General features: G+C 67.2%; 55 protein-coding genes, 1 tRNA gene, 1 rRNA gene and 2 riboswitches (1 of these 59 running past the window's edge). Of the genes, 41 read left to right on the plus strand and 16 right to left on the minus strand.

Annotated elements, in window-relative coordinates; genetic code table 11:
* The first annotated feature begins 180 nt into the window (after nt 1-180).
* Together rrf and ABIB51_RS08830 are read left to right on the plus strand one after the other, a co-directional pair.
* A 5S ribosomal RNA gene (gene rrf / locus ABIB51_RS08825) occupies nt 181-297 on the plus strand.
* Nucleotides 298-450: 153 nt separating this feature from the next.
* Nucleotides 451-951 carry an SRPBCC domain-containing protein gene (locus ABIB51_RS08830; protein ID WP_354187526.1) on the plus strand — a complete coding sequence of 167 codons (501 nt, stop codon included), beginning with the start codon at nt 451-453 and terminating at the stop codon, nt 949-951.
* 95 nt (nt 952-1,046) lie between these two features.
* Here ABIB51_RS08830 and ABIB51_RS08835 read toward each other — a convergent pair whose 3' ends face one another.
* The gene (locus ABIB51_RS08835; protein ID WP_354187528.1) at nt 1,047-2,081 is read right to left on the minus strand and encodes a LacI family DNA-binding transcriptional regulator; all 1,035 of its coding nucleotides are present in this window, start codon (nt 2,079-2,081) and stop codon (nt 1,047-1,049) included.
* A gap of 2 nt (nt 2,082-2,083) precedes the next feature.
* Entirely contained in the window at nt 2,084-3,871 is a 1,788-nt protein-coding gene (locus ABIB51_RS08840; RefSeq protein WP_354187530.1) for a glycoside hydrolase family 13 protein, read from the minus strand.
* A 421-nt stretch (nt 3,872-4,292) separates the two neighbouring features.
* On the opposite strand from ABIB51_RS08840, the gene ABIB51_RS08845 reads away from it, so the two are divergent.
* The gene (locus tag ABIB51_RS08845) at nt 4,293-5,660 is read left to right on the plus strand and encodes an FAD-binding oxidoreductase (protein ID WP_354187532.1); all 1,368 of its coding nucleotides are present in this window, start codon (nt 4,293-4,295) and stop codon (nt 5,658-5,660) included.
* Between the two features lie 31 nt (nt 5,661-5,691).
* Here the strand turns inward: ABIB51_RS08845 and ABIB51_RS08850 are convergent, their stop codons facing one another.
* The 4 genes from ABIB51_RS08850 to ABIB51_RS08865 form a co-directional block, all read right to left on the minus strand.
* Nucleotides 5,692-7,110, minus strand: a complete 1,419-nt coding sequence (locus ABIB51_RS08850; protein WP_354187534.1) for a DUF4032 domain-containing protein — start codon at nt 7,108-7,110, stop codon at nt 5,692-5,694.
* A gap of 149 nt (nt 7,111-7,259) precedes the next feature.
* A complete protein-coding gene (locus tag ABIB51_RS08855) occupies nt 7,260-8,342 on the minus strand; it encodes an ABC transporter ATP-binding protein (protein WP_354187536.1) in 1,083 nt (360 codons plus the stop codon).
* Between the two features lie 242 nt (nt 8,343-8,584).
* Nucleotides 8,585-9,391, minus strand: coding sequence for a trehalose-phosphatase (gene otsB, locus ABIB51_RS08860; protein ID WP_354187538.1), 807 nt, complete (start codon nt 9,389-9,391; stop codon nt 8,585-8,587).
* Nucleotides 9,381-10,790: an alpha,alpha-trehalose-phosphate synthase (UDP-forming) gene (locus ABIB51_RS08865; protein WP_354187731.1), complete on the minus strand. Its 1,410-nt coding sequence runs from the start codon at nt 10,788-10,790 to the stop codon at nt 9,381-9,383. The genes otsB and ABIB51_RS08865 overlap by 11 nt, the downstream gene beginning before the upstream one ends.
* A gap of 291 nt (nt 10,791-11,081) precedes the next feature.
* Here ABIB51_RS08865 and ABIB51_RS08870 point away from each other — a divergent pair, with 291 nt between their 5' ends.
* Both ABIB51_RS08870 and ABIB51_RS08875 read left to right on the plus strand, forming a co-directional pair.
* Entirely contained in the window at nt 11,082-11,972 is an 891-nt protein-coding gene (locus tag ABIB51_RS08870) for a DsbA family protein (RefSeq protein WP_354187540.1), read from the plus strand.
* A gap of 181 nt (nt 11,973-12,153) precedes the next feature.
* A tRNA-Thr gene (locus ABIB51_RS08875) sits at nt 12,154-12,230 on the plus strand.
* Between the two features lie 86 nt (nt 12,231-12,316).
* Here the strand turns inward: ABIB51_RS08875 and ABIB51_RS08880 are convergent.
* From ABIB51_RS08880 to ABIB51_RS08895, 4 genes are all read right to left on the minus strand, one after another.
* Nucleotides 12,317-13,696, minus strand: a complete 1,380-nt coding sequence (locus ABIB51_RS08880) for a hypothetical protein (RefSeq protein WP_354187542.1) — start codon at nt 13,694-13,696, stop codon at nt 12,317-12,319.
* A 184-nt stretch (nt 13,697-13,880) separates the two neighbouring features.
* A complete protein-coding gene (locus ABIB51_RS08885) occupies nt 13,881-15,443 on the minus strand; it encodes an APC family permease (RefSeq protein ID WP_354187544.1) in 1,563 nt (520 codons plus the stop codon).
* Between the two features lie 12 nt (nt 15,444-15,455).
* Nucleotides 15,456-16,481, minus strand: coding sequence for an agmatine deiminase family protein (locus tag ABIB51_RS08890; protein WP_354187546.1), 1,026 nt, complete (start codon nt 16,479-16,481; stop codon nt 15,456-15,458).
* Nucleotides 16,478-17,512 carry a nitrilase-related carbon-nitrogen hydrolase gene (locus ABIB51_RS08895; protein ID WP_354187548.1) on the minus strand — a complete coding sequence of 345 codons (1,035 nt, stop codon included), beginning with the start codon at nt 17,510-17,512 and terminating at the stop codon, nt 16,478-16,480. The genes ABIB51_RS08890 and ABIB51_RS08895 overlap by 4 nt, the downstream gene beginning before the upstream one ends.
* 215 nt (nt 17,513-17,727) lie before the next feature.
* Between ABIB51_RS08895 and ABIB51_RS08900 the strand changes: the two genes are divergently transcribed.
* From ABIB51_RS08900 to ABIB51_RS08910, 3 genes are all read left to right on the plus strand, one after another.
* Complete coding sequence (locus ABIB51_RS08900) at nt 17,728-18,216, plus strand: GyrI-like domain-containing protein (protein WP_354187550.1); 489 nt, start codon at nt 17,728-17,730, stop codon at nt 18,214-18,216.
* A gap of 180 nt (nt 18,217-18,396) precedes the next feature.
* A complete protein-coding gene (locus ABIB51_RS08905; RefSeq protein ID WP_354187552.1) occupies nt 18,397-18,699 on the plus strand; it encodes a DUF4193 domain-containing protein in 303 nt (100 codons plus the stop codon).
* A 241-nt stretch (nt 18,700-18,940) separates the two neighbouring features.
* The gene (locus ABIB51_RS08910; RefSeq protein WP_354187554.1) at nt 18,941-19,486 is read left to right on the plus strand and encodes an AMIN-like domain-containing (lipo)protein; all 546 of its coding nucleotides are present in this window, start codon (nt 18,941-18,943) and stop codon (nt 19,484-19,486) included.
* Between the two features lie 24 nt (nt 19,487-19,510).
* On the opposite strand, the gene ABIB51_RS08915 is transcribed toward ABIB51_RS08910, so the two are convergent.
* Genes ABIB51_RS08915 through ABIB51_RS08930 form a run of 4 tightly spaced genes read right to left on the minus strand, consistent with a single transcriptional unit; the run spans nt 19,511 to nt 22,791 of the window.
* Nucleotides 19,511-19,900: a flagellar assembly protein FliW gene (locus ABIB51_RS08915; RefSeq protein WP_354187556.1), complete on the minus strand. Its 390-nt coding sequence runs from the start codon at nt 19,898-19,900 to the stop codon at nt 19,511-19,513.
* A complete protein-coding gene (flgL, locus tag ABIB51_RS08920) occupies nt 19,897-20,820 on the minus strand; it encodes a flagellar hook-associated protein FlgL (protein ID WP_354187558.1) in 924 nt (307 codons plus the stop codon). The genes ABIB51_RS08915 and flgL overlap by 4 nt, the downstream gene beginning before the upstream one ends.
* 2 nt (nt 20,821-20,822) lie before the next feature.
* Entirely contained in the window at nt 20,823-22,235 is a 1,413-nt protein-coding gene (flgK, locus tag ABIB51_RS08925; RefSeq protein ID WP_354187559.1) for a flagellar hook-associated protein FlgK, read from the minus strand.
* Between the two features lie 10 nt (nt 22,236-22,245).
* Nucleotides 22,246-22,791 (minus strand): flagellar protein FlgN, encoded by a 546-nt coding sequence (locus ABIB51_RS08930; RefSeq protein ID WP_354187561.1) that lies wholly within the window; start codon nt 22,789-22,791, stop codon nt 22,246-22,248.
* 222 nt (nt 22,792-23,013) lie between these two features.
* Here ABIB51_RS08930 and ABIB51_RS08935 point away from each other — a divergent pair, with 222 nt between their 5' ends.
* The 29 genes from ABIB51_RS08935 to ABIB51_RS09075 all read left to right on the plus strand — a co-directional run bounded on the left by ABIB51_RS08935 (nt 23,014) and on the right by ABIB51_RS09075 (nt 47,667).
* On the plus strand, nt 23,014-23,850 hold the full coding sequence (locus tag ABIB51_RS08935; protein ID WP_354187563.1) for a flagellin N-terminal helical domain-containing protein: 837 nt from the start codon (nt 23,014-23,016) through the stop codon (nt 23,848-23,850).
* Nucleotides 23,851-23,986: 136 nt separating this feature from the next.
* Entirely contained in the window at nt 23,987-25,297 is a 1,311-nt protein-coding gene (gene fliD, locus ABIB51_RS08940; protein ID WP_354187565.1) for a flagellar filament capping protein FliD, read from the plus strand.
* The gene (locus ABIB51_RS08945) at nt 25,294-25,800 is read left to right on the plus strand and encodes a flagellar export chaperone FliS (protein WP_354187567.1); all 507 of its coding nucleotides are present in this window, start codon (nt 25,294-25,296) and stop codon (nt 25,798-25,800) included. Before fliD ends, ABIB51_RS08945 begins: the two co-directional genes overlap by 4 nt.
* Complete coding sequence (locus ABIB51_RS08950) at nt 25,793-26,212, plus strand: hypothetical protein (protein ID WP_354187569.1); 420 nt, start codon at nt 25,793-25,795, stop codon at nt 26,210-26,212. Before ABIB51_RS08945 ends, ABIB51_RS08950 begins: the two co-directional genes overlap by 8 nt.
* Nucleotides 26,213-26,360: 148 nt before the next feature.
* Nucleotides 26,361-26,702, plus strand: coding sequence for a flagellar basal body rod protein FlgB (locus tag ABIB51_RS08955; protein ID WP_354187571.1), 342 nt, complete (start codon nt 26,361-26,363; stop codon nt 26,700-26,702).
* Nucleotides 26,702-27,094, plus strand: a complete 393-nt coding sequence (locus tag ABIB51_RS08960) for a flagellar basal body rod protein FlgC (RefSeq protein ID WP_354187573.1) — start codon at nt 26,702-26,704, stop codon at nt 27,092-27,094. The genes ABIB51_RS08955 and ABIB51_RS08960 overlap by 1 nt, the downstream gene beginning before the upstream one ends.
* The gene (fliE, locus tag ABIB51_RS08965; protein WP_354187575.1) at nt 27,094-27,399 is read left to right on the plus strand and encodes a flagellar hook-basal body complex protein FliE; all 306 of its coding nucleotides are present in this window, start codon (nt 27,094-27,096) and stop codon (nt 27,397-27,399) included. The genes ABIB51_RS08960 and fliE overlap by 1 nt, the downstream gene beginning before the upstream one ends.
* A complete protein-coding gene (gene fliF / locus ABIB51_RS08970) occupies nt 27,399-29,009 on the plus strand; it encodes a flagellar basal-body MS-ring/collar protein FliF (protein WP_354187577.1) in 1,611 nt (536 codons plus the stop codon). The genes fliE and fliF overlap by 1 nt, the downstream gene beginning before the upstream one ends.
* Complete coding sequence (fliG, locus tag ABIB51_RS08975) at nt 29,006-30,022, plus strand: flagellar motor switch protein FliG (RefSeq protein ID WP_354187579.1); 1,017 nt, start codon at nt 29,006-29,008, stop codon at nt 30,020-30,022. The genes fliF and fliG overlap by 4 nt, the downstream gene beginning before the upstream one ends.
* Nucleotides 30,012-30,650 (plus strand): FliH/SctL family protein, encoded by a 639-nt coding sequence (locus tag ABIB51_RS08980; protein ID WP_354187581.1) that lies wholly within the window; start codon nt 30,012-30,014, stop codon nt 30,648-30,650. The genes fliG and ABIB51_RS08980 overlap by 11 nt, the downstream gene beginning before the upstream one ends.
* Nucleotides 30,647-31,975: a FliI/YscN family ATPase gene (locus ABIB51_RS08985; protein WP_354187583.1), complete on the plus strand. Its 1,329-nt coding sequence runs from the start codon at nt 30,647-30,649 to the stop codon at nt 31,973-31,975. Before ABIB51_RS08980 ends, ABIB51_RS08985 begins: the two co-directional genes overlap by 4 nt.
* Nucleotides 31,972-32,406 (plus strand): flagellar FliJ family protein, encoded by a 435-nt coding sequence (locus tag ABIB51_RS08990; protein ID WP_354187585.1) that lies wholly within the window; start codon nt 31,972-31,974, stop codon nt 32,404-32,406. Before ABIB51_RS08985 ends, ABIB51_RS08990 begins: the two co-directional genes overlap by 4 nt.
* A gap of 2 nt (nt 32,407-32,408) precedes the next feature.
* On the plus strand, nt 32,409-33,077 hold the full coding sequence (locus ABIB51_RS08995; protein WP_354187732.1) for a C40 family peptidase: 669 nt from the start codon (nt 32,409-32,411) through the stop codon (nt 33,075-33,077).
* Nucleotides 33,074-35,119, plus strand: a complete 2,046-nt coding sequence (locus tag ABIB51_RS09000) for a flagellar hook-length control protein FliK (RefSeq protein ID WP_354187587.1) — start codon at nt 33,074-33,076, stop codon at nt 35,117-35,119. Before ABIB51_RS08995 ends, ABIB51_RS09000 begins: the two co-directional genes overlap by 4 nt.
* Nucleotides 35,120-35,137: 18 nt before the next feature.
* On the plus strand, nt 35,138-35,572 hold the full coding sequence (locus tag ABIB51_RS09005; RefSeq protein WP_354187589.1) for a flagellar hook assembly protein FlgD: 435 nt from the start codon (nt 35,138-35,140) through the stop codon (nt 35,570-35,572).
* Between the two features lie 29 nt (nt 35,573-35,601).
* A complete protein-coding gene (locus ABIB51_RS09010; protein ID WP_354187591.1) occupies nt 35,602-36,768 on the plus strand; it encodes a flagellar hook protein FlgE in 1,167 nt (388 codons plus the stop codon).
* Between the two features lie 205 nt (nt 36,769-36,973).
* Nucleotides 36,974-37,261, plus strand: coding sequence for a flagellar FlbD family protein (locus ABIB51_RS09015; protein WP_354187593.1), 288 nt, complete (start codon nt 36,974-36,976; stop codon nt 37,259-37,261).
* 3 nt (nt 37,262-37,264) lie between these two features.
* A complete protein-coding gene (locus ABIB51_RS09020) occupies nt 37,265-38,077 on the plus strand; it encodes a motility protein A (RefSeq protein ID WP_354187595.1) in 813 nt (270 codons plus the stop codon).
* Nucleotides 38,074-38,901 carry an OmpA/MotB family protein gene (locus ABIB51_RS09025; RefSeq protein WP_354187597.1) on the plus strand — a complete coding sequence of 276 codons (828 nt, stop codon included), beginning with the start codon at nt 38,074-38,076 and terminating at the stop codon, nt 38,899-38,901. Before ABIB51_RS09020 ends, ABIB51_RS09025 begins: the two co-directional genes overlap by 4 nt.
* A gap of 59 nt (nt 38,902-38,960) precedes the next feature.
* Complete coding sequence (locus ABIB51_RS09030) at nt 38,961-39,857, plus strand: flagellar motor switch protein FliM (RefSeq protein ID WP_354187599.1); 897 nt, start codon at nt 38,961-38,963, stop codon at nt 39,855-39,857.
* Entirely contained in the window at nt 39,854-40,573 is a 720-nt protein-coding gene (gene fliN, locus ABIB51_RS09035) for a flagellar motor switch protein FliN (protein WP_354187601.1), read from the plus strand. The genes ABIB51_RS09030 and fliN overlap by 4 nt, the downstream gene beginning before the upstream one ends.
* Complete coding sequence (gene fliO / locus ABIB51_RS09040) at nt 40,574-41,182, plus strand: flagellar biosynthetic protein FliO (RefSeq protein WP_354187603.1); 609 nt, start codon at nt 40,574-40,576, stop codon at nt 41,180-41,182. It begins immediately after the preceding gene.
* A 5-nt stretch (nt 41,183-41,187) separates the two neighbouring features.
* The gene (fliP, locus tag ABIB51_RS09045) at nt 41,188-42,060 is read left to right on the plus strand and encodes a flagellar type III secretion system pore protein FliP (protein ID WP_502916100.1); all 873 of its coding nucleotides are present in this window, start codon (nt 41,188-41,190) and stop codon (nt 42,058-42,060) included.
* Nucleotides 42,057-42,332 carry a flagellar biosynthesis protein FliQ gene (gene fliQ, locus ABIB51_RS09050; protein WP_354187605.1) on the plus strand — a complete coding sequence of 92 codons (276 nt, stop codon included), beginning with the start codon at nt 42,057-42,059 and terminating at the stop codon, nt 42,330-42,332. Before fliP ends, fliQ begins: the two co-directional genes overlap by 4 nt.
* A gap of 1 nt (nt 42,333) precedes the next feature.
* Nucleotides 42,334-43,092, plus strand: coding sequence for a flagellar biosynthetic protein FliR (locus tag ABIB51_RS09055; protein WP_354187607.1), 759 nt, complete (start codon nt 42,334-42,336; stop codon nt 43,090-43,092).
* The gene (locus ABIB51_RS09060; RefSeq protein WP_354187609.1) at nt 43,092-44,204 is read left to right on the plus strand and encodes an EscU/YscU/HrcU family type III secretion system export apparatus switch protein; all 1,113 of its coding nucleotides are present in this window, start codon (nt 43,092-43,094) and stop codon (nt 44,202-44,204) included. Before ABIB51_RS09055 ends, ABIB51_RS09060 begins: the two co-directional genes overlap by 1 nt.
* Nucleotides 44,205-44,241: 37 nt before the next feature.
* Nucleotides 44,242-46,290, plus strand: coding sequence for a flagellar biosynthesis protein FlhA (locus tag ABIB51_RS09065; RefSeq protein ID WP_354187611.1), 2,049 nt, complete (start codon nt 44,242-44,244; stop codon nt 46,288-46,290).
* Nucleotides 46,268-47,332, plus strand: a complete 1,065-nt coding sequence (locus ABIB51_RS09070; protein ID WP_354187613.1) for a hypothetical protein — start codon at nt 46,268-46,270, stop codon at nt 47,330-47,332. Before ABIB51_RS09065 ends, ABIB51_RS09070 begins: the two co-directional genes overlap by 23 nt.
* Before the next feature lie 74 nt (nt 47,333-47,406).
* The gene (locus ABIB51_RS09075) at nt 47,407-47,667 is read left to right on the plus strand and encodes a carbon storage regulator (protein ID WP_354187615.1); all 261 of its coding nucleotides are present in this window, start codon (nt 47,407-47,409) and stop codon (nt 47,665-47,667) included.
* 18 nt (nt 47,668-47,685) lie between these two features.
* Here the strand turns inward: ABIB51_RS09075 and ABIB51_RS09080 are convergent, their stop codons facing one another.
* Nucleotides 47,686-48,234, minus strand: a complete 549-nt coding sequence (locus tag ABIB51_RS09080) for a flagellar protein FlgN (protein WP_354187617.1) — start codon at nt 48,232-48,234, stop codon at nt 47,686-47,688.
* 224 nt (nt 48,235-48,458) lie between these two features.
* Here ABIB51_RS09080 and ABIB51_RS09085 point away from each other — a divergent pair, with 224 nt between their 5' ends.
* Together ABIB51_RS09085 and ABIB51_RS09090 are read left to right on the plus strand one after the other, a co-directional pair.
* Entirely contained in the window at nt 48,459-49,277 is an 819-nt protein-coding gene (locus tag ABIB51_RS09085; protein WP_502916097.1) for a sigma-70 family RNA polymerase sigma factor, read from the plus strand.
* A gap of 137 nt (nt 49,278-49,414) precedes the next feature.
* Nucleotides 49,415-49,897: a Dps family protein gene (locus tag ABIB51_RS09090; protein WP_354187621.1), complete on the plus strand. Its 483-nt coding sequence runs from the start codon at nt 49,415-49,417 to the stop codon at nt 49,895-49,897.
* Between the two features lie 113 nt (nt 49,898-50,010).
* On the opposite strand, the gene ABIB51_RS09095 is transcribed toward ABIB51_RS09090, so the two are convergent.
* Entirely contained in the window at nt 50,011-51,597 is a 1,587-nt protein-coding gene (locus ABIB51_RS09095) for an MFS transporter (RefSeq protein WP_354187622.1), read from the minus strand.
* 68 nt (nt 51,598-51,665) lie between these two features.
* Here ABIB51_RS09095 and ABIB51_RS09100 point away from each other — a divergent pair, with 68 nt between their 5' ends.
* Entirely contained in the window at nt 51,666-52,205 is a 540-nt protein-coding gene (locus tag ABIB51_RS09100; RefSeq protein ID WP_354187623.1) for a TetR/AcrR family transcriptional regulator, read from the plus strand.
* Between the two features lie 195 nt (nt 52,206-52,400).
* A riboswitch (glycine riboswitch) is annotated at nt 52,401-52,499 on the plus strand.
* A gap of 1 nt (nt 52,500) precedes the next feature.
* Nucleotides 52,501-52,617: riboswitch (glycine riboswitch) on the plus strand.
* Between the two features lie 49 nt (nt 52,618-52,666).
* A protein-coding gene (gene gcvP / locus ABIB51_RS09105) for an aminomethyl-transferring glycine dehydrogenase (protein WP_354187624.1) crosses the window boundary here: on the plus strand, nt 52,667-55,451 show its 5' portion. It continues 77 nt past the right edge of the window; the window shows 2,785 of its 2,862 coding nt (coding positions 1-2,785); it begins with the start codon at nt 52,667-52,669; its stop codon lies beyond the right edge, outside the window.

A 55,451-nucleotide genomic window follows, 5' to 3' on the forward strand; every position in this document is an offset into this window, starting at 1 on the left:
ACCCCCGCAAACGGTTCAAAAGCGTTTGCAACCAGGGGCGGTACAAAGAAACAAGACTGCTTGCGTCCACTATGTGGTTCCCAAACAACAAACCCGTTGCTTGAGAACACAACAAAATAAACAACACCACAGTTGTAACACCAGATTTCCCGCCCCCCCAAGGGGGCGCGGAGCAAGGGTTACGGCGGTCATAGCGTGGGGGAAACGCCCGGTCCCATTCCGAACCCGGAAGCTAAGACCCACAGCGCCGATGGTACTGCACCCGGGAGGGTGTGGGAGAGTAGGTCACCGCCGGAACATCATTAAAACGGTCGAGAGCCTCCAGACACACGTCTGGAGGCTCTCCCGCATTTAACCCCCCAAACCACAAAACAGCCGGCCTTCCGCCGGGCCCATCAGGGCCGGAACCTGGGCAGGCAGCCGGGACTGGCGCGGGTAGAGTAAATGCCCATGGACAACCTCTTCAGCCACGCTCCCCTTGACCAGCCTGATGGCCCCGAACCCGTGGCAACAGACGGCCTGGAGCCGGTGGTCTTCACCGTGGTGGTACCCGGCGCCGTCGCCCGGGCCTTTGTGGGGTTCACCGAGCACACGCACCTGTGGTGGCCGCTCGAGGACCACAGCGTCTACGGCGCCGGCTCCTATGTGGAGTTCGAAGAGAACCTGATTCTGGAGACTGCGGACGACGGCCGGACGGCGATCTGGGGTTCGATTGATGACTGGCAGCCACCGCTGTCCTTCCACGCCAGCTGGCACCCGGGAAGTACTGCCGTGTGGTCCACGGAACTCCGGGTCGCTTTCCGGGCCGTCGAAGGCGGCACCGAGCTCCGGCTGGTGCACAGCGGCTGGGAAGGCGCCGAGGACCCGGCCGCCATCCGCGCGGACTACGTCGCCGGCTGGCCCGGAGTCCTGGACCGCTTCCTCCGGTTCATGGGCGGTGGCGATGACTGATGGGCCGCAGGCCATAATCCGTCGGCTGCAGGCCGACGAGTGGAAGAAGATGCTCCGGCAGCACGTGAGGCCAGCAAGATGCGAGGCGTAGCTGGCTAGGCCTGCAGCGCCACCGTCTCGGCCGGCGGCACGGCCGTACTGGACCGGATGACGAGACTCGTCGGGTACTCGGTGTCCTCTGCCGCGGTGTTCGCACCGTCCTCCAGCCCCGCCAGCAGTCGACGCACCGCCAGCGCGCCCTGGCCGCGGGCGTCCTGGTCGATCGTTGTCAGCCCGAACACCTCGCCGAGCTCGTGGCCGTCGATGCCGATGACGGACAGGTCCTGCGGGATCCGGAGGCCGAAATCGCGGGCGGCCAGGATGGTTCCGATCGCCATCTCATCGGAGGCCGCGAAGACCGCCGTCGGGCGCTCCACGGAGCCGCCCAGCAGCCGCCGGGCACTGGCGTAGGCGCCCTGGATGGTGAAGTCGGCGCAGACCTGCCACTCGGGCCGGACCGCCAGTCCCGCGTCCCTCATGGCTTCCTTGAAGCCGCCCTGGCGGGTACCGGGAAGCCTGAAGTCCTTGTCATAGGCTGCATCGCCGGTCATGTGCGCGATCTTGCTATGGCCCAGCTGGATGAGGTGCCGGCCGGCCGCCTCGGCGATCCCCGAATCATCGATCCGGATGGTCGAGGCCCCCGGCAGCGGCCCGCCGATCCCCACGATGGGACGGTGGATTGCCAGCAGTTGCTGGATCTCCGCCGTACTGAGCTCCAGAGACACGGCGATGACCGCGTCCACGCGCTTGCGCAGCAGGAAGTCGTTCAGCACACTGTGCCTGCGCTCCTCGCCCCCGCTCACGTTGTACAGGGTGAGGTCGTAGCCGGCGTCGAGCAGGGTCGCGGACACGCCTTCGACCACGGAGGAGAAGAACCAGCGGTGGACGGAGGGAACCACGACGCCGACATTGTGGTTCCGCCCGGAGGCCAGGCTGGACGCGTGGTAAGAGGGCACGAAGCCCAGATCCGCGGCGGCGGTCTGCGCCCGCTGTTTGCTGCGCACCGAAACATTTCCCTTGCCGCTCAGGGCCCGCGAAACGGTGGCGATGGAAAGGCCGGCCCGTTCTGCGACGTCCTTGATGCCGGGCATTGTCAGCTCTCCGTGTCCCCGAGGTAGATTTCCAGCCAGACCGTTTCACCCGAGCCTAACCGATGCCCGCTTTCGGCCGCGCCAGCCCAGTCCCAGCCTGTTTCGACGGATCCGGCTGTCCCGGCCGAGCTGCGCAGCAGGACCCTCCCCGCGGGCAGCTCCACCGGCCCGTGGCCCACGTTCAGCAACACGAGGGTGGTGCCGTTGAGGTAGGCGAGGCAGGTGTCCGTGCACCAGTCCTCGAGCCAGGACAGTGATCCGCTGCCGAGCCCCAGGTCGCGCCGGAGAGCCAACATGCGCCGGTACAGGTTGAGGTGCGACGACGGCGAGGCGTCCTGCGCGTCCCGCGCCAGTCCGTCGAAGCTCGCCGGCTGCGGCAGCCAGGGGTTCTCGCCGGAGCCGAAGCCAGCGTGGAGCTCGCCGCTGCGCCACGGCAGCGGTACGCGGCAGCCGTCCCGGCCCAACCGCTCGCCGCCGGTGCGGCCAAACGTCGGATCCTGCCGCTGGCCGTCCGGAATGTCGATGCCGTCCGGCAGGCCCAGTTCTTCGCCCTGGTAAAGGTAGGCGCCGCCCGGAAGCCCGAGCATGAACATCGAGGCGGCTGCCGCCCGGGCACGGCCGAGAGCCTCGTCCGGCTGCGGATCGTGGCTGCCGATCCCGTCGCCGTCGCGCGGTGCCTGGCCGTTGTACCCGAAGCGGGTGGCGTGCCGGACGACGTCGTGGTTGGAGAGGACCCAGGTGCTGGGCGCTCCGACGGAATCCAGCGACGTCAGCGACTCGGTGATCACATGGCGCATCCGGCGCACGTCCAGGCCGGCGTGGAGGTACGGGAAGTTGAAGGCCTGGTGCATCTCGTCCGGACGGACCCAGTCGGCCAGCCGGGGAAGCGGGTCCACGTTGGCCTCGGCGCAGAGGATGCGGTCCGGGCCGTACTCGGCAAGGATCCGCCGCCACTTGCGGTAGATGTCGTGCAGGGCCGGCTGGCCGAACATGGGGGCGTCCTGGCCCGCGTAGCCGTCGGAGCTGGCACCGTCGGCGCGGCCGCCCCATTCCGGAAGTCCCGGAGCCTTGACCAGGGCGTGGGCCACGTCCACACGGAATCCGGTGACCCCGCGGTCCAGCCAGAAGCGCAGTACGCGCTCGAACTCTGCGTGTACGGCGTCGTTATCCCAGTTGAAGTCCGGCTGGGAAGTGTCAAAGAGGTGCAGGTACCACTGGCCCGGGGTGCCGTCGGGCTCCGTGATGCGGGTCCACGCCGGGCCGCCGAAGTGGGACTGCCAGTTGTTCGGCGGTTCCTCGCCGTAGGCTCCCCGCCCGTCGCGGAAGATGAACAGGTCCCGTTCCGGGCTGCCGGCCGGGGCCGCGAGGGCGGTCTGGAAAGCCTGGTGCTGGTCCGAGCAGTGGTTGGGAACAAGGTCCACGATCATGCGCAGGCTGAGGCGGGTGGCCTCGGCGATCATGGCGTCGAAGTCCGCAAGGGTGCCGAATAGGGGGTCGACGTCGCAGTAGTCGCTGACGTCGTACCCGGCGTCACGCTGCGGGGAACGGTAGAACGGCGAGAGCCACACGGCGTCGATGTCCAGTTCCGCGAGCTTCGGCAGTTCGGCGGTGATGCCGGCGAGGTCGCCAATGCCGTCGCCATCCAGGTCGCGGAAGGACCGCGGATAGACCTGGTAGATGACGGCGGAGCGCCACCAGCCGGGCATGTGGTCTGCGGCGTGCACCGGTGTCAACGGGCCGGTCAGGGGAACCCGGCCGGCGGGGGCGGTGAGGACTGTATCAACGGACATGCCGGTAATCGTAAATCCGAATCGGTGAATTTGAAAACGCTTCCAGTCGAAATTCAACGCACCCGGTCCCTGCCAATGTCCGGAATGGGATGTGGGATAGGTCCTGAACAGCGCGCTGAAGTGGGGGTTTGCCCCGAACGGTCGGGAATCCAGGGCGGGGCCGAACGCCCGCGTTACCCGTCGGTAATGTGACGTACCGGAGTCATGTTGTGCCAGCAGCTTGGAAGCGCTTGCAATTGTGAGTCACATCACCTACCGGGCGAAAGCCCGCGGAGGATCCGGCCCTCGGCGCGGGGCGGCGCCAAGCGCCCTGATCTGCACCCGAGGCCCGCTGGCGCCGTCTGCCCGGAACCACGCCCTAATCCGGGCGTCCGTCTTCGCGCCTTAGACTGAGAGTCGGATTCGAAGAACTGGAGACCGCATGAGCATCATTGACGAGCTCACCTCTGCCCTGGGCCCCGGGAAAGTCACCGTGGACGCCACCACCCTGGCCGCGTATGCCGTGGACCAGGCACCCGTGCTGGACTACCAGCTGCCGCAGGCGGTGGTCCTCGCTGAGTCTGTTGCAGACGTCCAGGCCACCGTCAGCGCGTGCGCGGCCCGCGGCATCCCGCTGGTGGCCCGCGGGGCGGGCACCGGCGTCTCCGGCGGCGCCCACGCGAGCAAGAGTTGCGTTGTGCTGAGCCTCGAGCGGATGAACCGCATCCTGGACCTCAACCCGGACGACGAGACCGCCGTCGTCGAGCCCGGCGTCGTCAACGCGGACCTCAACGCGGCCGCGGCCGTCCACGGACTGATGTTCGCCCCGGACCCGGCCAGTTTCAAGATGTCGACCATCGGCGGCAACGTCGCCACGAACGCCGGCGGCCTGCGCTGCGCGAAGTACGGGGTGACCCGGGACTCCGTGCTGGCCCTCGACGTCGTGCTCGCGGACGGCTCACTGATCCACACCGGACACCAGACCTTCAAAGGGGTCGCCGGCTACGACCTCACCGGGCTCTTTGTGGGCTCCGAGGGGACCCTGGGGATCGTGGTCGGCATCACGGTCCGGCTCAAATACCTCCCGCGGGAAGTGCACACCATCGCGGCGTTCTACCCGGACTTCCGCAGCGCCGCGGCGGGCGTCCTCGCCGTCGGCAAGGCCCGCGTTCAACCGGCCATTATGGAACTGCTGGACAGTGGATCGCTCGCGCAGCTCGATGACATCCACGGCTCGGACCTGGCCGCGCGCGGCGCGTCCCTGCTGCTGATCCAGACCGACGGGTTCGGCGCCGAGGCGGAGGCTGCTGCCATCCGGCCGCTGCTGACAGCCGGCGGGGCAGTGGTGACCATGGAGGCCAATGCCGAGGCCGAGCACCTCGTGGAGCTGCGGCGCAACAGCCGGGGCGTGGAGGTCGACGACGAATACCGGGTGGGCGAGGACGTCGCCGTGCCCCGCTCGCGTCTGGTGGACTACGTCGCGGAGCTGGAGGCGATGGCGGCGGCGTTCGGGGTCCAGCTCAAGGTTGTGGCGCACGCCGGCGACGGAAACCTGCACCCGACCTTCTGGGTGGACCGGGTGGGCAGCGCCGTCGACGCCGACGCCATGGAACGACTGGGCGCGGCCCTGGACAAGTCCATCACGGTCGCTCTCGCGATGGGCGGCACCATCACGGGCGAGCACGGGATCGGCCAGTTCAAGCTGCGCTGGCTCGGGCTGGAACAGAAGGAGCCCGTGCGTGAACTGCAACGCCGGATCAAGGAACTGTTCGACCCGGCGGGCATCCTGAACCCCGGCAAGGCGATTTAACCCAGCCGGGCGGTCCAGGCTCCGGCGGCTCCTAGTCGTCGGAGTCGGGGTATTCATCGATCGATTCGTCGGCGCCGTAACGCGATTCCTCGGTTTCGACCTCCAGGATCTTCAGCAGTCCGGTATCCGGGTTCAGCATGATGGCGGCCTCGTCGCGGCGGTGGCGCAGCTCGGAGTCGATGTAGGACTGCACGGCCTCGGCCAGCGGGATGTGCCGGTTCTCCTTTTCGGACATGTACCAGCGGTGTTCCAGGATTTCGTGCACGGCCTCCGCGGGCTCCAGCTTCCCGGACAGGTCGCGGGGGATGGACCGGACGATCGGTTCGAAGATCTGGCTGACCCAGAGGTGCGCGCTGTATTCCTCGTCCATGCCGGGGTTGTTGTCCGCCCGGAAGGAGTCCATGTCGTTCAGGAGCCGCCGGGCCTGGTTCTCCTGGGCGTCCAGGCCGGTCAGGCGCAGCAGCCGGCGCTGGTGGTGCCCGGCGTCCACCACCTTCGGCTGGAGCTGGATGGTGGAACCGTTCTGGGTGGTCTTGATCGCGTATTCCTCGACGTCGAACCCGAGCTCGTTCAGCTTGCGGATCCGGGCGGCCACGCGCCAGCGTTCGCCGATCTCGAAGGACTCCTTTTCGGTCAGCTCCGTCCACAGGCGGCGGTAGCTGTCCATGATCAGCTCGCTGGTGGCCACCGGGTCCACCTTCTCCTCGATCAGGCCGCCGTCGAGCAGGTCCATGAGCTCGCCGGCGATGTTGACCCGGGCGATTTCCAGATCGTACTCTCGCTGGCCCGTGGAGAGGTCCGGGTACAGCTCGCCGGTCTCGGCGTCCACGAGGTACGCGGCGAACGCGCCGGCGTCGCGGCGGAACAGCGTATTGGAGAGCGAGACGTCGCCCCAGTAGAAGCCGATCAGGTGCAGCCGGACCAGGAGCAGAGCCTGGGCGTCGATCAGGCGGGTCAGGGTGTCCTTGCGCAGCATCTGGGAGAAGAGCGCGCGGTAGGGCATGGAGAACTTCAGGTGCCGGGTGACCAGGACGGGGTTCAGCGGCCGGCCATCGGGCGTGGTGCGCCCGGTGATGACGGCGACCGGCTCCACGCACGGGACATCCAGCCGGGCCAGTTTCCGGAGCATGTGGTACTCGTGCCGGGCGACGTGCTCGGAGGTTTCCTTGATGGCGATGACGGAACCGCCCAGGTGGGCGAAGCGCACGATGTGCCGGGAAATGCCGCGGGGGAGGGCGGCGAGATATTCCGCCGGCCAGTCCTCGAGGGCAATGTGCCAGGGCAGGTCAAGCAGCTCCGGTTCGGTGGCGGCCGCGGTGATGCTCAAGGAGCTGGAGGCCAACGAGCCTTTGTCGTCGTTGGCGCTGGCGGCCTGGTAGCGGGGCAGCTTCCCGATCTGACCGTAGTCGGTGGGTTCGTCGTGCCACTGGGCGTTGTTTTCCTCGGTCATGTGCCAATTCTTCCGTACTAAGGGCAACGGCCCTAACGATCGGGCCAGGTCTGCAGTAATGGTCCATGGTCAGCCGTGCGGTTAACGGCCGACGGCGGCCCTCCGGTTGGGGAGGACCGCCGTCAGTTTTGCCGGTGCGTGGGTGGGGACTAGGCGCCCAGACGCAGACCCGTCTTGGTGTCGAACAGGTGTACGTGGCCTGACTGCGGGCGGACCCAGATGGACTCGCCCTTCATCGGGGGGCGGCGGCCGTCAACGCGTGCCACGATGTCGTGGCTCTGGCCGTCCAGGGTGGTGTGGCCGTAGACGTAAGCGTCGGCGCCGAGTTCTTCGACGACGTCGACCTCGACCTGGAGGCCTTCACCCTGCGGTGCGGTCTCGAGGTCTTCCGGGCGGGAACCGAGCGTGACGGTCTGGCCGTGGGCTTCTTCAAGCACATCGCGCGGAACCGGGTAGACCGTGCCGCCGAACTGCACGCCGCCGTCGACGACGGGGAGTTCCAGCAAGTTCATGGCCGGTGAGCCGATGAAGCCGGCCACGAAGACGTTCTTCGGCTTGTCGTAGAGGTTGCGCGGGGTGTCGACCTGCATCAGCAGCCCGTCCTTCAGCACAGCAACGCGGTCGCCCATGGTCATGGCCTCGACCTGGTCGTGGGTCACGTAGACCGTGGTGACGCCCAGGCGGCGTGTCAGGGACGCGATCTGCGTACGGGTCTGGACGCGGAGCTTGGCGTCAAGGTTGGACAGCGGCTCATCCATGAGGAAGACCTGCGGGTTACGCACGATTGCGCGGCCCATGGCAACACGCTGGCGCTGGCCGCCGGAGAGTGCCTTCGGCTTGCGGTCAAGGTAGGGCTCGAGGTCCAGGAGCTTGGCAGCTTCACGGACGCGCTCGGCGCGCTCTTCCTTGCTGATGCCGGCGATCTTCAGCGCGAAGCCCATATTGTCAGCGACAGTCATGTGCGGGTACAGCGCGTAGTTCTGGAAGACCATGGCGATGTCGCGGTCCTTCGGCGGAACGTCCGTGACGTCGCGGTCGCCAATGAGGATGCGGCCGGAGTTCACGTCCTCAAGACCTGCGAGCATACGCAGGGAGGTCGACTTTCCACAGCCGGAGGGTCCCACGAGGACGAGGAATTCGCCATCGGCGATTTCAATGTTGAGCTTGTCAACAGCGGGCTTCTCTGTGCCCGGGTACAGACGCGTAGCGTTATCAAAAGTAACTGTAGCCACAGTTATCAATCCCTTCACCGGCAGGTACGTGCCGGACGATCCGTAGTGAATGGTCTTATTATTCGGTTGTTTATTCAGTTGTAGGTGTCCAGTCGTGCGCATACTCCCCGGCCGAAGCCGAGGAGTATCCAATGACGCCGCACGGTTCTTGTGCGCCACATCACAAACAGAGTATGTCAGATTTGTAGCAAAAGGGCCATAAAGTTACCAATGTCACACGTGATTCGGGTTACACCCAGGTTTCAGGCCGTGGTGCCGAGGGCGCGTTTCCGCTCCCGCAACACCGTTTCCAGCAGTTCGGCGACGTGCACCGGCGCCTCCACGCGGAACTGCGCCTGGGTGAAATCCAGTCCCACTTTGACGCCGAGATCTCCCGGGACCAGGCGGCCCAGGGCGTCCTCGTCCGTGGTGTCGTCGCCGGCGAAGACCACCGCGGTGGCTCCTGTCGCCTGGCGCAGGAACGCGATGCCGTCGCCCTTGGAGGCGTTGACCACGGAGGTTTCCAGGACGCGGTTCCCGGTTTTCAGGTAGACGCCGGGCCGGTCCTGGAGCACGGCGCGGGCGGCGGCCACCGCGTCCTCCGCGACGTCGTCGTCGGCCAGCCTCGTGTGCAGCACGACGCCGGCGGGCTTGTCCTCGAGCAGGGTGCCCGGAGCTTCCTCCGCGATTTCCGTAAGAACCCGGCGGACATCGGCGAGCAGTTCCCGCTGGGCGTCGTCGAGCTCGAGCCGGGAGGAGCCCGGGCCCATCCAGACTTCCGCCCCGTGGCTGCCGATCAGCAGGGTCTGCTCCGGAGGGGAGGCGGTTGCCCGCAGGCTGTCGAGCGCACGTCCGGAGATCAGCGCCGTGGACGTCCGCGGCAGCTCCGTCAGCGCGGCGAAGGCGGCCGCGGCACGGGGAAGCGGCCGGGAGTCCTTGGCATGGTCGACCAGCGGCGCCATGGTGCCATCGAAGTCCATGGCGACCAGGAGGTGTTCGGTGCCTCCAACGCGGCGGACGGCCTCGAGCAGTTCGGGGGAGAGCGAGAGCGGCGTCTTCTCAGGAGTCATCGCGGATCACCTTCTCTTTGAGGGCGTTGAGGAAGTCCGAAGACCACAGGTCGACGTCGTGGTCCAGGATCTGCTTGCGCATCGAGCGCATGCGGCGGGCGGCCTCGGCCGGCTGCAGGTTGACCGCCTTCATGATCGTGGCCTTGAGGCCGTCGATATCGTGCGGGTTCATCAGCAGGGCCTGCTTGAGCTGGTCCGCGGCGCCGGCAAACTCGCTCAGGACCAGGGCGCCGTCGTTGTTCGTGCGGGCCGTGACATATTCTTTGGCCACAAGGTTCATGCCGTCACGCAGCGCCGTGACCAGCATGACGTCCGCTGCCAGGTACAGCGCCACCATCTCCTCGATGGGGTAGCTGTGGTGCAGGTAGCGCACGGCGGTGTTCTGCATGGTGTCGTACGTGCCGTTGATGTGGCCGACGGTGCCTTCGACCTCTTCGCGCAGCAGCCGGTACTGCTCGACGCGTTCCCGGCTGGGGCTCGCAACCTGGATCAGCGCGGCGTCCTCCACTGTGACCAGGCCGTCCGCCAGCAGTTCCTCGTAGGCCTTGAGCCGGTGCCGGATGCCCTTGGTGTAGTCGAGCCGGTCGACGCCGAGCAGGATCGTCTTGGGACTGCCGAGGTCGCGGCGGATCTGGCTGGCGCGCTCGATGATCTCGGGTTTCTGCGCCAGTTCGCTGATCTGCTGGACGTCGATCGAGATGGGGAACGCCTGGGCGCGGGCGATATGGGTGGTCGCCCCGTCCGGACCCTTGACATGGATCTGCTGCTGTTTGACGCTGGCGCCGAGGAAGCGGCGGGCGGAGCGCATGAAGTTTCCGGCGTCGCTGGGGCGCTGGAAGCCGACAAGGTCTGCACCGAGCAATCCGTCGATGATGGCCCGGCGCCACGGTAGCTGGGCGAAAATTTCCGGCGGCGGGAACGGGATGTGGTTGAAGAACCCGATCTTCAGGTCCGGACGTGCCTCGCGGAGCATCTTGGGTACAAGCTGCAGCTGGTAGTCCTGGACCCAGATCGTGGCGCCGTGGTTTGCATGGTCGATGACGGCGTCGGCGAACCTCCGGTTGACCCTCCGGTAGGCATCCCACCAGGTCCGGTGGAACTCCGGCGGTGCGATCACGTCGTGATACAGCGGCCAGAGCGTGGCATTGGAGAAGCCCTCATAGAAGAGTTCGATGTCCTCCGTGCTGAGCTGGACCGGGACCAGGTCGATGCCGCCGTGGCTGAAGGGCTGCACGGTCTCATCGGGAGCGCCGTGCCAGCCCACCCAGGCGCCGTCGGTCTTTGTCATCATCGGGGCCAGGGCGGTCACTAGGCCGCCGGGGGAGCGGCGCCAGCCGTCCACGCAGCCGGGCTCGTCCGGGGAGCAGCGGTCAACGGGGAGGCGGTTGGAGACCACCATAAAGTCAAACGCGGCGTCGGAGCCGGCGGCATGCTCTGCCTGGTCGCCTGCAGCTGTCCCGTCCGCCCCGTCTGTCATTCTCGTGCCGTGGTCGGCGCTGTCCGTTGCTTGCATTGCTGCCCCCTGGGGTCGCTTGTGGCTCCCATCCACCCTATCGGCACGGAATCTTCCGGGCTATTCGTCCGTTGGGAGGCTTGAAGGAAAGTTGAAAGCGCAACTTCCCAGTTTTCTCCCCTAAAATGATGAATTGCCACCCAGTGGATACCACAGGCCGATCGACCCGAGGAACCAATGAGCCCCGCAAACGAACCCCGTCAGTCCAAATCAGAGCGAACTGCCGCGGCCCGCGAGAAAGCCCGTGAAATCCGCGAGGCGCAGCTGAAGAAGGATAAACGCAACAAGCTGCTCATCGGCTGGGGCATTGTGGTCGCCGTCGTGGCCATCCTCGCCATCGTGGCCCTGGTGGTCACCTCCAGCATCAAGAACAACGCGCCGATCGCCGACGAGGGTCCCACCCCGGCCAACGGCAACGTCCATGGTGGCGTCACGCTGCTCGCCAATTCCGAGGTGGCCAAAACGGAGCCTGCGACCGTCAAGCTGGCCGACGTGCCGGCCGCGCCGGCTACTCCGCCGGCCGAGGTCGTAGCGCCGGCGGCCGAAGCCGAGGCGGGCAAGCCGGTCAAGGTAGTGCTCTACGTCGACTTCATCTGCCCCGTGTGCAAGAACTTCGAGGCGCAGTACAACGAGACCCTTACGTCGCTGCGCAATGAAGGCAAGATCACCGTGGAATACCGTTCGCTGGGCTTCCTGGACAGCCGCTCCACCACCAACTACTCCTCGCGTGCCGCCAACGCCGCGGCCTGCGTTGTGAACGAGTCCCCGGAGAAGTACGCGGACTTTGTCAACGCGCTCTTCGACAAGCAGCCTGCCGAAGGCGGAGCCGGCCTGCCGGATTCGGAGCTGAAGAAGATGGCGACCGACGTGGGAGCCAAAAGCATCGAGAAGTGCGTGGATGACAAGACCTTCCGCCCGTGGGTCAAATACACCACCCAGGAGGCCTCGGCCATCGGAGTCACGGGCACGCCCAGCGTCTTTGTCGAAGGCAAGCAGTGGGGCAAGGGCGAGAGCGCCCAGACCCCGTTCGAGCAGTTCCTGCAGGCCGCGATCGACGCCAAGCAGTAACAGCGCCACCTGACGGCAACTCCAGCCGGCCCGTTCCTGATTCATCCGGAACGGGCCGGCTGTTTGGTTTCGGGCAGCGGCATTCCCCTGGTTTTTATCACCGGGGGTCCGTGGGCTAACCTTATCTAGCGCCGTGGCGCCAGGCCTCTTCGGGGTCCGGTTCCGGTCGGCACGAAGGAATGCCTCCTTAGCTCAGTTGGCCAGAGCACCGCTCTTGTAAAGCGGGGGTCGTCGGTTCGAATCCGACAGGGGGCCCCACGAAACCCCTCCTCCCGGCGAGTTTGCCCGGACCGGAGGGGTTTCTCGTGCCCGGAAACGGGCCGCGGCGGGCCGGAGCCTGGAACTCAGATGCAGGACTTGTTGTAGTCGAACCCGCCCGAGATGTACTGGGTCATGGTGACTTTGCCGCCGCCTGTCAGCGGCGCTGCCGAACACATGCTGCTCGCGTTTGAGAGAGAGCTCGCGCCGGCGAGCCAGCTGCGCTGGGCGTAAAGGGTGCTGGTCGATGGCACCGAGCCGACGATCTGTGCCCACTGGTAGCCGGTCGAGTAGAGCCCTGTTTTGGCGCCGATGCTGGCAAAATAGGCGGCCATGCCCTCCAGGTCGGCTCTGTTGGCGGCCTTGTTCGTTGACCAGGAGTTTTCGGTCTCGACGTCCAGCCACCAGGTGTAGGAGGCCGGGTTCTTGATCCCGCGGATGTTGGCGTCGTCGTAGGCCTTGGCGTAGCCGTACATATAGGAGCACGCCGGGCCGACCGAGCCCTTGGTGCACGTGCCGTACGGGTTGGCCACGGTCTTTCCGGCATAGGTGTTGCTGGTAGGCCACCAGGAGCCGGCGGTCCCGGGGTTTCCGGTATTGACGTACAGGGCCACGAGGGGCTGGCCGGTCCCTCCGGTGGACGTGGCGGCCCAGGACAGCTGGGTGGCCAGGCACGGGTTTGTGTTGTTAGCCAGGCCGTTGTTCACACCGATGATCGCGAAGCTCTGGCCCTTGGGCAGGGGTTTGCCGCACTGCGGCCAGGACACGTCGACGCCGGGTCCCGCGGGCGTGACTGCTGCTGTGCCGGCCGAAGTCTTCGCGGCTGCGGTGTAGCCCGCCTTGGTTCCGGTGACGGTGACAGTGAGGGCCTTGCCGGCCTGGGCTGCGGCGGGCTTGTACGTGGCGGCGGTCGCGCCGATGACGGCGACGGCGTTGGCCTTCCACTGATACTTCAAGGTGACGGGTGCCGGACCCCAGATGCCCGGAACCGCGGTCAGGGTGTAGCCGACCTTTGCCGTGCCGGTGATCGTCGGCACCGGGGCCGGCCCGAGCGAGCCTGCGGCGATGGCGCCGGTGGCGGTCGAGGTCTTCGCGGCCGTGGTGTAGCCCGCCTTGGTGCCGGTGACGGTGACTGTGAGGGCCTTGCCGGCCTGGGCAGCGGCCAGTTTGTAGGTGGCGGCGGTCGCGCCGATGATGGCGACGGCGTTGGCCTTCCACTGATACTTCAGGGTGACGGGTGCCGGACCCCAGATGCCCGGGGCTGCGGTCAGGGTGTAGCCGACCTTTGTTTTGCCGGTGATCGTCGGTACCGGTGCCGTCTTCAACGGCGCGGCGGACGCAACACGCACCGCCGTCGTCGTATCCGGCGCCGCCGATGCGGGGGCAAGCGGTGCCAGGGAAAGCATCATGACCACAACCAGGGACAAGGGAATGGCTAGAGGCCGGACGCGATCGAATAGCAGCATAAAAACTTCCCCCAAATTGCCGCGCCCGGAACAGGCTGCGCTAGAGCCCGCAGAAAATGCAGACAGCGTGAATCTAGCACGGGGAGGTGTTCCTCAACACGCCCTGGCAGCTTCGCAGGCGCCGGACGCACGCAAAAACCCGCCGGCCCGGGCTCACCCGGGCCGGCGGGCCCTTACTGCGAGGCTATTCCGGGACCACCAGCGCCGGTGTGTCCTGCCGGATGGTTTCGCCGCGGAAGAAGCCCGGCCGGAGCCGCGCCATGAGGATCATGAACACGCCGCCAAGCGCCAGGACGCCGATGCCCAGGACAAAGACCAGTCCCACGCCGAAGAACTCCGACCCGCTGCCGAACTCCGGCGCCCAGCTGTCGACGGCGGTCTGCAGGAACACCACGAACAGGCCGGCTCCGCCCAGCAAGGGGCAAAGCAGCCGCAGAAGGAAGTTGCGGGCGCTGCTAAAGACACTCTTGCGGAAATACCAGACGCACGCGAATGCCGTCAGCCCATAGTAGAAACAAATCATCAGGCCGAGCGCCAGAATGGTGTCGTTGAGGACGTTTTCGCTGATCACGTGCATCACGGCGTAGAAGCCCGCCGAGACCGCGCCGGCCGCCACGGTGGCGAATCCCGGTGTCGAAAAGCGCTTGCTGACATGGCTGAACCGGTGGGGCAACGCGCCGTAGTGGGCCATGGCCAAAAGGCTGCGCGAGGGCGAAGTGAACGTGGACTGCAGCGACGCCGCCGAACTCGAGAGCACCGCGAGTGACATCAGGATCGCGAACGGGCCCATGATGGGGGAGGCCAGCGCCGTGAAAACGTTCGCCTGGTTGTCGGGATTGTTCAGGCCAATGCCTGTGTCCCCGACGCCGGCGAACATCATGGTTGCGATGGTCACCAGGAGGTAGATGCCGAGGACCACGACGGCGGTCAGGGTTCCTGCGATGCCTGCGGTCTTCTTGCCGTTGGAAGTTTCTTCGTTGACCGTCAGGCAGACATCCCAGCCCCAGTACACGAAGATGGACAGGGAGATTCCGGCGGCGATCTGGCCGAAGGTCTGGATCTTGGTGACGTCGAACCATTCCCAGCTGAACGGGATGGCCGTTTCAGAGGTGGACCAGTTGGCGAAGGCCATGACCACAAACAACCCCAGGACCAGCAGCTGGAAGCCGACCAGCCCGTACTGGACCAGCTTGGTGGCGTGCAGGCCCCGGTAACTGATCCAGACTGCCAAGGCGACGAACACGAAGCAGGTCAGGACGTTCAGCGGTTTGTTGGCCGCGAGGTCTGCCAGCTCCGGCGAACCGGTCAACTGCGCCAGGAAAAGATAGAAGAAATCCACCGCCACACCGGCCAGATTGGATAGCACAATGATGTTGGCCGCCAGCAGCCCCCAGCCGCCCATCCAGCCCACCCAGGGGCCGAATGCCTTGGTGACCCAGGTGAACGTGGTGCCGCTGTCCGGGGAGTCGGCGTTGAGTTCCCGGTAGGCGAGGGAAACCAGGATCATCGGAATGAAGCCGATGAGGAAGATCACCGGCAGCTGCAGTCCGGCTTCGCTGACAGTCGGGCCGAGGGCGCTCGTGAGGGTGTAAGCGGGGGCAATTGTCGAGATCCCCAGAACCACGACGGCGAGCAGGCCAAGCTGTCCGCCCTTGAGTCCCTTGCCGGTGATGCCGTGCGCGGTGCCGGCGGCGTCGGTCGGGGCTGCGCCGCCCGCCGAGCCTCCTTTGCGGAAGGTTTGAGTCATGTCCGGCCCTTTCTAGGAGGCAGCAGGTTGCTGTTGGGTGATGCAGTGGATGCCGCCGCCGCGGGCAAAAAGCTCGCGGGCATCGATGCCCACAACCCGGCGGCCGGGGTAGGCGTCCGCCAGGATGCGGAGCGCCTTCTCGTCGTTGGGATCCGAGAACGTGCAGGCAATGACGCCCCCGTTGACCACCAGGTGATTGATGTAGCTGTAGTCGACGAACCCCTCCTCATCCGAGAGCTCCCGGGGCGCGGGGACTTCGATGATGTTCCACTCCCGGCCGGCGGCGTCCCGCGTGGTGGACAGGAAACGGATGATGTCCCGGCTGACCTCAAAATCCGGGTGCTCCGGGTTCTGCTGTGAATGGACCAGCAGCGTGCCCGGGGACGGAATGGCGGCCACGATGTCCACGTGTCCGCGGGTGCCGAATTTTTCCGAATCCCTTGTCAGGCCGCGGGGGAGCCAGATGGCATGGGTGACGCCCAGGGTCCTTGCCAGTTCGGCTTCGACGTCGGCCTTGCTCAGCCCGGGGTTGCGTCCGGGGTCCAGCTGGACCGATTCGGTGATCAGCACGGTGCCTTCTCCGTCGACCTGGATGCCGCCGCCCTCGTTGACGAGCGTGGAGGGAATATGGCTCGCCTGCGAGCGGCCAGCCACCTCCGCAGCGATCCGGGAGTCCTTGTCCCACGAGGCCCACTCCTGGGCTCCCCAGCCATTGAACACCCAGTCCACGGCACCGAGGTTTCCGTTGCCGTCCAGCACGAAGCTGGGGCCGATGTCGCGCATCCAGGCGTCATTGATCTCCGCGACGAGCACCTCGACGACGGGACGGAGGTAACGCCGGGCGATGTCGACGTCGCCGGGGTTGACGACGACCGTGACCGGTTCGAAGTCCACGACGGCGTTGGCGACGGCGGCCCAGACGGACCGGGCGGCGTGGGCTTCTTCGGCTGACTCCCCGAGCGTGTAGCCGCCGGTGGGGAAAGCCATCCAGATCCGCTCCTGCGGCGCGGTCTCTGCGGGCATGTGCCAGGCGCTCATGCGGTCACCTCGAAGTACACGGGTGCCTCGCCGCCGATCGGCGCTTCGCGGCGCACTGGATCACTGAGCCGGGCGTACGTGTCCGGACGGCGGGTGGCCAGGAACGGGAAGAGCGTCAGCCAGTCGCGGCGCTGGTCGAGGTCCAGGTCCGCGACGAGGACGGCGGACTCGTCGCGCGGGGCCTGGACGAGGATCCGGCCATAAGGATCGGAAATGAAGGACGAACCGTAGAAGTTCAGGGTCCCCTCGTTGCCCCAGCGGTTGGGGGCGATCATAAAGAGGCCGTTGGCGATACCGTTGCCGACGATTACCTGCTGCCAGAGCGGCTGGGTGTCGAAGTCGGGGTGGTCCGGCTCCGAACCGATGGCGGTGGGGAAGACCAGAATTTCGGCCCCGCCGAGGGAGTAGAGGCGGGCGAGTTCAGGGAACCATTCGTCCCAGCAGGTGGGCATGCCCAGCCGTGCGCCGCCGAGTTCGGCCGGGGCATGGACTTCGTACGGGTCTTCCGTGGCGGGACCCGGACGGAAGAACTTGTCCTCGTAGTAGCCGGCCGTGACCGGGATATGCAGCTTGTGCGTGCGGGCCAGCAGTTCGCCCGCCGGGGACACCAGGATTGCGGTGTTCAGCCCCAGGCCGTCATCCGTGCCATCGGGGTGGTCCGCGCGCTGGTAGAGCGAGGCGTGGATGCAGATCCCGTGCCGGCGGGCAGCCTCGGCGGCGAAACGGAACGTGGGCCCCGTCAGCAGGTCCTCCGCGAGGTCCGAGGGGCGGGAGCGTACGGCTCCGGGCCGCGAGGTGTCGTTTTCGGGAAGTGCGTCGGCGGGATAGCGGGAGAGCGTGAGCTCGGGGAGGAAGACAACGGTGGCTCCCAGTCGGGCAGCGCGTTCGATTCCCTCGGTAAGTTCTGCGCGAAGGGCGGCCGGGTCTGTGGTCCAGCGGTGCTGCACCACGCCGACCCGGAGGGCCGGGCGGCTGGACGGTGTGGTCCGGGCCAGGGAGGGTGGTGCGTCCAGGGAGGTGATTTCGATCATGTGGCTACTCCAGTGAGATGGGCGTCACTAAATGAATGACGTTCATTTAGTATTACGGTGCCAGGCCATGGAGGGCAAGGGTTTAATGAATAAAGTTCATTTTGTTACGGTGTGGCCGACGGGTGGCCCTCGCGCTGCCCGGCCGGGCGGACCTCGCCCGGCCGCCGGGACGTTAGGCCCTATACCCTGCAAACCGACCGGCGGAGTCTGGGCGTATGACTGAAGCGAATCCGGAAAAGACGCCGGAAATCAAGTCCGCCCAACTCCGGGAGCAGCCGACCGCCGTCGTTCGGGAGACCGTGCCGATGACTGCCCTGCGCGAATTCTTCGGCCGGGCCTACGGCGCCGTTATGGCCGCGGTCGATCAGCAGCACGTCCAGCTGGCGGGGCCGCCGTTCGCCCTGTACCGGGGGAAGCCCACCGACGTCGTCGACGTCGAAGCCGGGTTCCCGCTGGCGGCGCCGTACCCTTCTACGGGCGGCAGCGGCGTGATCGCCGGGTCGCTGCCCGCCGGGCAGGCGTTTGAGGCGATGCACATCGGACCGTACGAGACCCTGCAGGAGACGTACCAGGCGCTCCTGGCCCGGATGGAAGCGGAGGCCCTGACGCCTGCGGAGGCGATGTGGGAGTACTACCTGAGCGATCCGGGGACCGAGCCGGACTCCTCAAAATGGAAGACGCTCGTCGTGTGGCCGGTGGCATAAACGAGTCCCGGAGGCGGGCGGGGACTGTGCTCCGGTCGTCCTGTTCGTCCCGCTGGGAAGCCGGCGCGACGCAAAGTGTCGCGTTGCACACACTATTCCTCAACTCCATGCATAATGACCTAAACTTCTTCACTGAGGTGCCTGAAATGGCGCTGCGCAGCAACGAAAGTGAACCCCGCAATGGCTACCGATTACGACGCCCCACGCAAGACAGAAGAAGAATCTCCCGCTGAATCGCTGGAGGCCCTCCAGGCGTCCCGGGGCGGCGGCGCCCAGACCGCCGTTATTGACCTCGACGAGAACGACACGGCTGAAGGCATTGACCTTCCGGGCGCGGATCTCTCCGGCGAAGAGCTGACCGTCACTGTCGTTCCGGAACAGTCGGATGAATTCACCTGTTCCTCTTGCTTCCTGGTCCGTCACCGCTCCCAGGTGGCCAAGGAAAAGAATGGCCTGAAGTACTGCCGCGACTGCGAAGGCTAGGGGACTTCCCAGCGCGCCACCCGTTTCACAGCCCAACAGAATTGTTCCAGCAAAGCGTCGGCTCCCCGCGGGGGACCGGCGCTTCGCTGTTTCCGGTGTCTGCGGACACGCGCCAGATCACGTTCCGATGACCCGGAAGCAGCGAGGCTAACGGTTCGACGCCGAAGTCAGTCCGGCCCTCGCTTCCGCCCGCTAACACTCCTACTCTTGAACCATCTCATCGCTTCAGGGGGTGGCCGGATTGAAGAAGATCCAAGTTTGGCTCGCAGCCGTGTTGCTGGCCCTCGGCATGGGACTTCTCGCACCCGGGGCGGCATCGGCGGAGCCGTACTGCGGACTGGTGTGGGGATCGCTGTCCGAGTCCGACCCGGCACTGAGCCAGGCCAAGGTGACCAGCATCCGCACCGGCCAGCATTACTGCTTCGACCGGCTGGTGATCGACCTCAACGGCCCCGTGGCGGGATACACCGCCCGCTACGTTCCGCAAGTGACGCAGGACGGTTCAGGGCTCCCGGTACCGCTGCGCGGGCAGGCGTTCATCCAGCTCGCGGTCAACTCGCCGGCCTATGACGAGAACGGCAACTCCACCTACACCCCGGCGGACAAGAACGAACTCGCCAACGTGACGGGCTACCAGACCCTGCGGCAGGTGGCGTGGGCCGGGAGTTTCGAGGGCTACTCGAACGTCGGGCTCGGCGTCAGGGCCAGGCTGCCGTTCCGGGTCTTCACCCTGGCCGGACCCGACGCCGGTTCACGGCTTGTCATCGACGTCGCGCACTTCTGGTGATGCCGGGCCGCCGGCTCCGGGGCCCTAGAGCGAGTTGAGGTCCGCCCGGAGCGGGTAGTCGCGGCCATCCAGGACAAGCTGCGTGCAGCGGCGGCTGGCCGGGTTGAGCACGATCGGTGCCATCAGGTTGACGGTGGTGGATTCGGGGGAGTGATTGAGTACCACCAGTACCTGCGGTGCCTCGCCCTGCTCGAATTCCAGGGCCTCCAGTGCGGACGGCGGAACAGGCGGTGCATAGCCCGGGACGAAGACGGCCGCATCGGCGAGGAACAGCCGCACCGGCGCGGAGCCGGATTCCAGGGCGTACAGTCCCGTCGCGCCGTCGACGCTCCGAAGCGTGAAATCGTGCACGTTCTCGAGGCCCGGCATGGGGGCGATGAAGGCGACGGGGGTGTTCATCACGGCTGTGGTCACCGGAGGAAGTCCATCAGCGTGGGCTGCAGGACCCGCGCCGTGGCGGCCAGGGCCACCTGGTAGTTGGTTTCCTGAAGTTTCAGGTCCATGATGACGCTGCCGAGATCGGCCCTTTCAATGCCCATCTTCTGTGCATCCAAGGTGGCCTCCAGTTCCGTGTTGACGTTGCCGGCGCGTTCCAGCTGCACCTGCCGTGTTCCTATTTCAGCACGCCCGCTGACGATGTTCTTGAACGACGCCTGCAGGTTTCCGAGGTGCACGGTGGCATCCTCCCCTTTGCGCAGCGAACCGATGGTCTTGCTGACGGCGTCGAAAACGGAGCCGGTGCCGCTGCCGAAGATCGCGACGCCGTCGGCATCGACCCGGATGGTCCGGTCCGCACTGATGCGCCGTTCCACGGAACCGCCCGCGACACCGTTGAACACCGGCGGGGTCCCGGTGGAGCCGGGAACGGCCGGGTCGGCCGGGACGGCTGCGCTGAAGGCCGTGGACGCGTCCGAACTGCCCGCAAAAATGTTGCGGCCCAGGTGCTTGCTGTTGGCGATTGAGAGCAGATCCTTGTTCAGCCCTTCGAGCTCGACGGCGATGGCGTCCTTGCCTGCCTGGTTGAGCGCGCCGTTGCCTGCCTGGACCGTGAGGTCGAGGATGCGGTTCATGACGTTGGTGGCTTGGCCGAGGGCGGAGTCGGCCGCGGTGAGCCAGCTGCCGCCGTCGTCGATGTTCCTGCCGTACTGGGCATTGGCGGCGAGCCGAGCGCGCGTCTCGAGAGCCTGGCCTGTGGCGGCAGGATCGTCGGAAGGACGCGAGATCTTGTCCAGCGTGGTGGCTTTTTCCTGCAGCTGGGCCAGCCTGGACTGCTGGGCCTGCAGGGTCCGCTGGGCGGTGGTGCTCATGGTCAGGTTCGTTACCCGGTTCAGCATGTCTACCTTCCTACCAGTCCGGTGCGGTTGATCAGGACGTCCAGGGCTTCGTCCACAGCCGTCATGACACGGGCCGCGGCCTGATAAGCGTGCTGGTTGGTGAGCAGGCTGACGTTTTCCTCGTCCAGGCTCACGGACGCCTGCGAGGCGCGGCCCGTCTGCGCGGAGATCTCAGCGGCCGAGCTCAGCGACTCATGCTGCTGGGCGCCGCGTGACTGCACGCCGATGCCGGTGACGATGTTCGCCCAGGCGTTGTCCGGTGACCCCGGCCCGGTGCCGAGCTGGGAGATCTTGTCGGCGAGGCTGCCGTCGAGGTTCCCCGCACCGGCCACGCCGACCGCGATCTCGGCGGCGCCCTTGGGTACGACGGCGAGACCGAGGGCAGCAGGGCCAGCGGGCGCGGGGTCGAAAAAGTCGCCGGCCGGAGTGCCGTCAGATTTCCGTCCGCCGACGTGAAGGGCGTTGACGGCGTCCCTCAAGTCCCCGGCGAACTTGTTGAGTGACTGCGCGGCAGCGTCGATGGCGCCGCCCTTGGCCGCAGGGGCCAGGACAGATAACGCGCCGGCGATTTCGCCATCGGCGACGGCTATGGCCGCGCCCGGCCGGTCCGCCCACTCAAGCTGGACGGAGGCGCCGAGCCTGTCCGCAGTCTGGCTCCCGGACAGGGCGAGTGCCCGGGTAGTGCCGCCCATCACCAGGGCGTTGCCACCGACGTGGATATCGACGGTGCCGTCGGCCTGTTCCCGGACGGTGCCGCCGGTCAGCCGGGAGATGGTCTCGGTGAGCTTGGCCCGGGCGTCGATCAGCTCGTTGGCGGATCCTCCTGCGGCGAGGGTAGAGCGGATGCTCGTGTTGTAGGCGGCGACCTGTGTGGCGGCGGCATTGACCGTTTCGACGGCGCTTTGGGCCTGACCCCGGACGCTGCTCCACTGCCCCTCCAAGGAACGGTAGGAAGACGAGACCTTGGTGGCGAGATCGTTGCCGGCCTGCAGGACCAGTCCTTTGGCTGCGGAGTCGTTGGGCTGGTTGGAGGCGCCTTGCCAGGCGGACCAGAAGTCGTGGAGGGCGGTGGAGATGCCGTCTTTGCCGGGTTCCTGAAGCATGCCTTCGATCCCTTGGAGCGCGGACGAACGGGCGCTCGCGTAGCCTGCCTGGGCTGTTGCGGCGCGGACTCCCGCGTCGAGGAAGCTGCTTCCCAGGCGTGCGATTCCGTCCACGGAGACGCCGTTTCCGGCCTCGGGACGGCCGGAGCCAAACAGACCTTGAGCCGGAGCCATGATCGAAGACTGCTGGACGCGCTGCCGGGTGTAGCCCTCGGTAGCAGCGTTGGCGATGTTCTGCCCGGCCACGTTCATGCCCTGCTGGGCGGCGGTCAAGCCGCGGTAGGCGGTGTTCAGGGCGCCGAAGGTACTCATGGTCGCTTCCTTAGAATTGCTTGTCGAAAATGCGCGAGCCTGCAGTTTCGCCGGTCTTGCCTTGGGCGTCGTAAGTGCCGGCCGCAGTGGTGGGCCGCAGATCGGCCAGGGATTCCTGCGTGGAACGGACTGCGGTGCGCAGGTATTGCTCGTTGGAGTCGCGCAGTTCCTTGATCAGGGTGGTTTGGCGGGTCAACGCGGCCAGGTGGGCCGTGAGAATCTCGGACCAGGCGCCCTCCGGTGCAGCAGCGGCGAGTTCACCAAGGGACGCGTCGGTGGGCATTCCCCAGGTTTCCGCCACGACGGCGGCTTCGATGGTGCGGGCGAGGCTCGCCTTGGACAGGTGTTCCAGCACTTGCTCGACTTCTTTGGTGCCGTGGGGAAGCCAGCGGGACTTGCCGGCGGTGAGCAGCAACTGCTCCTCCTCCAGCTTGAAAGTGAGAACGTCCAGAAGTTCACGCTCCCGCCACAGCAAGGCTGAAAGTTCGTGGATGGCCATGGTCTGGACGGCTCCCTCGTAGGTGACGAATGCGGTGGTGCCGGGGCTGCAGTACATAAGTGTCAGCTGCAGCCGTCAGCAGGGTTCGGAGAAACTATCGGCAGGGGTCCCGGATCCGTTAGCAGGATTAGGGCTGTTAACAGGGCAGGACCAGACCGGACGATTATCTGAAAACAATTTTGGAATCTTCCTTACCTGTGCTTGCCAAACGGCGATAACTACTCCTGAAGGCCCACGGACGGGCCATCGCACACTGTCCCAAATCATGGAGGAAACATCATGGGAATGCAGATCAACACCAACCTGGCTGCGAACAACGCTTACCGCAACCTGAGCAACACCCAGAACGACCTGTCCAAGTCGCTGGAGAAGCTCTCCAGCGGCCTGCGCATCAACCGCGCCGGCGACGACGCTGCCGGCCTGGCCATCTCTGAAGGCCTGAAGTCACAGGTCAACGGCATGGGAGTTGCTGCCCGCAACGCCCAGGACGGCATCAGCGTCATTCAGACCGCCGAAGGTTCCCTGACCGAAGTTCAGTCCATCCTGCAGCGCGTGCGCGACCTCGCCGTCCAGGCCGGCAACGACTCGAACAATGCCGATTCGCGAGCGGCCATCGCCACTGAAGTAACTGCACTGGGTAAGGAACTTACTCGGATTTCAGCCTCAACAAACTTCAACGGCACCAAGCTGCTCGACGGAGTCACGACTTCGCTGACCTTCCAGGTCGGCGCTGGCAGTGTAGCGGCTGAAGACCAGATCGCTGTGAGCCTCAAGGATGTCGCAGCTGTGGGAACTGCAATCACTACTCTTGCTGCAACCGGATTCAGCAGCGCGGCAAACGCTCTGACGACGATCGCTGCTGTTGACACCGAAATCATCGGCGTCTCTACCGCTCGCGCAAACCTTGGCGCCAGCCAGAACCGCTTCGAGAGCGTCATCAAGAACCTGCAGGTCTCCAAGGAGAACCTGTCGGCTGCAAACTCCCGTATCCGCGACACGGACATGGCTGAGGAAATGGTCAAGTTCACCAAGGCCAACATCCTCTCCCAGGCCGGCACAGCAATGCTGGCCCAGGCAAACCAGTCCGGCCAGGGCGTTCTCCAGCTCCTGCGCTAAACCGCTCCCGGCAATCCGGTAGCACTGTTTTGACCCGTGAGGGCCGGGCGGTCGGAGAAATCCATCGTCCGGCCCTTACGTGCAGCCTCTGAACGTAAGAACAACAGCAGGAATCAGACAGCAAGGAGTGGCAGCGATGGGGATCTCCCTGGACGGACTAGCCAGCGGGCTCGACACCACGGCCCTGATCGCCTCCCTTATGCAGGTCGAGGCCATCCCGCAGACGCAGCTGAAGAACAAGTCGTACGAGATCCAGTCCATGGTTTCCGCATTGCAAGGTCTGAACAGCAAGGTAGCTGCACTGGCGAGCCAGGCAACAGCCGCCGCCAAACCGGGTGCTCTCGAACTGTATTCCGCGTCGACGAGCAGCGACAAAGTTGCCGTCAGTACAACTGCTGCGGCGAAGGCCGGCTCAATTGACTTCACAGTCACTAAACTCGCCCAGACCCAAGTCACCGTCTCCGAACCTCTGGCAGCGTGGCCCTACACCGCCATGACCGTTACGAGCGGCGGCACATCTGTTGTCATCTCTCCGTTAACCAGCTCGCTGGACGACGTCGTAGCAGCAGTCAACAAGGCCGGGGCAGGTGTCACTGCCAGTAAGATCGCCGTCGGCGGCGGGGATTACCGCCTCCAGTTCTCGGCGACCAAGTCCGGCGCCGCCGGGGGATTTATGATTTCCGATCCTGGAACTGCCTTCTCTCAGGCCAAGACGGCCCAGGATGCCGAGATCGAACTCTGGGCGGATTTGGACATTCCTCAGGTCATTAAGTCCTCCACGAACGCGTTCGCGGACCTTCTTCCCGGAGTGTCCGTCACGGTGAAGGAGGTGTCTGCCGTTCCCGTTACCCTCTCAGTGGCCCGGGATGACGCGCAAATCACGAAACTCGCCTCAGATCTGGTCGCCGGGCTGAACGGCGTCTTTTCTCTCGTTTCAAGCAGGAGTGCCGTGAGCAACGCCGGCGGTTCCGCTACCACCGCTGGAGTCTTCTCTGGCGACAGCGCCGTCCGCGATCTGAACCAGAAGATCTTGTCCGCCGCGTCCTTGCCCGTCGGCACTCCGCCGCGGTCGCCGTCGGAAATAGGCATCAGCATAACGAAGACCGGAACGATGGAGTTTGACCAGACGAAATTCTCGGCAGCTCTTGCCTCGGACCCGGCGGGCACCGCTGCAAAGGTCCAGGAAATCGCCACCCGAATCGCCGCAGCGGCAACAAGTGCTTCGGACAAATACGAGGGCACCCTGACAAAGAAGATCACGGGCCAGGAATCCGAGGTTCGTGACCTCGCGAACCACATCAGCGACTGGGACACGAGGCTCGAATCCCGGAAGGCCACGCTTCAGCGAACGTACTCGGGACTGGAAGTTGCCCTCAGCAACATGAAGGCCCAGCAGTCTTGGCTCACATCTCAGCTCGCCGGCCTCTCAGGAAGTCAATCAGCATGACCACCACCTATGGCAGCGGCTTCGGCAGCGCGGCCCAGCGGAACCAGTACCTGGCGGATTCGGTGCTTTCGGCTCCGCCGGCACGGCTGCTCACCATGCTCTACGACCGGCTCCTGCTGGACCTGGGGCGGGCGGAAACGGCGCAGCAGACTGCCGACTGGACGACCGCATCGGAAAACCTGCTGCACGCCCAGGCCATCGTGGCCGAGCTGTCCTCTTCGCTGAAGGTCGAAGCTTGGGACGGGGCCAACGGCCTGCTAGGGGTCTACACCTACGTCTCCACGGCTCTGATCAATGCCAACATCCAGCGCGACCCCGAACTGACCCGGGAAGCCATCGAGTTGCTGGAACCCTTGCGGCAGACCTGGCATGAAGCCGCCGCTGCTGTGCCCGTGTCCGCTACCCCCGCGGCGTCCCCCGCCGCCGCTCCCGCCGGTTCCCCGGCAGCAGGGGCCTGGAACACCCAGTCCGGAAGAGGCCGCGGGAGCCTCGGCTTTGGGTGACCAATCGGAGGCGGGGAACGGCTTAGGGGGAGCCAGCATCCAGCACGCCGAATCAACCCTGACGACGCCAGCGGATACCGCGGTGGCCGCCTGGACCGCGATCCTGGACGTGCTGGAGATGGCTGTGGGCGCAGCTGAACGTACCCTGAAGGATCCGCTCGGCCCCTTGTCGGTCGGTCCCCAGGGCGCAGTCGCGTCCTTGCCGCAAAAGCGCTGGTCTCCGCCCACTCTCATCGGCCCCCTGCCGGCCGAGGCCAGGCGCCGCGCCATGGCTCTGTCGGCCGCGCAGGAACGGGTGGCCCGGCGGCTCGAAGAAGCCCGCTCGGGCGTGGCCCGGCAACTTCATGCAGTCTCCTCGGTGCCCGGCGTCGGCGAGTCCTCCGGCGCCGTCTACCTCGACGTAAACGGCTAGGAACCACCGGCAGCAAGGCCGCGAAAATAACCTGTCGAAATTTCTCCTAACATACGTCTGACCAGTGCCGATAACCACTGTTAGAGCACGGATCGCTCGTTTACCGGCCACGGATCGGCCTCTCTTCTCCATCCCCAGGCAGGACTCTGTGCTCGAATCCGTGACTTCCGCCGCCTTGGCCAGCGCCATGGACGGCCTTGCGCTGCGCCAGCGCACCATCGCGAGCAACATCGCGAACGTCAACACGCCTAATTACCAGGCGAAGCGCGTCAGTTTCGAGGCTGCCCTCGCCGCTTCCGTGAAGTCCGGCGACGGCCACACCGATGCCACTATCTCGGCATCCCTCGAGCCCACCCAGCTGAACGGCAACAACGTCAACCTGGACACGGAAACCCTGTCCAACATCGACACCGTCCTGCGCTTCCAGTTCGCCGCGCGCGCCGCCGGCGGCGAGTTCAACGCCGTGCGCGCCGCCATGAGGACCAGCTGATGACCTTCGACGCAATCGGCATCGCCGGTTCGGCCCTGACTGTCCACCGCAAGTGGCTCGACGCCGTCTCGGACAACCTCGCCAACATGAACAACGCCTCGGCCACCAGCGGAAACGCCTTCCAGGCCCGGTACGTGGAAGCGGCCGAAGGCTCCGAGGGAACAGGCGTCTACGTCAAGAGCACCCAGCTCGGCAGCGCCGAAGGACGGATCGTCTACCAGCCGGACCACCCGCTCGCCGACGCGGACGGCAACGTCAAGTACCCGGAGATCGACATGGCCGAACAGATGGGCGCGCTCATCATTGCCCAGCGCGGCTACCAGGCAAACGCGCAGGTCGTTGACCGCGCCCGAGAAACCTACATGGCCGCCCTTGAGATTGGAAGATCCTGATGCCTGTTTCCCCAATCGCCCCGGTCCAGGGAGTCCTTCCCTCGAACTTCGTATCCGGCGCGGGAGCCGCTACCGGCACGGACGGCTCCGGCTTCGCGAGCACCCTCACCGGTGCCGTGGACAACCTCCAGCAGCTCCAGTCGACGTCAAAGGAACTGGCCGTCTCGGCGGTCACCGGCAACCTGGACGACATCCACAACGCCACCCTCGCGGCCAGCCGCGCGCAGATCACCCTCGAGCTCATGGCAACCGTGCGCAACAAGGGCGTTGACGCATTCAACGAGGTCATGAGGATGCAGGCCTGATGCCACCGCAGATTACGGGCTTTTTCCAGCGCTTCGGCGCGGGCCTCAAAGGATTCACCGCCGGTCAGCGCACCCTCGCGGTGCTCGGCGCCGCCCTCCTGGTGGTGGGCATCATCGCGCTCTCGGCCTGGCTGACCAAGCCTGCCCTGACCCCGCTGTTCTCCGGACTCAAAGACACCGACGCCAACGGGATCGTGGAGCAGCTCCGTAAGGATAACGTGCCCTACGAGCTGAGCGACGGCGGCTCCACCATCCTCGTGCCGCAGGACAAGGTTTACGACGAGCGGCTCAAGGCGGCCTCGGCCGGCCTCCCCACCGCCGCGGCCACCGGCTACTCCCTGCTGGACAAAATGGGCGTCACGTCCTCGGAGTTCCAGCAGTCCGTTACGTACAAGCGTGCGCTTGAAGGTGAACTGGCCAGCACCATCTCGGCCATGGACGGCGTGAAGACCGCCGCTGTCCGCCTCGCCATCCCCGAAAAGACCGTTTTCGTATCCACGGCCCCGGACACCACAGCCTCGGTGTTCGTTGAGACCGCCCCCGGCTCCACCCTCTCCGGCGACAAGGTCCAGGCGATTGTGCACCTGACCTCGGCCGCCATCGAAAACCTTAAGCCCGCCAACGTGTCAGTGGTCGATTCGCAGGGCAACGTGCTTTCCTCAGTCGGCGGCGGGGCAGTCGGCTCCTCGTCGAAGCAGGCCAGCGATTTCCAGCAGCGCACGTCCGACGCCGTCAAGGCCGTCCTGGACCGCGTGGTGGGTCCCGGCAACTCCACCGTGGCTGTAGCCGCTGATGTCACCGGCGAATCCGCGCAGCAGAAAAGCGAAACGTTCTCCAACGCCGAGGGAGCCCTGCCGCTGAGCGAGTCTTCCAAGACGGAGAAGTACACCGGAACCGGGGGAGGGGCCGCAGGCGTCCTGGGACCGGACAACATTGCCGTTCCCGGCGGCACCAGCGGAGACGGCAGCTTCGACTCCTCCACCGCCACCAAGAACAACGCCGTCAATAAGGTCACCGAGGACCGCGTGATTCCGCCAGGCGCCATCAAACGCCAGACGATCTCAGTGGCCGTCAACCAGACCGCGGCCGGCGGGCTGAACCTGGCCTCACTGACCGCGCTGGTCACTTCGGCCGCTGGCATCGACGCAGCACGGGGCGACGTCGTCACTGTGGAGGTTGTGCCGTTCAGCACCGCCGCCGCGGACCAGGCCGCCGCGTCCCTCGAGGCCGCCAAGGCCGAGGCCGAAGCCCGGAAACAGTCGGAGTTCTTCGGGACTCTGGTCACCGCGGGCAGCATCCTGCTGGGCCTGCTGATCCTGGCGCTGGTCATCACAATCGTGCTGCGCCGCCGGCAGAAGCGCGAGCCGGTGGACCTGGGCGAACGGCTGGACCTGGACCTTCTCCCGGTCATGCCGGCGGTGTCCGCCCTCCCGCCTGCGCCGGTCACGTCCGCCATTCCGATGACCGCACTTCCCCCGCTTCCGGGCCCGCCGCCCGAACACCTGGAGGCCGAGCGCCGCCGCGTCGAGATCGACAGCATGGTCGCAGCCAACCCGGAGAAGGCCGCCGACTACCTGCGCAGCCTCATGGATGACAGGCAGCCGGTATGAAACCAGCCGAAGTCACCCTCACCGGCACCCAGCGTGCCGCCGTCGTGCTCATGCAGATGAGCTCCGAAAACGCCGCCAAGGTCATGGCCCAGTTCACGGATTCCGAGGCGGAAGACATAGCCGCCGAGATCGTCCGGCTCCGGAAAGTCGACCCGGATGTGGCCGAGCAGATCATGAAGGACTTCCACTACGCCGCGCTGTCCAGCCCCCGGCAGGCCCGCGGCGGCAGGGAACTCGCCGAAGGCCTGCTTGAGGCCTCGTTCGGTTCGGAAAAGGCAGCCGGCCTGATTAACCGGCTCACGGTCAACATGGCCGGGAAGTCCTTTGAATTCCTCGAAGACATTGAACCCGTCCAGGTCCTCGCGCTGATCGACGGCGAACTGCCGCAGACCATCGCCCTGGTCCTGGCCCACCTCAGCCCCCGCAAGGCCTCCGCCGTGATGTCCGGGCTGCCGGGCTCGCTGCGGGCCGACGTCGCGCTGAGTATCGCGACAATGGGTTCCGGCGCGCCCGAAGCGATCGGGATTGTGGCGGATACCCTCAAGCTGCGCGGCGGCGCCGCCGTCTCGCAGCAGGCGTCCAAGGTGGTGGGCGGCATCCAGCCGCTGCTGGAGATCATCAACCGCACCGACGCCGGCACGGAACGCTCCGTGCTCGACGGCCTGGACCTGCTGGACCCGGAACTCGCAGTGGAAATCCGTGCCCAGATGGTGACCTTCGACGACATCGTGAAGCTGGAACGCCGCGACGTGCAGCTGGTGCTCCGCGGCCTGGACGCGTCCGTGCTGGCCGTGGCCATGAAGGGCGCCTCGGAGCCGGTACTGGAAACCATCACCACCAACGTCTCCGGCCGCAACCTGGAAATCCTCGAATCCGAGATCGCCGCCCTGGGACCGCTGCGGGCCTCGCAGATCGAGGAAGCCCGTGCTGCCGTGGTCCGGTCCATCCGCGAACTCGAGGCGGAAGGTTCCATCACCATCCAGCGCGGGGACGAAGAAGACTATGTTTACTGACGGGGCGCCGGCTGACGCTGCCCCGGCACGGATCGTGTTTCCCTCGCTGCGCGCGAGCGGTCCGGCCAGCGAACAGGCCGGCTACACGGAGGGCCATGCGGCCGGTTACGCAGCCGGTGTGCGTGCTGCCGCCAAGGAACAGCGCCGCTGGCGTGACCGGATGGCTGCAGAACAGGCAGCCTCCCTCGCCGCGGGCCAGCAGGACCTCGACCGTGCCGTCCGCGCGCTCGCCGTGGCGCGGACAGACTTCGCCCACCGCAACGTCCAGGCCCTGCACGACGCCGAGGAAGTCCTTGCCCGCACCTCGCTGGAACTTGCCGAGGCCATCCTCGGCTACGAACTCGCACAAGGCACCCGGACGGCACGGGCTGCCCTGGCCCGGGCATTGTCCGGGAACGACGCCGCCACAGTGCTGGCGATCCGGCTCAATCCGGCCGATATCGACGTCCTAGCGAAGGAAGGCCAGGATCAGCCGGCCGGGCTTCCGCTGCTCGCGGACCAGTCCCTCGACCGTGGCGACGCCAAAGTGGAATACCAGCAGGGATGGCTCGACGCCAGCCTGGGCAGTGCCCTGGCGCGCGCCCGTGCCGCCCTCCTGGGCGACTTCGAAGACGGCGGCCGGGCATGATCGCCGAGTGGCGCCCCAAGGGTGCCGACTTCGCGGCGGCCCTCCGGGCTGCGGCCCCGCAGCGGGTCGGAATAGTCACCTCGGTGATGGGCCTGGGCCTTGAAGTGTCCGGCCTGGACTGCGCCCTCGGCGATCTTGTGACCGTGGGGCAGAACCCTGGCCTTGACGCCGAGGTGGTCGCGGCCCTGGACAGCACCGTGCGCTGCATGCCGCTCGGCCGGCTCGCCGGCGTGGCGGCCGGCGACCCCGTCCGGGCCAAAGGCAGCACCGTCCTCGTCCCCACCGGGCGTGGACTTTTCGGCCGGGTCATTGACGGACTCGGCCGGCCCATCGACGGCAAGGGCCCGCTCAACAGCGGCCCCCGCGTGCCGATCGACAACGAAGCCCCCAACGCCATGAAACGTGCCCGCATCGACACCCCGCTGCAGACCGGAGTCCGTGTCCTGGACACCATGACCACACTCGGGAAGGGCCAGCGCATGGGCCTCTTCGCCGGGTCCGGCGTCGGGAAATCCTCCCTGCTCTCGATGATTGCCCGCGGCACGGACGCCGAAGTGTCCGTGATTGCCCTCGTCGGGGAGCGCGGCCGTGAAGTCCGGGAATTCCTCGAGGATGACCTGGGACCGGCCGGCCTGGCACGCTCGGTCGTGGTGGTGGCAACCTCGGACGAACCCGCCCTGATGCGGATGCGTGCGGCGTTCACCGCCACCCGGATCGCAGAGTCCTTCCGGGACAAGGGCCAGGACGTCGTCCTGATGATGGACTCCCTCACCCGGGTGGCCATGGCCCAGCGCGAAATCGGCCTGTCCGCCGGCGAGCCGCCCGCTACCCGCGGCTACCCGCCGTCGACGTTTTCCATCCTGGCCCGGTTGCTGGAGCGTGCGGGTACCGCCGAAACAGGCTCCGTCACCGGCATCTACACCGTGCTGGTCGACGGCGACGACCACAACGAACCGATCGCCGACGCGGCCCGGTCCATCCTTGACGGGCACGTCGTGCTGGACCGAAAGCTCGCCGTCACGGGGCACTTCCCCTCGGTGGATGTGCTCGGATCCGTCTCCCGCGTCGCCACCAAGGTCAACTCCCGCGCCCGCCTCGACGCCGCCGCCACCCTGCGCCGTGTCCTCGCCGCCCGCAAAGCGGCACAGGACCTGATCGACGTCGGCGCCTACCAGACCGGGACCAACCCGCTGGTGGACGCCGCCCTGAGCCACGAGCGGGACGTGAGCGGATTCCTGCAGCAACCGATGGATGAATCCACCCCCCATCCCGAGTCCTGGCAACGGCTCAACCACCTCACTTCGATTTTGGGAGCCGCAGCATGAACCGCGAATTCTCACTGGCAGGGCTCCTGCGCCTCCGCCAGATCCAGCAGGACCAGGCCGCCACCGGGCTGGCACGCGCCCGCTCGCGCTCCAGCTCCGTCCGCGTCCGGGAAGCCGCGGCACGCCGGGACCTGGCCGCCACCGACGATCCCATCTCCAATTCCGCGTCCCTGCGTGCCATCGCGGCGGCGAGGTCCTCGTCCCACAGCATGCTCGCGGACCTGCAGAGCCTCGCCCGGATCGCGGAAACCGAGGAAAACGATGCCCGCAGCGAGTTCATCGCCGCCCGCACCCGTTCCGTCGGCCTGGAGAAGCTGCAGGACCGCCACCACGCCGAAGTCCACACCGAGGACCTCCGGGCCGAACAGTCGACGCTGGACGAAATCGCGTCGACCGTGTGGCACCGCGATGACCAGCAGGTGAGGCAGTGAGCATGACCGAGGCGATCGGCCGGATGCAGGGCATCCAGTCCATGATCGCGGAACTGACCCGCCCGTCGGCCGCCGAGGCAAACGCCGCAGCGAAGTCTGCCGCCGCGTCGTCGCTGGCCACCGCGACGGGCAGCGGCGACGCAGCCTCGTTCACGCAGGCGCTGACCGCCGCGTTGGGCGGAACCACCGGCACTGACATTTCCTCCCTCGCCAACAGTCTCGGGCTGGGAGGCACGACGGCGGTGGGATCCCTCAAGGGCATGACCGCGCCCGGCACCGTTGCCGGCGCAGGGGCCGCAACCGGCACCGATGTGGTGGCCGCGGCGAAGAAGTACATCGGCGTGCCCTACGTCTGGGGCGGGACCAACCCGGCCACCGGGATGGACTGCTCCGGCTTCACCCAGCGCGTCTTCAAGGACCTGGGCGTCGAGATTCCCCGCGTCGTGAGCGACCAAATGCGGCAGGGCACCCCGGTGGCGTCATTGGCGGAGGCCAAACCCGGCGACCTGCTGGTGAGCTTCGGCGGCGACCACATCTCCATCTACCTCGGCAACGGCAAGGCCATTGACGCCCCCGTCCCGGGCAAGACCATCCAGATCCGGGATGCCTGGGAGCAGCACTCGAACCTGACGTCCATCCGGCGCATCGTTCCGGCAGGAGCCGCGTCATGAACGGGATGGCGTCGCTGGACCTGGCTCCGGCCTTCATGACACCTTCCCCGGCTCCCGCTGCAGGATCCGCGCTGGGCCGCGGCGCGCAGCAGGATTCCGCAGGCACCGCGGACGAGGGCTCGTTCGCCAACGTCCTGGGCGACGTGCTCGGTTCCGCGTCGGGCCAGGCTCCGGCCGCGGGGACCGGGACGCCCGGACCGCTGGACACGGCGGGGGGTACCGCCGAACCACCGGCGGACGGCGATTCCGCCGCCGTTCCTGCCGGGGCAGATCCTGCGCAGCTCCAACCCGCGCAGTTCGTTCCTGTAGCGGCACTTCCGGTTCCGACGGACGTTCCCGCGCCTGCCATTGCCGCAGGGCCGGCCATTGTTCCTGCGGCCGCGTCCACCCTTGGAACCACGGCCCCCAACTCCACCCCCGGCGCACCGCGCGCCGGGCACAATGCAGCCCTGGCCGCACAAACGAGCGGGCCGCCCGCCGGGCTTCCCGCCGCCGGGCTTCCCGCGGCCGGGAAGCAGGAAGTTCCGACCGCACCTCCGGCCACTCCCACGGCTCCTGCCGCCGCAGTCCCCGGACTGGCCACGTTCGTGCCGGCAGGACCCGGGCTGCCGGATTCCCGGCTGACCCGGGCTGGCGCAGCGCTCGCCGGCAAGACGCAGCCCGCACCCGCCACCCCACCCGCAACGACGCCGGCGACCGCGCCGGTGACGCAAACCCCGGCCGCGCAGCCTGCCGGGGTTTCGCCGACTTCGGCACCAGCATCGGCGCCGGTGACGGGCGCACCCGCAACGGGACAGACTCCGGCTGCCGCCCCGTTGGCAGCGCCCGCTGCTGTCGGGCAGCCCGCGGCTGCCGCACCGTTGGCAACAACAACTATCGCGCCGCAGCCCGGCCCGGTGGCACCTCCCGCTCCCGCCACGACGTCTCCCGCGTCGGCGACTCCGACGACCGCGCAGCCCGCGACCGCGCAGCCCGCGACCGCGCAGCCCGCGACCGCCCAGCCCGCCGCGGCGCAGCCCGTCACCGCGCAGGCTGCCGCGGCGCAGCCCGCGACCGCGCAGCCCGCGACCGCCCAGCCCGCCGCGGCGCAGCCCGTCACCGCGCAGGCTGCCGCGGCGCAGCCGCTGGCGGCGGGGCCGGGGATGCTGCAGGCTCCAGCCGCCCGGCCGGGGAACACGGCACCGGCCGGCAGTCCTGCCGCCGCCGTGATCGGATTTGTTCCCGTCAGTGATGCAGCCCCGCTGGGCACGGTACCGCCAGCGGGCAGCTCGGCTGCAGTCGCGGCCTCGGCCGAAGCCCCGCCGTCGGCCCCGGCGCCGGCAAGCAGCGGTGCCGCCGCAACACCGGCCACGGTCGCCGGCGTCGAACTTCCGGCGACGGCTCCCGCCGCAGACCCATCCGTCAGCGCATCTCCGGCTTCACCGGCAGCCCCCGGGGCGGTGACCGCAAGCGCAGAAACCCTGGCGGCCGCCGGCGCCTCTGCGGCGCAGCAGATCCCGGCACCCGCCCAGTCCGGGGCTGTGTCCGCCGCGCCGGCACCACCGGCACCCGCGCAGCCAGCGGCAACACTTCAGCCGCAGCTGGCCAAGCCGCTCTTCACTTTGGCCGGGGCGCCGCACGGCCAGCACATCATGACCTTGAAAGTGACGCCGGAGGACCTGGGCCCGCTGACGGTCCGTGCGCACATCGATGCCGCCGGCGTCCGGATCGAACTCTTCGCCCCGGGCGACGTGGGGCGCGAGGCCATCCGGGGGATCCTCCCCGAGCTCCGCAAGGAACTTGCCGATTCCGGCTTTGGTGCCAGCCTCGATGTCTCGGACCGCAGCGGTCCTGGCGGAACAAGCCAGGACAGCGCCGGCCGGGACGCGGGCCAGGACGGCGGCCGCGGAAGCCGGGGCGGTTCCAGCCCGGGCGGCGTCCCGGGCGGCGTCCCGGGCGAGCAGCGCACCGGGCACCGCTGGGATGCGCTGGCCGACGACGCGGCCGTGCGCAACGCCAGAATCCTGTACGGCCCCCAAACCACCCTCGACATTCTTGTCTGACACGAAGGAAAGCGACTCATGACGATCCAGCCCATCGCCTCCCAGCCCATCGCGGCCGCGGGGGATACCGCCCAGGCAGCTGCCGTGCGGGCACCCGTGCAGACCATGGACTCGGATGTCTTTATGTCCCTCCTGGTGGCACAGCTCAAGAACCAGAATCCAAGTGCCCCCATGGACACCAACCAGATGATGAGCCAGACCATCCAGCTCTCCATGATGGAAAAGATGTCTGAACTGACCACCAACAGCAAGGAAGGGTTCTCCCTGCAGATGCGCTCCGCTGCCGCCCAACTGATCGGTCAGTCCGTCGGGTACACGCTCGGCGACGGCACCACCGGCACGGGCATCGCCAGTTCGGTGTCCTACGCCGGAACGGTGCCGACCGTGAAGGTCGGCGATCTTTCCATCCCTCTTGACTCCATTACCGGGCTCACCGCTCCGGCCGCTTCCTAATAGTTTTTCCACCGTAGAAAGGCAGTCCCATGCTCCGCTCGCTGTACTCCGGAATTTCCGGCCTTCGCGCCCACCAGACCATGCTGGACGTTACCGGCAACAACATCGCCAACGTCAACACGGCTGGATTCAAGGCGTCGTCCACCCAGTTCCAGGACACCCTCTCGCAGATGCAGCAGGGTGCCACCGGCCCGCAGGCAGAGACCGGCGGCAGCAACCCCGCCCAGATCGGCCTGGGCGTCCGCGTTGCCGGCGTCAGCACCAACTTCGCCCAGGGCTCCTCGCAGAGCACCGGCCGGGCCACCGACCTGATGATCTCCGGCGACGGGTTCTTCGTCACCAGCAAGGGCGGCAACCAGCTCTTTACCCGCGCCGGCGCGTTCAGCCCGGACTCCGCCAACCAGCTGGTCAGCCCCGACGGCGGCATCCTGCAGGGCTGGACGGCCACCAGCGGTGTGATCAACGCGGGTGCCCCCGTCGGTGACATCACGCTGAACCCCAACACCATGGTTGCCAAGGCAACAGACACGGTGACGCTGGACGGGAACCTGCCCAGCGACGTCGCCAACGGCACAGCGCTCGACCGCGTCGTCAAGGTCTACGACGCCAACGGTGCCGAGAGCAGCCTGACGCTCACGTTCACCAAAACCAATGCGGGATGGAACGTCTCCGACGACGGCGGCGCCACGACCGCCGGCTCCCTCGCGTTCACCAACGGCAAGTTGAACCCCGGGCCCGCCATCACTGCCGGCAACAACATCGCCGTGGACCTCTCCAAGGTCTCGGGCTACGCCACCATGAGCTCCCTCACGGTCAGCGGCCAGAACGGCGCGGCGGTCGGCAAACTGGAGTCCTACACGCTGGGCAACGACGGCTCACTGGTCGGATCCTTCAGCAACGGCATCAAGCAGGTCCTTGCCAAGATCGCGCTCGCCAAGTTCACCAACCCGGCGGGCCTGGAGAAGTCCGGCGGATCGTCCTACGTGGCCACCGGAAACTCCGGCGGCGTGCAGCTGGGCTCGGCGGGCGATCCCGGCATGGGCACCCTCACCGGCGGAAACCTGGAAATGTCCAACGTGGACCTGTCCCAGGAATTCACCAACCTGATCGTCGCGCAGCGCGGCTTCCAGGCAAACGCCCGCATCATCACCACGTCCGATGAGGTGCTCCAGGAGCTCGGCAACCTCAAGCGCTAAACCGCAGGACGCCCCCCGCGGCCCACCGAGCGGCCCTTCCGGAACCGGAAGGGCCGCTCAGCTCGTGTACGGCCTGCGCTCCCAGCGACGGTCCTGCGGGCCCCGCTGCCTAACGAAGGGGCAGGGTCTGCCGACAGTAGGAGGAGAACATCATTCCCACTGCTGCGGCCAACAGCCCAGCTGACTAACAGAGCAGAATCAGCCCATGATCGTCGTCACACGCCTCAACGGAACGCGCTTCGCGGTCAATCCGGACCTGATTGAACGGATCCACGAGAGTCCGGACACACATTTGGTCACGCTCGACGGCGCGGCCTACGTGGTGCTCGAAAGCCTCGCCGAAGTGATCGAGCTTATTGCCGATTACCGGGCCTACATCCTCAGCAAGGCCCGCGACTTCCCGGCAGTGACGGGCTACCCGTTGAGCCTGGTTCCGCCGCCGGATCCGAATGACGCCCCCGGCACCACCGCACCTGAAAAACCCAGAAAGTAAGTCATGGATCCCGCAACAGTCATAGGACTGCTCCTCGCCTTTGGCTCCCTCATCGTTATGGTCCTCCTGGAAGGCGGCAGCCTCTCCTCACTGCTGCTGCCTGCACCCATGATCCTCGTTTTCGGGGCCACCCTGGCGATCGGGCTTGCCGGAAACACGCTCAAGGACGTCATCCAGGCGTTCAAAGCCGTCCCCGGAATGTTCATCGGGAAAACCTCGAAGCCGCAGGACAGCATCGACCAGATGGTCCGGTTCGCGGAAAAGGCGCGCAGCGAGGGCCTGCTGTCCCTCGAGGAAGAAGCCGCCAGCGTCAACGATCCTTTCCTGGCCCGGGCCCTCCAGAACATCGCCGACGGCACCGACGCCGAAGACCTCCGGATGCAAATGGAGGACGAGATAGACACCAAGGCGCGCAGCGACCACTCCAACTCCAAGTTCTTCGCGTCCCTCGGCGGCTATGCCCCCACCGTCGGCATCGTCGGCACCGTGGTGTCCCTGACCCACGTCCTGGAAAACCTGTCCAAGCCGGACGAGTTGGGGCACATGATCGCCGCCGCGTTCGTTGCCACCCTCTGGGGTCTGCTGTCCGCCAACTTCATCTGGCTTCCCTTCAGCGGCCGCCTTGCGCGGCTGTCCGAACTGGACATCGAACGGCGGACACTGCTCATGGAGGGGATGCTCGCGGTGCAGTCCGGCGCCCAGCCCCTGCTGCTGGCCGAGAGGCTCCGTTCCATGGTTCCGGAGCATCAGCTAAAGAGCCCCGGAAACGGCAAGAGCGCCGGCAAGGACCCGGACAATCTGGACAAAGCCGCGTGAGTTCCAGGCGGCGCCCGCGCAAGAAGCCGGAAGCGCACCACGTCGACGAACGCTGGATGGCCTCCTACATGGACATGGTCACGGTGCTGATGTGCCTGTTCATCGTCCTCTACGCGATGTCCACGGTGGACGCGAACAAGTTCGAGAAGCTCCGCAATTCGCTCGCCACCGGATTCGGGACAGAAGCCTCGCAGACGGTGGACACCGCCGAAGGTACTGTCGTGCCGCCGGAACTGGTCGACGCCGACCTCGAAGCCTTTGCCGCCGCGCACGCGGCCGGCCCCACAGCCCCGCCCGAGGCGATGGAGGCCGCCATGAAGGAGGTGGACCGGCTGCGTGCCCTCGAAGCGCAAATGAAGGCCGGCCTGGCAACCGCCGGGCTGAGCGAGAACGTGGAATTCCAGATCGACCAGCGGGGCCTGACGGTCAAGCTCATCGGATCCCAGACTTTCTTCAACCCTGACCGCCCCGAACTGACCGCCCGCGCGGCCCACGTCCTGCAGATCATTTCTCCGATCCTCGGCTCGGCAGCCTTGGAGATCATGGTCGAGGGCCACGCGGCCAACGGCATCACCGCATACCCGTCCACGTGGGAGCTGTCCTCGGCCCGGGCCGTCAACGTCCTGCGCTACATGGTGGACCGCGGCGGAATCGTGCCGGGAACCATCGGCGCCGTCGCCTTCGGCTCCGCCCGGCAGGTCAACGACGATTCCACCCCGGAGCTGATGGAACGGAACCGTCGGGTGGACATCGTGATCATCTCCGACCAGCCCGACGTCGTCCGCGCGCTCATTCCCGAGGCCCTCAAGCTCAGCCAGAAATAGCCGGCTTTGCCTGCGGCGGGCTGCTTACGGCGGCGGATCCCCGGCCGATAGTGCCAACCGTGAGTGTTCTGGATGAGCGGGAAGTGGTACGGGAGCGGACCGTCAGTGTCTATGACTTCCGGCGTCCCGCGACGCTCGCGCGGGAACACAGCAGGGTCCTGGAACTGGCCTTTGAAACCTTCGCCCGCCAGTGGGGCACCCAGCTGACCGCCAAAGTCCGCGTCAAGTCCGTGGTCCGGCTCGACGACGTCAGCATGGTCAGCTACGACGAATACGCGGCCTCCCTGCCCGCCGTCACGGCCATGGTTCTGTGCACCGTCGACGCCCACGATTCCAAGGTGATCGTCCAGTTCCCCGCCCCGGCCGCGCTCGGCTGGGTGAACCGCATGCTCGGCGCATCGAACGATTCGCCGATGCCGGACCGCAAATTCACCCAGATCGAACAGGCCCTCATCAAGGGGCTCATGGACGAGGCGCTCGAAGACCTCGGCTATTCCCTTGGCCCGCTCCTGAGCGAAGCCGTCCGGGTGGACACCATCCAATACAACTCCCAGTTCGCCCAGGCGGCCGCGCCCAACGAACTGATGATCGTCTCAGCCTTCACCATGAACGTCGGCGACATCAGCGCCCCCGCCACGCTCGCCGTCCCGGCCAGCATCCTGCTCGGGAGGCTCAAGAAGGTCAACCCCACGGACAACCGCGAGGATGCCTCCGCGCGCGTCAGCGCCCAGCTGGAGCGCGTGCCGGTCGAACTGTCGCTGCGGCTCTCGACGTCGTTCGTCACCCCCAGCCAGGTCCTTGGCCTGGCCGTGGGAGACGTCCTGACCTTGCCGCACCTGGAAAACCGGCCGTTCGACCTCACCCTGGACGGCACCAGGCTGGCCACCGCCGCCCCGGCCCGGAACGGATCCCGGGCGGCCGCTGTTATTGTCACAATCGAGGAGAACCACCGATGAGCATCACCCTGACCAAGCACGAATTGTCGGCGGAACGGCTCGTCGAGGAGCTGCCGAGCCCGGTGGCCCTCAAAGTTGTCGCGATGGTGCCCGCACGGGCAGCGGCCGCGTACGCCCGCCAGGCAGTCACCGCCACCTTCGTCGGCTCGGTCACCGCGGATCTCGCGCTAATGCTGAGCGACCGCACCTTCCTCGATGAAGCGGCCGGGGCCGGATCCCAGCTGGGCCACGTCTCCGTGACCGACGTGCTGCGCCCCGCGATGGAAAGCGCAAGCTCCGTCTTCGGCGCCGGCGTCCTGAGCGACCTGCGCGAATCCGATGCCTCCGGGCTGCTCTCCGACCCGGACACGGCCGTGTTCGAACTCTCCGACGGCAGCAACGCCGCGGCGTGGTTCGCGGTCCGCCTCCGGGAACACAGCACCGGGCAGGACCGCGGTGACATGTTCACCGGCGGGGACACCGTGGCTGGCCGCCTGGGCCGGATCAACAACATCGAAATGGCCCTGACCGTCGAGATCGGACGCACCAGGATGTCCGTGCGCGACGTGCTTTCCCTCGAACCGGGCAAGATCATCGAACTGGACCGCTCCGCCGGCGCCCCCGCCGACGTCCTGCTCAACGGCCGGCTGATCGCACACGGCGAGGTGGTGGTCCTGGACCAGGACTACGCCGTCCGGATCACCCGCATCCTGGACGTGGCCGAGGGGCACAGCTGAATGGACTCGCTGATCCTCGGGCTGCGGGTACTCGTGGCCCTTGGCGCGGTGCTGGGCCTCATGTGGTTCCTGCAGCGCCGGCTCGGCCAAGGCACCGGACGGCGGCGGGCTGACCGTGCGCTGACCGTGGTCAGCCGCCAGAGCGTCGGCCAGAAGGCCTCCGTGGTGGTGGTCGACGCCGCCGGCCAACGATTCCTGCTCGGCGTCACCGAGCACGCCGTCAATGTCCTGCACACAGGCGATATCCCGGTGGAAGCCGAAGACACCGCTGCCCCCGAACCGCGCCGCACCTCAGGGGACTTCGCGCGGATCCTCGCAGGCTTCGGCCCCGTCCAGGGCGGCCAGGATGGTCTCCCGGAAGGCGCGCACGACGACGTCGGGGAGGCCCGGGACGGGACACCGGACGTCGGGCACGGATCACCGGACGGTTCCGGCGACGTCGCCGGCGACGTCCCGCCGTCGCGCCGCAGCACCCTGCACCGGGATTCGCACAGCCGCGGGCCAGCCACCCGCTCCGCCACGGGACACCCGCCGATGCACGGTTCGATCCTGGCCGGCTCCACCTGGAAGCAGGCCGCTGCCGCTCTCAGGAGCGGACGCCGCAATTGATCCGCCTGCTCACCGCCCGCCCCATTTCCGCACGCCAGGCCGCTGCTGAACCTGACCGGATCCCGCTGGCCAGGCTCTTCGTGCTGGGTCTTGCCGCCGTCCTGCTCGCCGTCCTGCTGCTGTGGCTGAACGCGTCCACCGGCCACGCCGCGCCCATCGTTCCCACCCCGCCGGCGGCCCCGACGGATCCGGCAAACCCCGACAGCGGCAGCGTCAACATCGAGATCAACGGAATGGACGGCAAACCGTCCACAGCCGTGCTGACCCTGATCGGGATCACGCTGCTGTCCGTGGCCCCGGCGTTGCTGCTGATGATGACGTCCTTCACGAAGATCTTCGTGGTTTTGGCCATGACCCGCAACGCGTTGTCGCTGCCGTCCATCCCGCCCAACCAGGTTCTCGCCGGCCTGGCCCTGTTCCTCTCGGTCTTCGTGATGTGGCCCGTCATCAACGAGATGAACAACATCGGAATCCAGCCGTACCTCAACGGAACCCTGGACTTCAACGGTGCGGTCGGCGCAGCGTCCGGCCCGCTGCAGCACTTCATGCTGGCCCACACCCGCGAAGAGGACATCGCCCTGATGTCCCGCGCCGCGGGCGCGGAGAACCCGGCCACGCCGGAGTCCGTGCCGATGCAGACCCTCATCCCGGCCTTCATGATCTCCGAACTGCGGGCCGCGTTCATCATCGGATTCGTCATCTTCATCCCGTTCCTCGTGATCGACCTCGTTGTCTCCGCGGCACTGATGTCGATGGGCATGATGATGCTGCCGCCGGTGATGATCTCGCTGCCTTTCAAGATCCTGCTCTTCGTCCTCGTGGACGGCTGGGGCCTCATCATCACCGCGCTGATCCAGAGCTACGCAGGCAGCGGATGAACGCGAACGCCGTCCTGGACATCTGCCTCCAGGCCATGATCGTGGCCGCCAAACTCTCGGCCCCGGTGCTGGTGACGGCCCTCGTCGTCGGCCTGGCCATCTCGCTGCTGCAGTCCATCACCCAGCTGCAGGAAGCCACCCTGTCCTTTGTCCCGAAGGCCGCCGCCGTGGCCATCGCCCTTGTGGTCTGCGGGCACTGGATGATCTCGGAGATGGTCGCCTTCACCAACGATCTCTTCGCCAAGATCCCGTCCCTGCTCGGAGGCCTGTGAGGTGGACATTCCGATCGACCCGACGTGGCTGGAGGCGCTCCTCCTGGCCACCGTCCGGATGACGGCATTCCTGATCGTGGCACCGCCCTTCGCACACCAGGCCTTCCCGGGCCGGGTCAAGGCCATGCTCGGTCTCGGGCTGGGCCTCGCGGTGTCGCAGCGCGTGTCCAGCGGCTACGCACCCCGGGACACCGCCGGTTTTGTCACGGGCGTCGTGCTGGAACTCGTCACCGGACTGGCCCTGGGCTTCCTGGTCCTGGTGATCTTCGCCGCCATCCAGTCCGCCGGCAGCCTGATCGACCTCTTCAGCGGCTTCCAGATGGCCCAGGCGTTCGACCCCCAGATGAACGTCAACGGTGCCCAGTTCACCCGCCTCCTGCAGATGGCGGCCCTCGCGCTGCTCTTCTCCTCGGACGGTTATCAGCTCGTCATCACGGGCCTGACCGGCAGCTTCACGGCCCTGCCGCTGGCTGGCGGCATCGACCTCGCCCAGCCGGTCCAGGCGATGACGACGGCGGTCACCGGCATGTTCCTCGCCGCGGTCCAGATCGCCGGGCCGCTGATCGTGGTGCTGTTCCTCGCCGACGTCGGGCTGGGCCTGCTGACCCGTGTGGCGCCGGCCCTGAACGCCTTCTCCCTGGGCTTCCCGCTCAAGATCCTCCTGACGCTGACGCTCGCCGGCTTTATGTTCCTGGCGCTGCCCAGGCTGGTCTCCAGCCTCGCCGGCCAGGCGGCCAAGACGGTGCTGGGGGTGGGCTGATGTCGGATTCACAGGAAAAAACCGAGGAAGCCACCGAAAAGCGGATGAAGGAGGTCCGCTCCAAGGGCCAGTTGTCCCGGTCCCAGGACCTCACCGCATGGATCGGCGTCGCCGCCGCCGCGATCATGATCCCGGCCACCGTGGACCGTGCCTCCAACGCCGCGACGGACCAGCTTTTCAGCATCCGCGGCGTCGTCGCCGAGCCCGATCCGGCCAAAGCCGTCAAGGCGCTGGAGGACGGGCTCGCCGCCATTGCCGGGATCGTCGGCCCCATGCTGATCGTCGTGTTCATCGCGGTCCTGGCCGGGTCCGCGCTCCAGGGCGGCGTGCACTTCAAGAAGTTCAAGTTCGACTTCGAGAACTTCAAACTGCTCAGCGGGCTGAAGCGGTCCTTCGGCGCCCAGGCCGTCTGGGGCGGGGTGAAGGCCCTGCTGAAGGCCAGCGTGGTGGGCCTCGTCCTCTACAGCGTGGTGCAGGGGCTCATCCCCGTCCTGCTGAGCGCCGGGGGAATGCCGGTGGCCGGCGTGGTCGAGGCCGCCGCCGGCGGCATCTCCTCGCTCGTCCAGTTCGCCGTGGCCGCCGGAATCGTGCTGGCGGCCGCGGACTTCTTCGTGGTCATGCGGCGCAACCGGAAGAAAACCCGGATGTCGAAGAAGGAAGTCCAGGACGAGAACAAGAACAGCGAAGGCGACCCGCTCATCCGGTCCCAGCGCCGGGCACGGCAGATGGCGATGAGCCGGAACCGCATGATTGCCGCGATCGGGGACGCCGACGTCGTACTGGTCAACCCCACGCACGTGGCGGTGGCCCTCAAATACGAACCGGGGAAGTCGGCGCCCCGTGTGGTGGCCAAGGGAGCAGGCCATGTGGCGGCCAGGATCAGGGAAGAGGCCGAGGCGAAGAACGTGCCGATGGTCCAGGACATCCCGCTGGCCCGGGCCCTGCACGGCGCCTGCGAGCTCGGCCAGGAGATCCCGGTGGACTTCTACCGCGCGGTCGCCGGCGTCCTCGCCTTCGTGATGGCGCTCAAGTCCCGAGGCGCCGCCGCCGGGATGCACCGGATGAGCAGCGTGGCTCCTGCCGTCGGAAGCTCGCTGGGCAGCCCCGCATGAACACTTTTCGAACCAGCGTCTGTGAAAGGACCGCACCATGAACAACAGGCTCGCCCGACTGTCAGTGCCTATCGGCATTGTGGGCATTGTGCTGCTGCTGGTTGTTCCGGTGCCCCCGCCGCTGCTGGACTTCCTCATTGTCTGCAACATCCTGCTGGCACTCCTGGTCCTGCTGACCAGCATGTTCGTGAAGAAGCCGCTGGACTTCTCCGTCTTCCCATCGCTGCTGCTCGTCGCCACCCTGTTCCGGCTGGGCCTCAACGTCGCCTCCACCCGACTGGTGCTGGGGGAGGCGTACGCCGGACAGGTCATCGAAGCCTTCGGCAAGGTGACAGTCGGCGGGTCCATGATCATCGGCGCCGTGGTGTTCCTGATCCTCGTGGTCATCCAGTTCGTGGTGGTCACCAAGGGCGCGGAGCGCGTCGCGGAAGTCGGCGCCCGCTTCACGCTCGACGCCATGCCCGGCAAACAGATGGCGATCGACGCCGACCTCAATGCAGGACTCATCACCGACACCCAGGCGCGTGAGCGGCGCGCCGAGGTCTCGGCCGAGGCCGACTTCTACGGCGCCATGGACGGTGCCTCGAAATTCGTCAAGGGCGACGCGATCGCCGGCCTCATCATCATCATCATCAACTTCGTCGGTGGCATTGCCATCGGCATGCTGCAGCGCGGCATGGAGATCGGCGACGCCGTCAGCACCTACGGCATCCTGACCATGGGCGACGGGCTCGTCACCCAGATCCCGGCACTGCTCATGGCCGTGTCCACCGGCATGATCGTGACCCGCTCGAACGCGGAATCGGACATGGGACGCACGGCGTCCACCCAGCTCCTGCAGTCGCCCAGCGCGCTCATGATCGCCGGCGTCGCCGCGATCGCCATGGCACTGATCCCCGGCATGCCGCCGCTGCCGTTCATCCTCGTCGGCGCCGGGCTGCTCTTCGCGGCCCGCAGGATCGCCGCCAGGCAGCAGCGGGAGGAGACCACCCGCGACGCCGAGGCCACTGCGCTCAGCTTCCCGGAAATGGATCCGAACGAGAAGCTGCTCGAGGACATGCGCATCCACCCCGTCGAGATCCTGCTGGCACCGGACCTGGTGGACATGGTCTCCGGCGCCTCGGACGACCTGCTGGCCCGGGTCCGGTCACTGCGGCACAAGATCGCCATGGAGCTGGGACTTGTGATCCCGCCGGTCCGCACGAGGGACAGCGTGGACCTGCCGTTGTCCAGCTACTCCATCCGGATCGCCGGTGTGGAGGCCGGCCGCGGCACCGCCCCGACCGGACAGATGCTGGCCCTGGGCGACAACCTCGACTCGCTCCCCGGTGCAGCGATGATCGAACCCGTCTTCGGCCTGGCAGGGAAATGGATCCCGGGGGAGATGCGCCACAACGCCGAGATGACCGGCGCCACCGTCATTGACCGGGTCTCCGTCCTAGTGACCCACCTGTCCTCGATCGTGACGGCAAACGCCGCACGGCTGCTCTCCCGCGAGGATGTCCGTGTGCTGACCGAGGGCGTGCGGAAGCAGAGCCCCTCCGCCGTCGACGAGCTCACCCCGGCGCTGCTGTCCCTGGCCGAACTGCAGCGTGTGCTGCAGGGGCTGCTGGATGAGCAGGTGCCGATCAACGACCTCGCCCGGATCTACGAGGCGCTCACGCTCCGCGCCAAGGTCTCCACGGACCCGGAGTCGCTGGTGGAATCCGCCCGCCAGGCCCTCGGCCCGGCGTTGACGGCCAAGTTCATGGACGGCCCCGTGCTCAACGTGATCATGATCGACCCGCTCCTGGAGCAGTCCATGCTCGAGGACATGCGGCCGGCCGAGGGCGGCAGCCAGATCGTCATGGGCCAGGACCGGCTCGACGCCGTGCTCCGCTCGGTTGCGTCCGCCGTCGACTCGGCAGCCGCCGCCAACCGCCAGGCCGTGCTGGTGTGCGCCCCGGCCCTCCGCCCCGCGATCCGCCGGCTCGTGGGCGCCCATGCCGGTTCGGTGCCCGTCCTGTCCTACCGCGAGGTCACCGCAGCCAACATCCGGATCGAGACAGTAGGAGTCGTACGCCATGCCGAACCGCTATCGGCTTAAGGGAGCCTCGCTGGACGAGATCCGCCGCAAGGCCGAACTCCAGCACGGCCCCGCAGCCCGCATCGTTTCCGCGGAACGCGTCATCAGCCCGGGGATCGCCGGCCTTTTCGCCGGCGACCGGTACGAGGCGATTGTCGAGGTGCTGACCAGCCACGAGGTTGTCACGGGGGAGGTGGTTCCGGACCCGGACATCCTCGAAGAGGGGGACGCGACAGCCGGAAGCATCAGTGCCGGAAGTATCAGTGCCGGCCGCAAGGGTGCGGGGACGCCGGTCGCTCCCGCCCACCACCTGCAGGGCGCCGCCATCGCGGCGCTGCTGGAGGAGGCCGATGCGGCCGAACTGAACCTGCACCGTCCGGGACGCACCGGCGTGTCCACCGAGTCGCCGGACTTCGCCGAACTGCTCGAGCAGCTCGGCGCCGGGCTGCGCGCACCGGCCACCGACGCCTCCTCCCTTCCCGGCAAAGCCGACCCCGGCTCGGCGGACGAGCCGGGGTCGCGTCGACCCGCTTCCGAAGACAGCCCGAAAGCGGCACCGCCGCGGCCCCGGGAATCTGTTCCGGCCCCCCTGACCGGCGTCGGGGACCTGGTGGTCCTGGTCGGACTGGGCGAAGACGCACTGGACGCCGCCCTGGCGATGTCCACGGCTGCAGGAGGCGCGGATGTGCGGACGGCCGGGAAGCTGTCCGCCTACGGTCATCTGCACGTGGACGGCCGGCAAAGCGCGACGGCGGCCCGGGCCCATGCGGTGCTCACGGACCAGACCGTCCTGGTTGCCTTTGGGCTCGGAAAGGCCCGCGACGCCCTCGCACGGTTGCCGTCCATTGCCGCAATCTCCGCCGACCAGCTCTGGGTGGTGGTGGACGCCGGACGCAAGCACGTGGACACGGCGCGCTGGGTCGGTGTGCTCGCCTCCCAGCTCACCGTCACTGCCGTCGCCGTCGTCGGGGCCGCGGAAACCGGCACGCCCGAGACCGTCCACGGGCTGGGGCTGCCTGTCGGCTGGATCGACTCCAGCCACGCCAAGGCCGTGAGTCTCTAGGATGCGGGAAGCCAAGCCGCGCCCGGTGCCCGGAATCGTCCGCAGGCCCGCTCAGCGAAGGGTACATTGAGAAGATGCTGGTACTTACACGCAAGCCGGGCGAACAGGTCATGATCGGCGACGGCATCGTCATCACGGTCCTGGAAGGCCGCGGCGACGGTGTTCGGATAGGCATCGAGGCGCCCCGCGGAGTCCCGATCCAGCGCAGGGAAGTCATCGAGGCTATCGCAGCCGCAAACCTTGCTGCCGCCGAGGCCGGTGCCGATGCCGGTCAGGGCACCGAGGACGCCCTGCGCGGACTGGTGCCACCTGCACCCCCGGCCAGCGCCGGCTGACGGTTCCGCACGGCGGGATCACTCGCCGTCGCCGCCCAGGTACTGGGCCAGGAGGGGCTGCCTGGTCCGCCGGGTTATGGCCAGCGCGCGTTCGATGTTCGCGGCGGTCGTAAGGTGTTCAAGGATTTCCGCAGTATCCGTCCCCGGTGCTGTCCCGGACGCCCCTTCCCGGGAGGCGCCGGAGGAGCCCGGCGGGGTCAGCTTGCGCAGGGTCTCGTCGGCGGCGCGGGCGGCATCGCCGAGCTGGCGGAGCAAATCCTTCAGACCCACCAGGTGCTCCCGCAGGACCTCCGGCCAAGACGCGGCCGGAGCCCCGGCGATCAGTTCGGGAAGTGTGGCCTGGGCAGGCAGGCCCCACTCCGCCGCCACGGCCGCGGATTCGACACTCCGGGCCAGCGCTTCAAAGCGCAGCCGGTCAAGGACACCTTCCACCTCGGAAGCGGTGAAACTCAGCCACTGCACGTTCCCGGCCCGGACGTGCAGCCGTTGGGTTTCGAGCCTGAACAAGAGCAGTTCCAGCTGACGGCGCTCCTGCCAGAGAGCTGCCGAAAGATCACCTGCACCCATGTGCCCCATCCCGTTGCCACCCGGCCCGAAATACCGTTACCGCAGTTTCAGCCAAGCTTTTTCCTGAGGGTACACGCAGATCGATCCCGAGGTGATAAGTTTCCTCCGTGGGTGCTGCGCCCGGGCATCGAACACCGCCTCCCTTGGGGGAGTGAGGGACCGTTTGCGGGTGCGGCTCTCGGTGTTTTTAGGCTCCGGATCCGGTCTCATGGGGGGACACACTGTTGAATCGCGTGGAACGCAACGAGATGGTCACGCAGCACCTTCCGCTGGTGGGCTACCTCGTCTCAGATTTGTGCTCTAAAGCGTCGCACCTGTCCCGCGACGACCTGGCGTCAGCGGGCGCCGTCGCCTTGATCACCTCGGCCGATTCCTTCGACCCGGATCTTGGTGTGCCCTTCGGAGCCTTTGCCCGCCGGCGGATCCTCGGTGCGTTCGCGGACGAGATGCGTGCGAGCGACTGGGCGACGCGCTCAGCGCGGCGGCGGATCAAGGAAACCATGTCGGTGCAGGAAACCCTGGCGGCCGCCCTCGGCCGTACGCCCACAGTCGATGAAATCGCTTCCGCCCTGGGCGTGCAGCAGAGCGTCGTCGAGGCAGCACTGGCCGATGCCTCCCGCACCCTCACGCCCCTCGATGACGCCGTCGTCGACACGCTGGCGGCCGAGACACTGTCCCCCGAACACTCTGTGCTCGCCGACGAAAGGCTGCAGTACCTCCGCGCAGCCGTGAAGTCGCTCCCGGCACGGATGCGCTATGTGGTCGAGGAGATCTATTTCGGGGACCGGACGGTCAAGGAACTCGCGGCGGAACTCGGCTCCACACACGCGGCCGTATCCCAGCAGCGTTCCGAGGCCATTCGGCTCATGCGGGACGGCCTGACAGCGCATTACGCGGACAATCCTGAGCAAAAATTCGAGCCGCAGTCCCGCATCGCTCCGCGGCGCCGGAATGACTACTTGTCCCAGCTGGCCGAGGTCACAACGGGCGGTATCACCCGGGCGATCTTCCCGCAGGTGCCGATCCTGAACGAGGCGGTCTGAGGTCCCCGCGGACCGTTAGTAAGCCGACTTAGTAAGCTGACCGAGAAATTCCCGCGGCACGGTCGCCCGCCTGCGCCCTCTGCGGTAGCGTCGGAAGCATCGCACCTAACGGTATTCGGACCTACTCAGGAGGACGCATGAAAGCTTCACCCACCCTCACAGCCAACTGCCAGGCAGTGCTCGCGGACCTGATCGAACTTCATGTCCAGGGCAAGCAGGCGCACTGGAACATCGTGGGGACGAACTTCCGGGACCTGCACCTTCAGCTGGACGAGATCATCGACATTGCCCGCACCTTCGCGGACGACATGGCCGAGCGGATGCGGGCCCTGCACGCCCTTCCGGACGGCCGCAGCTCTACGGTATCCAAGTCCACGTCCCTTGCGGAGTTCCCGGCCGGCCTGATCAACACCAAGGACGCCATCGAGAAAATCGTCGCGGCCCTCGAGGCTGCCGTCGGCACCATGCGGAAGGTCCATGACGAAGTGGACGAAGAGGACCCTACGACGGCGGACCTGCTGCACGAGTTCATCGCCAAGTTCGAGCAGTACGCATGGATGGTGAACGCGGAGACCATGAAGGCCACGGCAAGCGTCACCACACCGGAAGCCAAGAAGTAGCAGTCCGCACACCGGACCGCAGTCCAGGCGCCCGGCGCCGGGTTCATCCCGGCGTCGGGCGCCTGGCTTTTAAGCCTCGGCATCCACACCCGTCAGTGAGCACGCCCGGGCCGCTATTTGGCGGTCGGGACCTTCCGGAGGACGACGGCGGCCAGGACTGAGGCGGCAGCCATCAGGACCAGTGCGATGGCGGCCGTGATGTGCACGCCCGAATCGAAGGCGGTACGCGCGGCTGCGGTTACCGCGTCCGCGAGCGGGCCGGGAAGGGCTTGGGCGAGATCGACGGCTCCGGCGAGTGTCTCCCCGGCCTGGGCCACGGCATCCGCGGGTGCCGTCTCCGCGACGCCGCCGGGGAGCCGGAGGTTGCCCTGGTAGGAAGCGGTCAGAATGGAGCCGAGGATGGCCGTGCCCAGCAGTGAACCCACCTCATAACCGGTCTCGGAGATGGCTGCCGCAGCACCGGACTTCTCCGCCGGCGCCGCACCGAGGATCAGGTCATTGGAGATGGTTTCCGCCGCGCCGACGCCCAGGCAGAGGACCAGCAGGGCCGCCAGCAGAACCGCCGGGCCGTTGCTGTGGTCGCCGAAAGCCACCAGGAAATAGCCCGCGGCGCTCAGCAGCAGGCCGCCGGCCACCACGAAGCCCGGCCGGACCTTGCGCACCAGCGGCACCACGAGCAGGCCGGCAACGACTGTGGCGATCAAGGCAGGGACCATCGCGACGCCCGATTCCGACGGCGACTGGCCCTCCAGCAGCTGCAGGTGCTGGGCCAGGAAGAGGATGAAGCCGTTGAAGGAGAACAGCGCCAGGACGTTCGCCGTGATGGCCGTGCTGAAGACACGGTTGCCGAAGAGGCTGACATCCAGCAGCGGGGCGGACGTGCCCCCGAGCTGCTGACCGCGCAGCAGGGCACGCTGCCTGCGGATGAAGACGTAGCCCATGAGCAGGCCGAAACCGATGGCCGCCAGCGGCGCCACGGCAACGCCGTGAGTAGCCAGGTCCTTGATGCCGTAGACCACCGGGACCATGACCAGCAGGGACAGGACAATGCTGGGCACGTCCACCCGGCCGGGATTCGGGTCCCGTGATTCCGGGATCAGCACGGGACCGAGCGCGAGTAGCGGCAGGATGATCGGCACGGCAACCAGCAGGATGGCGCCCCACCAGAAGTGCTCCACGAGCCAGCCGCCGAAGATCGGGCCCAGGGCGGCGCCGCCGGAGAAGCCCGCGGCCCAGATGGCCACGGCGAGCCGCCGCCGGTTCGGTTCGGGGAAAATGTTGCGGATCAGGGACAGCGTGGACGGCATCAGCATGGCCCCGAAAAATCCCAGCCCGGCCCGTCCGGCGATCAGCCATTCGGCGCTGGGCGCGAAGGCGGTGACGGCCGAGACAGCCGCGAAGCCCGTGCTGCCGATGAAAAGAAGCCGGCGGCGGCCGATCCTGTCGCCCAGGCTGCCCATAGCCACCAGCAGCCCGGCGAGCACCAGGGGATAGGCATCGACAATCCACAGCAGCTCGACTCCCGAGGCGTCGAGGCCGCGGGCGATCGCCGGCAGCGCAAAAGTGAGCGCCGTGTTGTCCACCGCGACCAGCAATACGGGGAACATCAGCAGGGACAGTGCCAGCCAGTCGCGCCACGCCGCCCGCGGGGCGGATGCCGGCGTTGTGCTGGTGGCTGCAGGAATCGATGTAGTCCTCATAACTGATAACTATACCGTCCAGACGGTACAGTTAAGAAATTCCGGGCAGGGCAGGCATGATGGGATCCATGCCCAGAAAACCCGTCGCCCGCGAAGCCGTCCTTGACGCCTTCGAATCCCTGCTGATCGAAGAGGGTGAACGGGCGGCAACGGTGGACGCCGTGGCCCGGCTGGCCGGAGTCTCCAAAGGCGGGCTGCTCTACCATTTCCCGAACAAGGAAGCCATGGTCTCCGTGCTGCTGGAACGGCTCGACCGGCTCCTCGGCGAGGACCTCGGGAGGATGGCCGCCGCTCCGGAAGGGGCTGCCGCATACTTCATCAAATCCTCGGTCTGGGCCGACACCCCGATGGACCGCGTCTTCGTCGCAGCCACCCGGCTGGCCGAAGTGGCCCACGAGGAAACCCTGCAGCGGATAGCCGCCGCCCAGGCGGGCTGGCTGGAACTGCTCGCCGCCGACGTCGGGCCGGGCATGGCCAAGGCGGTCCTCTACATGGGCGACGGGCTCTACTTCAACGCGATGCTGGCCCGCGGGCCGGGCGGACCGCTCCCGCAGGTCGGCGGGGATGTCGCGAGCCTGCTGGCCGCCGTCGAACGGCTGCGTGGCTGAGCCGGACACCGGGCAACTCCGGTCCGCCGAGGTCGCCGGAAACGCGCGAGGTCGCCGGAATTTTCCGGCGACCTCGCAGCCTTCCCGCGATTTCGCGTCCGGCCGGGGTCCTGGCGCCGTCATGGTTTGCGGTGCGGGGCCGGGCGTAGGACAATGGAAGCTGTGACTGCGGTCACGAGCAATTGAATATGCCATTGATCTGCGGCGGGAGAGTCCTGCAAGTAGGTACAAGCAGGCGCCGTAGGAGCAAACCCTCCCCAGGAATCTCTCAGGCCCATGTACCGCCGCGGCAAGGCAACTCTGGAAAGTAGCAGGCTGTCATCTGACATGCTGAGCTCACCGACGGTGCAAGCCGAGCCATGCGAAAGCACGGGTCCGCGGAAACTCTCAGGTCCAATACAGAGCGGGGAGGAACCCGAATCAATGCGGCGTACCCTGCCGCCTTAGTTATGGAGTTCCTTGTGACTGTTACCTCAGCCTCCACGTCCTTCGTTGACCGGCACATCGGCGCCCGCCGCCAGTCCGACGTCGACGCCATGCTGAAGGCTGTCGGCTACGACACCGTCGACGCGCTCGTAGACACCGCCGTCCCGAAGGACATCCGGCAGGACTCCGACCTCGCGCTCGGCGCAGCCCTGAGCGAAGTGGAAGTCCTCGCCGAACTGCGCAGGATTGCCGGGAAGAACAAGACGGCCGTCCAGATGATCGGGCAGGGTTACTCCGACACCCTCACCCCCGCGGTCATCCGCCGCAATATCCTTGAGGCCCCGGCCTGGTACACGGCCTACACGCCGTACCAGCCAGAAATCTCGCAGGGCCGGCTTGAGGCGCTGCTGAACTTCCAGACCATGGTCCAGGACCTCGTCGGGCTCCCCATCGCCAACGCCTCGCTGCTCGACGAAGCCACCGCCGTCGCCGAGGCCGTCCTGATGATGCGCCGCGCCAACAAGAACAAGACGGCCCACGACGGCAAGACCGTGCTGGACGCCGACTGCCTCCCGCAGACCATCGCGATCGTCAAGGGCCGCGCCGAGGCGCTCGGGTTCGAGGTCGAGGTCGCCGACCTCTCCAAGGGACTGCCCGACGGCGTCATCAACGGCGTCGTCCTGCAGCAGCCCGGCGTCTCAGGCCGCGTGTTCGACCACGCCGCCGTCATCGCCGACGCCAAGGAACGCGGCGCCCTCGTCACCGTCGCCGCGGACCTGCTGTCCCTCACCCTGATCACCTCCCCGGGCGAGCAGGGCGCGGACATCGCCGTCGGCTCGGCCCAGCGCTTCGGTGTTCCGCTGTTCTTCGGCGGCCCGCACGCCGCCTACATGGCAGTCCAGAAGGGCCTGGAGCGGTCCATGCCCGGCCGCCTCGTGGGCGTGTCCAAGGACAACGCCGGCGTCCCGGCCTACCGGCTGGCGCTGCAGACCCGCGAACAGCACATCCGCCGCGAGAAGGCCACGTCCAACATCTGCACCGCGCAGGCGCTGCTGGCCATCGTCGCCTCCTTCTACGCCGTCTACCACGGCCCGGACGGCCTCAAAGCAATCGCCGAGACCACGCACGGCCACGCCCGGACCATCGCCGCCTGGCTGAAGGCCGCCGGCCTGGACGTGCTGCACACGAGCTTCTTCGACACCGTCACCGTTTCGGTCCCCGGCAAGGCGGAACAGATCGTCGCCGCCGCCGAGGCCAAGGGCATCAACCTGCGCGGCATCGACGCGGACACCGTCGGCATCTCCGCGGATGAAGCCACGACGGCGGCCATCGTCGCCGACGTCGTTGCCGCGTTCGGCGCGACCGGCACCCACGCAGCATCCGGCGATGGCTCCGCTTTCGGCCTGGATCACGCCGTCCAGCGGACCTCCGACTACCTCCAGCACCCGGTCTTCAACACCCACCGTTCCGAGACCCAGCTGCTGCGCTACATCCGCCGGCTCTCGGACCGCGACCTGGCTTTGGACCGCACCATGATCCCGCTGGGGTCCTGCACCATGAAGCTGAACGCCACGGCCGAAATGGAAGCCATCTCCTGGCCGGAGTTCGCCTCCATCCACCCCTTCGCCCCGGAATCCCAGACTGCCGGCTGGCGCGAACTGATCGAGGACCTCGAAGCCCAGCTCACCGAGATCACCGGCTACGACCAGGTCTCCATCCAGCCCAACGCCGGATCGCAGGGCGAACTCGCCGGCCTCCTGGCAATCCGCGGCTACCACCTTTCCCGCGGTGACGACCAGCGCAACGTCTGCCTGATCCCGGCCTCGGCCCACGGCACCAACGCGGCCTCCGCCGTGCTTGCCGGCATGAAGGTCGTCGTCGTGGCCACGGCCTCCGACGGCACGATCGACCACGGTGATCTCGCCGCCAAGATCGAGGCCCACAAGGACGCACTGTCCTGCATCATGATCACCTACCCGTCCACTCACGGCGTGTACGACGCCGACGTCCGCGAGGTCTGCGACGCGATCCACGAGGCCGGCGGCCAGGTCTACATCGACGGCGCCAACCTCAACGCCCTCGTCGGGCTCGCCCAGCCCGGCCTGTTCGGCGGCGACGTCTCGCACCTGAACCTGCACAAGACCTTCTGCATCCCGCACGGCGGCGGCGGCCCCGGCGTCGGCCCGGTCGCGGCCAAGGCCCACCTGGCACCGTTTATGCCCGGCAACGCCGCCGATCCGGCCAACGGCGCCGACGGCACCCCGATCTCCGCTTCCCGCTACGGTTCCGCCGGCGTGCTGCCGATCTCCTGGGCCTACGTGAAGCTCATGGGAGGCACCGGACTGACCGACGCCACCAAGTCAGCGCTGCTCGCGGCCAACTACATCGCGGCCCGCCTCAACGACTTCTTCCCGGTGCTTTACACCGGCGAAGGCGGACTCGTCGCCCACGAATGCATCCTGGACCTGCGCGAAATCACGGCCAGGACCGGCGTGACCGCCGAGGACGTGGCCAAGCGTCTGATCGACTACGGCTTCCACGCCCCCACGCTCGCGTTCCCGGTGGCCGGCACCCTGATGGTGGAGCCCACCGAGTCCGAGGACCTCGGCGAGATCGACCGGTTCATCACCGCCATGGTCTCCATCCGCGCCGAGATCGACCAGGTGGCGCACGGCGACTTCACCGTCGAGCGCAGCCCGCTGCGCAACTCCCCGCACACCGCCGCCGCCGTTATCAGCACCGACTGGGCCCGCGAATACCCGCGCGAGCAGGCCGTCTTCCCGGTCCACACGCTCCGGCAGGACAAGTACTTCCCGCCGG

The sequence above is a fragment of the Arthrobacter sp. UYCu712 genome, from assembly GCF_040547005.1.
Taxonomy (GTDB): Bacteria; Actinomycetota; Actinomycetes; order Actinomycetales; family Micrococcaceae; genus Arthrobacter.

Excerpts from the sequence above, each read along its gene's own strand:
- ABIB51_RS08830 (WP_354187526.1), top strand. The coding sequence starts at position 451 with ATGGACAACCTCTTCAGCCACGCTCCCCTTGACCAGCCTGATGGCCCC.
- ABIB51_RS08835 (WP_354187528.1), bottom strand. The coding sequence starts at position 2,081 with ATGCCCGGCATCAAGGACGTCGCAGAACGGGCCGGCCTTTCCATCGCC.
- ABIB51_RS08840 (WP_354187530.1), bottom strand. The coding sequence starts at position 3,871 with ATGTCCGTTGATACAGTCCTCACCGCCCCCGCCGGCCGGGTTCCCCTG.
- ABIB51_RS08845 (WP_354187532.1), top strand. The coding sequence starts at position 4,293 with ATGAGCATCATTGACGAGCTCACCTCTGCCCTGGGCCCCGGGAAAGTC.
- ABIB51_RS08850 (WP_354187534.1), bottom strand. The coding sequence starts at position 7,110 with ATGACCGAGGAAAACAACGCCCAGTGGCACGACGAACCCACCGACTAC.
- otsB (WP_354187538.1), bottom strand. The coding sequence starts at position 9,391 with ATGACTCCTGAGAAGACGCCGCTCTCGCTCTCCCCCGAACTGCTCGAG.
- ABIB51_RS08865 (WP_354187731.1), bottom strand. The coding sequence starts at position 10,790 with ATGGTGGTCTCCAACCGCCTCCCCGTTGACCGCTGCTCCCCGGACGAG.
- ABIB51_RS08870 (WP_354187540.1), top strand. The coding sequence starts at position 11,082 with ATGAGCCCCGCAAACGAACCCCGTCAGTCCAAATCAGAGCGAACTGCC.
- ABIB51_RS08880 (WP_354187542.1), bottom strand. The coding sequence starts at position 13,696 with ATGCTGCTATTCGATCGCGTCCGGCCTCTAGCCATTCCCTTGTCCCTG.
- ABIB51_RS08885 (WP_354187544.1), bottom strand. The coding sequence starts at position 15,443 with ATGACTCAAACCTTCCGCAAAGGAGGCTCGGCGGGCGGCGCAGCCCCG.
- ABIB51_RS08890 (WP_354187546.1), bottom strand. The coding sequence starts at position 16,481 with ATGAGCGCCTGGCACATGCCCGCAGAGACCGCGCCGCAGGAGCGGATC.
- ABIB51_RS08895 (WP_354187548.1), bottom strand. The coding sequence starts at position 17,512 with ATGATCGAAATCACCTCCCTGGACGCACCACCCTCCCTGGCCCGGACC.
- ABIB51_RS08900 (WP_354187550.1), top strand. The coding sequence starts at position 17,728 with ATGACTGAAGCGAATCCGGAAAAGACGCCGGAAATCAAGTCCGCCCAA.
- ABIB51_RS08905 (WP_354187552.1), top strand. The coding sequence starts at position 18,397 with ATGGCTACCGATTACGACGCCCCACGCAAGACAGAAGAAGAATCTCCC.
- flgL (WP_354187558.1), bottom strand. The coding sequence starts at position 20,820 with ATGCTGAACCGGGTAACGAACCTGACCATGAGCACCACCGCCCAGCGG.
- flgK (WP_354187559.1), bottom strand. The coding sequence starts at position 22,235 with ATGAGTACCTTCGGCGCCCTGAACACCGCCTACCGCGGCTTGACCGCC.
- ABIB51_RS08930 (WP_354187561.1), bottom strand. The coding sequence starts at position 22,791 with ATGTACTGCAGCCCCGGCACCACCGCATTCGTCACCTACGAGGGAGCC.
- ABIB51_RS08935 (WP_354187563.1), top strand. The coding sequence starts at position 23,014 with ATGGGAATGCAGATCAACACCAACCTGGCTGCGAACAACGCTTACCGC.
- fliD (WP_354187565.1), top strand. The coding sequence starts at position 23,987 with ATGGGGATCTCCCTGGACGGACTAGCCAGCGGGCTCGACACCACGGCC.
- ABIB51_RS08945 (WP_354187567.1), top strand. The coding sequence starts at position 25,294 with ATGACCACCACCTATGGCAGCGGCTTCGGCAGCGCGGCCCAGCGGAAC.
- ABIB51_RS08960 (WP_354187573.1), top strand. The coding sequence starts at position 26,702 with ATGACCTTCGACGCAATCGGCATCGCCGGTTCGGCCCTGACTGTCCAC.
- fliE (WP_354187575.1), top strand. The coding sequence starts at position 27,094 with ATGCCTGTTTCCCCAATCGCCCCGGTCCAGGGAGTCCTTCCCTCGAAC.
- fliF (WP_354187577.1), top strand. The coding sequence starts at position 27,399 with ATGCCACCGCAGATTACGGGCTTTTTCCAGCGCTTCGGCGCGGGCCTC.
- fliG (WP_354187579.1), top strand. The coding sequence starts at position 29,006 with ATGAAACCAGCCGAAGTCACCCTCACCGGCACCCAGCGTGCCGCCGTC.
- ABIB51_RS08980 (WP_354187581.1), top strand. The coding sequence starts at position 30,012 with ATGTTTACTGACGGGGCGCCGGCTGACGCTGCCCCGGCACGGATCGTG.
- ABIB51_RS08985 (WP_354187583.1), top strand. The coding sequence starts at position 30,647 with ATGATCGCCGAGTGGCGCCCCAAGGGTGCCGACTTCGCGGCGGCCCTC.
- ABIB51_RS08990 (WP_354187585.1), top strand. The coding sequence starts at position 31,972 with ATGAACCGCGAATTCTCACTGGCAGGGCTCCTGCGCCTCCGCCAGATC.
- ABIB51_RS08995 (WP_354187732.1), top strand. The coding sequence starts at position 32,409 with ATGACCGAGGCGATCGGCCGGATGCAGGGCATCCAGTCCATGATCGCG.
- ABIB51_RS09000 (WP_354187587.1), top strand. The coding sequence starts at position 33,074 with ATGAACGGGATGGCGTCGCTGGACCTGGCTCCGGCCTTCATGACACCT.
- ABIB51_RS09005 (WP_354187589.1), top strand. The coding sequence starts at position 35,138 with ATGACGATCCAGCCCATCGCCTCCCAGCCCATCGCGGCCGCGGGGGAT.
- ABIB51_RS09010 (WP_354187591.1), top strand. The coding sequence starts at position 35,602 with ATGCTCCGCTCGCTGTACTCCGGAATTTCCGGCCTTCGCGCCCACCAG.
- ABIB51_RS09015 (WP_354187593.1), top strand. The coding sequence starts at position 36,974 with ATGATCGTCGTCACACGCCTCAACGGAACGCGCTTCGCGGTCAATCCG.
- ABIB51_RS09020 (WP_354187595.1), top strand. The coding sequence starts at position 37,265 with ATGGATCCCGCAACAGTCATAGGACTGCTCCTCGCCTTTGGCTCCCTC.
- fliN (WP_354187601.1), top strand. The coding sequence starts at position 39,854 with ATGAGCATCACCCTGACCAAGCACGAATTGTCGGCGGAACGGCTCGTC.
- fliO (WP_354187603.1), top strand. The coding sequence starts at position 40,574 with ATGGACTCGCTGATCCTCGGGCTGCGGGTACTCGTGGCCCTTGGCGCG.
- fliQ (WP_354187605.1), top strand. The coding sequence starts at position 42,057 with ATGAACGCGAACGCCGTCCTGGACATCTGCCTCCAGGCCATGATCGTG.
- ABIB51_RS09060 (WP_354187609.1), top strand. The coding sequence starts at position 43,092 with ATGTCGGATTCACAGGAAAAAACCGAGGAAGCCACCGAAAAGCGGATG.
- ABIB51_RS09065 (WP_354187611.1), top strand. The coding sequence starts at position 44,242 with ATGAACAACAGGCTCGCCCGACTGTCAGTGCCTATCGGCATTGTGGGC.
- ABIB51_RS09070 (WP_354187613.1), top strand. The coding sequence starts at position 46,268 with ATGCCGAACCGCTATCGGCTTAAGGGAGCCTCGCTGGACGAGATCCGC.
- ABIB51_RS09075 (WP_354187615.1), top strand. The coding sequence starts at position 47,407 with ATGCTGGTACTTACACGCAAGCCGGGCGAACAGGTCATGATCGGCGAC.
- ABIB51_RS09080 (WP_354187617.1), bottom strand. The coding sequence starts at position 48,234 with ATGGGTGCAGGTGATCTTTCGGCAGCTCTCTGGCAGGAGCGCCGTCAG.
- ABIB51_RS09090 (WP_354187621.1), top strand. The coding sequence starts at position 49,415 with ATGAAAGCTTCACCCACCCTCACAGCCAACTGCCAGGCAGTGCTCGCG.
- ABIB51_RS09095 (WP_354187622.1), bottom strand. The coding sequence starts at position 51,597 with ATGAGGACTACATCGATTCCTGCAGCCACCAGCACAACGCCGGCATCC.
- ABIB51_RS09100 (WP_354187623.1), top strand. The coding sequence starts at position 51,666 with ATGCCCAGAAAACCCGTCGCCCGCGAAGCCGTCCTTGACGCCTTCGAA.